Genomic DNA, 55,785 nt, shown 5'->3' with positions numbered 1-55,785 from the left:
GCCGGGAGGTCTCGCGTGACGTCACTTCGACAGCCCTGATCGTGTCGTCCTGCGCGGCACCGCCCTGCGGTGGTGTCGGCGTGCGCTTGCCCGTCCCTGCGACATTCCATCCAGCCAACGAGAAGACTGCCAAGGAGCCCTCATGCGCGCCAAGACCCTCGCCCTCGCGGCCGCGACCGCCGCCCTGATCGCCGGATCGGCGCCCGCCGCGGCGCAGACCAAGCTCACCATCATGGTGTTCGCCGGCATGCAGAACCTGCCGCTGTTCGCGGCGCAGTCGCAGGGGCTGTTCGCCAAGCGCGGGCTCGAGGTCGACATCAAGATCGCGCCGAACTCCGACGAGCTGCGCAACGGCCTCGCCGACGGGCGCTTCCAGGTCGTCCATGCGGCCTCCGACAACTCGGTCGCCATGGTCGAGATGGCCGGCGCCGACGCCAAGATCGTGGTCGGCGGCGACGACGGCATGAACCGGCTGTTCGTCCAGCCCGACATCGCGCGCATCGAAGACCTGCGCGGAAAAACCGTCGCGGTCGACGCGCCCAACACGGCCTATGCGTTCCAGCTCTACGAGATCCTGCGCTCGGCCGGGCTGGAGCGCGAGAAGGACTACAAGGTGCAGGTGGTCGGCGCGACGATGAAGCGGGTCGACGCACTCCTCGCCGACAAGACGCTCGCCGCCACCATGCTCAACCCGCCCTTCTCGCTGCGTGCCCAGAAGGCCGGCCTCAAGGACATGGGCGAGGCCACCAAGGTGATCGGCCCGTACCAGGCCTCGGCCGGCTTCGTGATCGCCAAGTGGGCACGCGAAAACTCCGACACGCTGGTCAAGTATCTGTCGGCCTATGTCGAGGGCGTCCGCTGGTCGACCGACCCGAAGAACAAGGCGCAAGCGATCAAGCTCGTCGCCGACAATCTCAAGCTGCCCGAGGAGGTCGCGACCGCCGGCTACGGCCTGCTGCTCGCCGGCATGCCGAAGGACGCCGCGCTCGACATGAAGGGCTTCGAGAACGTCCTGGCGCTGCGCACCAAGCACACCGGCAAGCCGACCAAGCCGGCGGCCGACTATGTCGACCTGTCCTATTATCAGAAGGCGATCGCCGGCATGTGAGTCGGCACCGGACCGGCTCACCGTCATTCCGGGGCGCGGGCGTGAGCCTGCGAGCCCGGACCTTGTCCTCGCATTCCGGGACCATGGAGGCGACGTTCGGCCGGGTGTCCGGCCGAGCCGGGCCGGGCCGCAGGAGATGCGCCGCGCGAGAGACAGATCGACGACGGCGCGAGCAAAGGAGCACGTTCATGAGCGACTATTACGTCCATCGCCTGCAGGTCGCGCTGCCGCTGGCGACCGCCGACACGATCGCGAACGAGGCGATCGCCGCGGGCCGCGAGGCCGGCCTGCTGCCGCTCACCGTCGCGGTGCTCGACGCCGGCGGCCACACCGTGGTGCTCAAGCGCGAGGACGGGTCGGGGATCCTGCGCGCCGACATCGCCACCGGAAAGGCCTGGGGGGCGCTCGGCATGGGCCTCTCGAGCCGCACCATCAGGGACCGGCTGCGCGAGCGGCCGGCCTTCCAGAGCGCGCTCGCCGCGGCCTCGGACGGCCGCTTCATCCCGGTGCCGGGCGGCGTCCTGATCAGGAACGCGGCCGGCGAGGTGATCGGCGCGGTCGGCATCAGCGGCGACGCCTCCGACAAGGACGAGTACGCGGCCATCACGGCCGTGCAACGGGCCGGGCTGACGCCGCATCCGGAGCAGCCGGCCGACAACTGGCGCGACGCGGGGTTGTGATCTCGCAGCCGCACGCCGCCTCTTTGGTCATCCCGGGGCGCGGCGAAGCCGCGACCCCGGAATCCAGCGGCAAGCTCTGCGTTCCGGGTTCGATTCCGGGTTCGGTGCGGAGCCTGTCGTCGGGCCGGCCAATGGCCGGACCCGATGGCGCCGCCCGGAATGACCCGCGAAAGGATCGCGTGGATGACGTATGTGGCCCCCGCCACGAGGCCGGCAGCGACGCCGGCCCCCGAACATCACGAGGAGAGACGACCATGATCAGCAAGCTCGTCGCGACCGTGGCGCTCTGCCTCGGCCTTGCCGCGTCACCGCTCGGCGCGCAGGAGAGCTATCCGCGCCATCCGATCCGTCTGGTGGTGCCGTTCCCGGCGGGCGGCCCGACCGACGTGTTCGCCCGACAGTACGCGGCCCGTATGTCGGTGGTGCTCGGCCAGCCCATGGTGGTCGAGAACAAGTCGGGCGCCGCCGGCGCGATCGGCTCGACCGAGGTCGCCCGCGCGACTCCCGACGGCTACACGCTGCTGTTCGGCACCGCCTCCACGCACGGCCTCTACAATCTGCTGTCGAAGAACCCGAAATACGACTCGCTGAAGGACTTCGCGCCGGTCGCCATCGTCGGCTCGGCGCCGGCCGTGGTGGTCGTGCATCCGTCCGGCCCGGCCGACCTCGCCGCGCTGGTCGCAACCGTGAAGGCCAATCCGGGCAAGCTGCAATACGGCTCGCCCGGGACGGGGACGTTCCTCCATCTCGCCGGCGAGATGTTCAAGACCGAGGCCGGCCGTCTCGATATTCCGCACATTCCCTACAAGGGCTCGGCACCCGCCATGAACGACCTGATCGGCAACCAGGTCGGCATGGTGATCGACACGCTCGGCACCTCGCTCGAGCAGCACCGCGGCGGCAAGGCGCGCATCCTGGCGGTCGCGTCGGCGAAGCGCTCGGAGCTCGCCCCCGACATTCCGACCGTCGACGAGGCGCTCGGCACCAAGGGCTTCGAGGCCGGCCTGTGGAACGTCGTCGCGGCGCCCAAGGGGACGCCGGCGCCCGAGCTCGCGGTGCTGGCCGAGGCGACCCGCCGCGTCATGGTGGAGCCGGAGGTCCAGGCCCAGCTCCGCCGGATCGGCATCGATCCGGTGATCGACTCCTCGCCCGCCAAGGCCGTCGCCTTCGTCGAGCGCGAGCGTGCCCGTTTCGGCCCGGTGGTCCAGGCCGCCGGCGTGAGCATCGACTGACGCGGCTGATCAGGACTGGCGCGGCGTCCCGCGCAGGAAGGCGGCGATCTCGTCGTTCGCCTCCAACGCAGCGAGATCCGCGGGCGTGGGAAGCTGCGGCTTGTCGCGTACCGCGTCGACCATGCACAGGAAGCCGAGCGGCTCGCCCTTGGTGGCGCGGAACTGGTGCCAGGTCATCGGCGGAACGTGGACGAGGTCGCGCTCGCCGACCTCGCGCACCGCGTCACCCACGAGGCAGTGTCCGCGTCCGCGAAAGATCATCACGCCGTGGACGTGCTGGTGCCGCTCCAGAGTCGAGAAGCCGCCGGCATCGACCTCGAAATAACGCAGCTCGCCGGCGAGGTTCGGATCCGAGAACAGGATCTGGCGCGACACCGCCTTGAACAGCGCCCGTTCGTCCTCCTTGTAGGGCCGCGCCTCGACGCCCTCCCAGCGGAAGTTCTGCTCGGCCTTGCGGAAGCGCGTCGGAGTGGTCGGGTCGGTGGTCATCTCTCGTGTCTCTGTTCGCTCACTTCTTGTAATCATGCCGGTGCACGGCGGCCACGAGATCGGCCGTGGCGGCGACGAGTTTCTCTTTCGCGTCGAGCAGCGCGCCGCCGATCAGCAGCATCACGTCGGTGCCGTAGACGTCGAGCAGCTCCGGCACGCGCTGGCGCGTCATGCCGCCGGCCGGCACCGGCAGGCTCGGCGCGAGGCCGTGCCACGGGGCCCGCGCCGCCGTGGCGAGCGCCCGACAGGTCTCGATCGTCCAACCGAAACGGCCGCCGGCGTTCGGATAGACCACCGCGTCGGCGCCGATCAGACGGAACAGCCTGCCGAACAGCAGCGGCGGCGCGATGCGGCTCGCCCCGCCGAGCGCTGGATGGGCGACGAACAGAATGTCGGGATGTTCGGCGACCAGCGTGTGGACGGTCGCGACGCCCGCCACCATGGGGGCCACCATCACGGCGCGGACGCCGACCGCGCGGGCGCAGGCGACCTGGGTGCGCATGCGATCGAGATCGCCGGACAGATTCGGCACGTAGAGGGTCGGGTGGCCGCTGCGCGCGCCGGCTGACTGCACGGCGTCCGCGATGCGCGGCACCCGTTCGGCGAACGGCGCGGCGGGCTGGTCGGCGATGCCGTGGTCGTCCTTGATCAGGTCGATGCCGCCCTCGGTGAGTTTTTCCGCCAGCGCGGCGAGCGTCGCGGCGGGCAGGCCTTGCGGCTTCAGCGCCGTCGCCGTGAGGGCGCGCCCCTGTGCGGAGAGCCGCTCGCGAAAGCCCGCGATGCCGTGATGCGGGCCGCCGAAGGCCGCCGCGGTCGCGGCCGGAAACACGACGTCGGACAGCACCAGGTCGTCGTGCAGCGACGAGTTGCCGAACAGCATCGAGAGGAGCTGGCCGGCGTCGGTCCCGATGGTCGCGTCGGCGAGCCCGATGGTGACGGCGAAGCAGCCGTCGCCGGCCGGCGCGATGCGCTCGACCCGCCCGACGACCTCCTCCAGCACGGCCGGATCGGTGATCGCCGACAACGGCATCTCGACGCTCTGCTCGATCGCGAGCGCCGTCGCGCGCGAATCGATCTCCGTCGCGGGGCAGCGCACCACATAGGTGACCTCGAGACGACGATTCACGACACCTCACTCCGACGAACCGAAATTGCTTTATAGATGAAGCGTCTGCGGCGGTTCCGCACGGTCCTAGCACATCCTCTGCCGGGCGTGCGCGCCAAAATCCCGCACCGGGACCGTCACGCCAAAGCCCCATCTCCGCCATGAAACCGTGGCCAAATTCGTCTCGGGGGACTGGGGGAGTTAGTGAATGGTGGGCTGGCCGAGGCTCCTTCGGAGCACGACGGCGCATGCGCTCGTCGTGCGTTTTGCGAAGGGAGTGACGATCGCGGGAACGGCGACGACCGCGGCGACGCTCGTTCTCTCGGCCATTCAGGACACGTCGCCGCCGGACGGGCCGCCACGGCCGTCCGTCCCGATACTCCGTGCGACCACTCGGATCGAGCCGCCCGCGGGCGTGTCGGTGCCCGTCACCGTCGCGGTGGCGGACCGGGCGCCGGCGCCCATGGCCCGGCCCGAGCCGGAACCGGAGCGGCCCGCGGCCCGGCCGACGAGGCCGGGCCGTAGCCGTCTGTCGACGACGACGCCCGACCCGACGCCGCCGCGTGCCGCGTCGCTCGGCGCGACGCTCGCATCACCTGCCGCGACGCCGAGCGCCGCGGCCTCCATCGAGCCCCCGACCGTATCGCTGCCGCTCGACCTCGTGGCCCTCGCTCGAACCTCCGAGGACCGCGTCGAGGGCCCCGGCCGCGACGGTCACTGGACCTTCGGTTCATCGCTCCGGCTCGCGCGGTCCGCCGCCGAGTCGGCGACCAGCAAGGTGCTCGAATGGAAACACCGCGTCACGAGTTCGATCGGATCCCTGCTCGACGTCCTGCTCTGACCCGCGAAAGACTCCTGCGCGCCGCCCTCGCGGTGTTCGCCGATCACGGCTACGCGGGTGCGTCGGTGCGGCGCATCTGCCAGCGGGCACGTGCCAATCCAGCTGCCGTGAAGCACTATTTCGGCAACAAGGAAGGCCTCTATCAGGAGGTTCTGCAGGCTGCCGCTTCGGCGTTCTCCGGCTCCGATCCGAACGCCGGCGGCTTCGCCGAGCCGGACGAGCGGCCGCCCGAAGCGATGCTGCGCGACCTGATCCGCGACCAGCTCCGCCCGGTGCTGCGGCGGAACACGATCGGCCGCTACCTGAAGGTCTTCGCCTGGGAGGACATGCAGCCGTCGCGCCCCTACAAGCAGTTCCTCGCCTCGGGCCGCGCGCCGGCGGTCGCCAGCGCCGCGAGCATCGCGCGAAAGCTGCTGCCGCCCGACGCCTCCAACGAGGAGGTGGCGGTCGCCACCGCCTGGCTGATGAACCAAGCGATGCCGTTCGTGCGCAATCGCGACGTGTTCCGCGCCGCGCCGTTCGGGCTGCGCTACGACAACGCCATGGTCGAGCGGCTCGCCGACCGGCTGACCCATCTGGCGCTCACCGGCCTCGCCGGCCGGCCGCGACGGCTGGACTGAGGCCGCCGTCGCACGACGACAGGGCGTGGGGACGATCCGGCACGGCTCGTCGCGCGGCGCCGGCCGCGCCCCGGCGGACGCCATCGGGCGGGGCGGTTGCCGCGGGGGGGGGGTGAGCGGGGTCCGTCGGCGCGGGCGGGGATCTCCGGAGGCAGCTTCGCGGGCCCGCCGGCGGCACCGATGAGACCCGTTTCCGGCCCCCGGAAACCGGCATTTCTTCGAGGAATCCTTATCGTCAATAACGTCAAACAATTATAGGCATTATTACATATAGTTTGGGCGCACCACTCGTTAACCAGTCAGGAGCCAGCATGTCGCACAGAGCGCAAGCTGCGGTCTCTCGATACCTATGACGCACGCACCTCGACGCGCCTCCGATCAGCTCAGCTTGCGCAAGCACAGCTGCATCAGGAACATTCACATGTTTCGGCTACGTTCCCGCGAGCTCGAGGAGCTCAAGGCCGTCCTCGCCGCGTTCAGCCACTCGCAGGCGATCATCGAGTTCCAGCTGGACGGGACCATCATCACGGCGAACGAAAACTTTCTCTCGGCGCTCGGCTACACGCTGCCCGAGATCGCCGGCAAGCACCACAGCATGTTCGTCGACGAGAAAGAGCGCGGCAGCGAGGCCTATCGCCGGTTCTGGGAGGCGCTGAATCGCGGCGAGTATCAGGCCGCCGAGTACAAGCGGATCGGCAAGGGCGGCCGCGAGGTCTGGATCCAGGCGAGCTACAACCCGATCAAGGACGCGACCGGCAGGCCGTTCAAGGTCGTCAAGATCGCCACCGACGTCACGACCCGCAAGCTGCGCGATGCCGACACGCAAGGCCAGATCGACGCGATCGGCAAGTCACAGGCGGTCATCGCGTTCAAACTCGACGGCACGATCGTCGAGGCCAACCGGAATTTCCTGGACGCGCTCGGCTACCGCATGGACGAGATCGTCGGCAAGCATCACAGCATGTTCGTCGAGGAGACGGAGCGGCGGAGCGACTCCTATCGCCGGTTCTGGGAGGCGCTGAATCGCGGCGAGTTCCAGGCCGCGCAGTACAAGCGCATCGGCAAGGGCGGTCGCGTGGTGTGGATCCAGGCGACCTACAATCCGATCCTCGACCTCAATGGCAAGCCCTTCAAGGTCGTCAAGTTCGCCACCGACATCACCAAGAAGGTGGATCTCCAGCTCGCGATCGAGCGGGATCTCGGGGTGATCGGCGGCTCGATGAAGGACGCCAACGTGCAAGTCACCGGAGCGGCGAGCGCCTCCGAGCAGACTTCGGCCAACGTCCAGGCGGTCGCATCGGGGGCCGAGGAGCTGCAGGCGTCCATCTCCGAGATCAGCCACCGGGTCGCCGAGGCGTCGCGGATCTCCGGCCAGGCGGTCGAGCAGAGCAAGCGCACCAACGCGATCGTCACCGGCCTGTCGGCGTCGGCCAGCCGGATCGGCGACATCGTCAACCTGATCACGTCGATCGCGGCGCAGACCAATCTCCTCGCCCTCAACGCCACCATCGAGGCGGCACGAGCCGGCGAGGCGGGTCGCGGCTTCGCGGTCGTCGCGGCCGAGGTGAAGACGCTGGCCACCCAGACCGGGAAGGCGACGGAGGACATCGGCAACCAGATCGCCGCCGTGCAGTCGACCACCCACGAGGCGGTCGACGCGATCGGCGAGATCTCGGCCACCATCTCCCGGATCAACGAGATCTCGGAGACGATCGCGGCGGCCGTGGAGGAGCAGAACGCCGTGACCCGGGAGATCGCCATGAACATGCAGACGGCGGCGACCGGCGTCCAGGCGATCAGCGAGAACATGAGTCACATCGTCGAAGCCACCCAGTCGGCGGCCGACGCCACCGACAAGGTCAGGCAGGCCTCGCTGGCGCTGGCGTCCTGACGAGTTCGGTCGGACGGCAAGGCTGCCGCCGCGCCGGGGCTGTGATACGCCGGGGCCGCGACGGCTGGACTGATCAGCGGGCTTTCGGCGGTTCCGGCGGTGCCCAGGACGGACGCCGGCGCGCCGCGAAGGCGGCGCGACCCTCGACACCCTCGGGCGCGAGAAAGCCGCGGCGGAACTTCTCGGCGAGCGACGCCATCAGTTCCGGGGTCGGAGAAACGCCGCGCAGGGCGCGGAGATCCTGCTTCGCCTCGGCGGCCGCCCGCGGGGCACAGAGCAGCACCGCCGCGATGGTCTCGTCGAGCGCGGCCTCCATGTCGGCCGCCGCGCAGATCCGATGGGCGACGCCGAGCCGTAGCGCCTCCTCGGCGCCGATCGCCTCGCCCGTGATCAGCAGACGGCGCAGCGCGCGCGGCCCGAGCGCCCGCTCGAACAGCGGCACGTAAGGCGCGACCGGAAAGCCGAGCCGCAGCTCCGGCACGGCGAAGCGCGCGTCCTCGGTCGCGATCAGCACGTCGCAGCAGGCGGCGAGCGCGAAGGCGCCGCCCATGCAGGCGCCGTGCACGAGCGCGATCGTCGGCTTCGGGCAGGCGTCGAGGGCGAGGCACACGCTCGGCATCGGCACGCCCGTGCCGTCCGGCCGACCGGCATGCGCGTCGGGATCGCCGACGACGTCGCCGCCGACGCCGAAATGCTTCCCGTTGCCGCGCAGCACCACGCAGCGCACCGCCGGATTTTCGGAGACGGCGCCGATCAGCGCGAACAGGCGCTCGAGCATGTCGCCGTCATAGGCGTTGCCCTTGTCGGGCCGGTCAAGCGTCAGGGTGGCGACGCCACGGGCGTCGCGGGTCGCCAGGACATGGCCGCTGTGGTGCCTGGCGACGGCGCTGTCGGACGGCGGCCTCATACGGCCGCCCGCACCGATTCCTCCGCGACGGAGGCATCGGCGTCGATCGTCGTGTCGGCGCCGGGCTCGGACAGCCGAAGCTGATAGAACGTCGCGTAGCGCTGGCCGTTCCTCAAGAGCTCCTCGTGGCGGCCGGCCTCGGCGATCTCGCCTTGCTCGACCACGTGGATGCGGTCGGCATGGGCGATGGTGTAGAGCCGGTGCGCGATCACCAGCGTGGTGCGGCCCTTGATCAGCTCGCCCATCGCGGCCTGCACGAAGGCCTCGGCCTCCGAGTCGAGCGCCGCGGTCGGCTCGTCGAGCAGCACGATGGGCGCGTCGCGCAGGAGCGCACGGGCGATCGCGATGCGGGCGCGCTGGCCGCCGGAGAGCTGCGCGCCCTGCTCGCCGACCTTGGTGTCGTAGCCGTCCGGAAACGACATGATGAAGTCGTGCGCATAGGCGGCCTTGGCGGCCGCGACGATCTCGTCCTCGGAGGCGCCGAGCCGGCCGAGCGCGATGTTCTCGCGGATGGTGCCGTGGAACAGGAACACGTCCTGGCCCACATAGGCGAAGGCGCGGCGCAGCGACGCCGACGACACCGTGGCGATGTCCTGCCCGTCGATCAGGATGCGGCCCGACTGCGGCGTGTAGAGGCCGAGCAGCAGGTTGAAGATGGTCGACTTGCCGCTGCCCGAGGCGCCGACGAAGGCGGAGATGCGATGCGGCGCGGCCTCGAACGACACACCCTTGAGCACCGGCTCGCCCGGCCGATAGGCGAAGTCGACATTCTCGAACCGCACCGCGCCCTCGGTGACCTTCAGGGCGGTCGTGCGGGTGTCGGCCGGCGGCACCGGCAGGTCGAGCAGCTCGAACAGGATACGCACGCCAACCAGGTTCGACTGCAGCTCGATGTTGAGCCGCGCGATCCGCTTGGCCGGCTCGTAGGCGAGCAGGAAGGCGGTGATGAACGAGATGAAGCCGCCCGGTGTCGCGTCGAGCACGAGCACGCTGTAGCCGCCGATCAGCAGCACCGACGCGATCGCCATGCCGCCGAGAGTCTCCATCAACGGCGTCGAGCGGTTCTGCACGCGGGCGAGCTTGTTGGAGGCCTGCTCGATCGTGTCGACGTGGCGGTGCACCCGCTCCTGCATGACGTTTTCGAGGTTGAACGCCTTGACGATCTTGAAGCCCTGCACGGTCTCCTGCAGGGCCTGGAGGATCATCACGGTGCCGCCAAACTGGGCGAGCGTGATCTGGCGCACGCGCTTGATCAGCTTGCGCAACACCAGCACGGCCGGCGGCATGATCAAGAGGCCGACGATCGACAGCAGCGGCTGCTGGTAGACCATCACGACGATCAGACCGATCAGCGTGAGGAGGTCGCGGCCGAGCGCCGTGATCAGGCTGTTGAGCACGGCCGAGGCCGAGGTGGCGCCGAAATTGATGCGGGCGACGAACTCGGACGAGTGCTTGTCGGAGTAGAAGCCGAGAGTCTGCTGCACCAGGCGATCGAACATCCGCTTCTGGTTGACCGCGATGATGCGGTTCGAGATGCGGGCCAGCGTCACGGCCTGGCCGTAGGTCGCGAATCCCTTGCAGACGAAGATCACGATCGCGGCGATCGACACGGCGGCGACGCCGGCGAAGCTCTTCTCGACATAGACCTCGTTGACGGCCGAGCCGATCAGGTAGGCGGTCGCCGCCGTCGCCGCGGCACCGACGCCCATGAAGCAGAAGGCGAGCGCGTAGCCCTTCGCGTGGCCGCGTCCGTACTCGGAGAGAAGCCGCTTCAGGACCGCCACGGTGCCGGCCGGATCGGTGTTGCCCCGGAGCCGGAGCAGACCCGCCAACAGATTGAAAAGCTTGGTCATCGAGAACTCGCTGAAGGGCCGGACCGACGGCCGGCCGGACTGTAGTCGATCGCTTCCGGCGCGTCCAACCGACGCCCTCACCGGGCCCCGGCGAGGCGCAGCGCGGTGTCGACGACGTGGCGGGCGATCGCCGGCGGGGTGTGGTGGGCGAGGACGTGGGCGCGGCCGGCCGCGGCGATGCGGGCGAGTGCGGCGCGATCGGCGAGCGCGGCCGTCACGGCGCGCGCCAGGCCGCCCGGCGCGACGTCGTAGTAGAGCGCGTGCTCGCCGGCTAGGAGCGGCGCGTGGCGCTCGATCGACGGCTGGTTGGCGAGCGGCACCGACCCGCACAGCGCCGCTTCGTAGAGCCGGAAGCACTGCCAGCCGTAGCCCTCCGGCGTCCAAACCAGGCGGGCGCGAGCCATCCGGGCCAGATAGGCGTCGAGCGGCAGCGGCGCGTCCGGCACGTCGACGACGATGCCGTGGTCGCGCAGCGCGAGCAGCTCGCCGAGCCCGGTCTCGCGCACCGTGGAGGAGTCCTTCACCCGGCCGGCCCAGAAGATGTCGGCGGTCTTCTCGGCCTCGGGCACGACCGCGGGCAACGGCCGCGCAAAAACCTCGAGCGGCACGCCGAGCGACAGCGGCAGCAGCTTCTCCATGCGGCGCCGGTTCCGCGCCACGCGGCGGAAGCGCGCGGTGGGAACACGCCAGTGCAGCGTGCCGGTGAAGGCCTGCCAGTGATCGGCCGGCAGCTCGCGCTTGAAGTAGGCGACGGCGCGGTCGAGCAGGAAGGCGTTGCCGCGGTCGATCACGGCGGGATCGTCGAAGTCGAGCACGGCGATCGGGGCCGCGACCCGCCGGCGCACGAGCTGGGGCGCGAGCGCCCGAGCGAGCGGCAGCGCGCCGTGCAGCACGCTGCGGCGGAACAGCGTCCGGCCCAGCGCCCGCGGCGTCCACGGCGCGCAGGCCGGCGCGTGGACGACGACGAGATCGAGATCGGGGTCGGCGAGGCGGGCCGCGAGATCGGGCAGCGTGGCGAAGGTCGGGATGTGGCGGCCCTGCGCCGGATCCGCGCGCGTCTCGTCCGGCCAGGTGGAGAAGAACGTGGTCGTCCGCGGCCAGACCGCATGCATGTAGCCGGTCGGGCCGATCTCGACGATACGGGGTGCGTCGATGCGGGGCGGATGGGCGGCGCGCTCGGGACCGTGCTCGGGATCGCGCGGCGCGGTCGCGGCCGGCGCCATCGGGCTCGACAGGGCGGTGTCGGACATGCGGCGAGGCGTCAGGACGACGCCGGCTCCTTCTCGACGAAGGGCCGCATGGCAGCCGCGAGATGCGGCGCGATGAGTCCCTCGACCGTGTTGCGCTTCTCCTCGGCGAGCTCGGGGCGGCCCATCAGGCCGACCTCGTGCAGCCACGGGCCGACCCACTGCAGCGGACCGTCCTCGACGGCGAGGCCGGGGCGGAACGGCACGAAGCGGGTCTCGGCCTCCTCCAAGGCGGAAAGGTCGAGGCGGCTGTACAGCGGATCCCAGTTGCCGCCGCCGGTGTCGAGGCCCAGGAACCAGTCCTGGCCGAAGTCGAGCGGCAGATCGGCGACCTTGTCGAACCGGAACATGCAGAAGCCGGCCCACAGGAACCAGCGGCTGCCGATGCGACGCACCTGGCCGTAGCAGGCCTGCCGAGCGAGCGGCGCGAACGGGTCGTCCCGCCCGGTCGGGAACAGGTCGTCGTCGATGAAGCCGAAGGCGGCCGGAGCGGCCGGGCGGATCAGGTTGTGCCAGGTCCAGTTGAGCGCGAGGCCCTGCGAGCGGCTCGCCGCCTTGCCGGTCCACGGATTGCGCGGCAGCTGCAGGTAGTGCGCTTCCTCGGCCCGGGCGACGTGCTGGATCCGGGCCGCCGTGGCGTCGTCGGGCGAGTTGTCGACGACGACGTGGACGACGTCCGGCACGTAGTGGCGGATCAGGGCGATCTGCCAGCGGGCGGCGTTGACGTCGGCGAAGGCGATCGTCACCAGGGCGTTGCGGCCGGCGATCGCGGCGACGACGGCCGCGAGGTCGCCGGCGGCGGGCGGCTTGCGGCGATAGGCGGAGTCGACGGCGCGGTCGCGCGCCGTCTTGAGGGACTGCACGAGCGGCCGCAACCGGAGCCACTCGAGCCAGCTATAGTCGGACATCGCCCGCGGCATGCTTCCTCATACGGAATCGGGTCCGCTTGCGCCAGTCTCGGGTTTGCCGGAGGCGGTCCGCGCGCACACCGGCCGGAAGCGGCGGGATCGCCGCCGCGATCCGCGGCGACTATAGTAACCCGCCAATTCGGCGAGGGTTCGGCGACGGTTCCGATGGCGGGTGCGGTGACGGTTTCGGTGGTCCTGCCGGTTCGCGACGGCGGACCGTTCCTGCGCGAGGCGCTCGACAGCGTGCTCGGGCAGGACATGACCGACCTCGAACTGCTCGCCGTCGACGACGGCTCGACCGACGACACGCCGGCGATTCTCGCCGCCGCGGCGGCGCGCGACCCGCGCCTGCGGCTGTTCGCGACCGGCGGACGCGGCCTCGTCGCGGCCCTGAACACGGGCATCGACGCGGCGCGGGGCGACTACCTGGCCCGGCTCGACGCCGACGACGTCGCGATGCCGAACCGGCTGTCCCGTCAACTCTCCGCGATGACGGCGCGGCCTCGCCTCGGGCTGCTCGGCGCATGGGCCGAGACGATCGACGCCGAGGGGCGGCCGATCGGCCGCCTGACGCCGGAGACCGATCCGCACAGGCTCGCCGCGATCCTCGAGCGGACCAACCCGTTCATTCACTCCTCGCTGATGCTGCGCACCGACCTGGTCCGCCGGCTCGGCGGTTACAGGGCCGCGTTCGAGGCGGCCGAGGACCACGACCTGTGGCTGCGGATCGCCGAGGTCGCCGAGGTCGCCAACCTGCCGGAACCGCTGATCCGCTACCGCTGGCACGGCGGCAACGTGACCAGCCGCAAGGAGGTCCGGCAGTGCTTCTCGGTCCGGCTGGCGTGCCGCGCCGCCGCGGCCCGCCGCGCCGGCCTGCCGGATCCGGCCGATGCGCTCGCCGGCCCGCCCGACCTGTTCGACCCGGACGCCGAGCACGGCCCCTTCGCCGAGGATGTCCGGCTCTACCGGGTGCTGGCGCTGGCCGATTCGTCGGCCCGCCTGCCGGCCGGGCCGATCGGCCTCGGCCCGCTGCTGGCGCCACCGACGCCGCTGTCGCACCGGGAGCGCAAGCTCGCCCAGAAGGCCTTGCTGACGCTGATGAAACGGCCCGGCTCCGGCGACCTCGGGCGGCCCGCGCTGCTGTGGCACATGGTGCGGCTGCACCCGGCCCGGGCGGTCGCGCTCGCCGTCGGTGCACTCAGCGGCCGCGCCTGAGCGCCGCGCGTTCGGCGGCGACCGCCAGGATCGCCTCGGCCGCCGCCTCGCGGCCGGTGTAGAGTTCGGGGGTCTCGCCATAGGCGGCGCCGTTCGCCGACCAGGCCGCCCGGCGGGCGGGATCCGCCGCCGTCGCCAGCGCCGCGGCGAGGTCGGCCTCGGCGAACGGCTCGGGCAGCACGAGGCCCGCCTCGGCGAGGGCGACATGCTCGGCATAGCCGCAGATCCCGGAGGTGATCACGGGCAGGCCGTTGATCACCGCTTCCAGGATCACGGTGCCGGTGATGTCGAGCCTGGCCGGATGGACCAGCAGGTCGGCCGCCGCCATCACGGCCGGCACGTCCTCGCGATGGCCGAGCCAGCGAATCCGCTCGGCGACGCCGTGCTGTTTCGCGAGCTTGAGGGTGCTGCGCGCCGCCTTGTCGCCGGCGGCGAGCCCGGCGACCAGCAGGCGCGCCCCCGGGCGGCCCGCGAGCGCCGCGACGGTGCGGTCGAGCCCCTTGGTGGCCGGCTGCACGGCGACGGCGAGCCACGCGATCTCGTCGCCGAGGCCGAGCGCGGCGCGCAGCCGCTCCCGGGTGCCGTCGTGGCGCAGGCGCGGCTGGCGACGATCGCGCGCGGCGGTCGGCGGCAGCACCGTGATGCGGTCGGGCTCGGTGCCCCAGGCGGCCCGGTAGGCCGCCGCCTGCGGGCGGGCGAGCAGGAGGAGCCGGGTCGGCATACCGGGCGCGAAGGCGCCGGCCTCCAGCCGGCGGAACGTGCGATAACGCGGCAGCAGCGCGCGCCAAGACAGGCGGTGGATCCGGGCCGCGATCGACGGGTCGGCGCAGTAGAGGAGGTCGAGCCCCGGCATCTTGTTGAAGCCGACCATGGCGTCGAAGTTCGGCGAAGCCGCGGCGACTGCCGCCGCGAAGGCCGCCTGGACACCGTGATTGGTCCGCCCCGTGACGGGCAAGATCTCGACCGCGAGGTCGTCGGCGAAGCCGCCGGCGGCCCGCTCCGCCGTCAGGATCGTGACGGCGGCGCCGCGCTCCCGCACGGCGCGCGCGATGGCGAGACAGTCGCGCTGCAGGCCGCCGCCGGGAAACAGCTTGACCACGGCGAGCGCGACGCGCGGTCGGGCACGCTCCGCCGCGACGAGCGCCTGGCCGCCGCCGGCGCGATTGGCGACGTCGAGGCTCACCGCCAGGCCGGACGGGGCAGCCGCGCGAGCAGTCGACTGCGCAGCAGGGCGAGATCGAGCGTGACGTCGCGCTCGAGCCCGCGGCCCGTGTAGATGGCGAACAGGCCGAGCCCGATGGCGCCGAGCAGCACCGGATACAGCAGATAGAGGGCGACCGGCGTGCTCTGGCCGACCGCCATGCAGGCGAAGCCGAGGATTCGCAGCGCGAACACGCCGACGATCACCACGGCGGTCGAGCCGACGCGGCCCTGGCGGGTCGAGCGTGGCGTGCACATCAGCATGTAGGCGAGCACCACGAAGGCGATCGGATAGAGCGGCGCCACGAGCCGGTCGTTGAGCTCGACCCGGAACTGGTTGGGCGAGGTCTTGAGCAGCTTGTCGTCGGGATCGGGGAACAGAAGCTCCCACAGATAGCGCTCCCGCAGGCCGTAGGAGACCCGGTTCGCCACCGTGTAGGGCGACAGGTCGAAGGCGTAGCGCTCGAACTTGACCATGGTCGGGTCGCGGTCGGAGGCGCGGCGGCGCTGCACCCAGCCGTCGGTCATCACCAGATAGGTGCCGCGTCCGGTCTGCACGATGTTGCCCTGCTCGGCCAGGATGGTGGCGCGCTCCTTGGAGTCGCGGAAGTCGTCGATCAGGATGCCGCCGAACTGGCTGTCGGTCTTCTTCTCGCGGATGTGGAAGGTGAGGCCGCGCTCGATCGACGTGAACGTCCCGGGCCGCACGATGTTGGCGACCACGTCGGCCCGCACCTTGGCGAGGCGGTCGTTCATCTCGCGCTGCAGGAACGGCGACAGGAAGACCGCGATGAAGGCGACCAGCAGCGACACCACGGCGGCCAGCATGGCGAAGGGTCGGAACAGACGTCCCGGCGACACCCCGGCGGCGCTCATCACCACGAGCTCGGAATCGCCGTTGAGCTTGGTCAGCGTGTAGACGACCGCGATCAGCATGGCGATCGGCGCCAGGATCAGCATCAGGGTCGGGATGATCATGCTGGTGATGCCGATGAAGGTCAGCACCGTCTGACCCTGGCCCGTGATCAGGTCGATCTGGCGCAGGATCTGGGTGACCCAGATCACCCCGGTCAGGCTGAACAGGACCAGCAGGAACATGTTGAACCCGGTCCTGAAGACGTACTTGTCCAGCGAATCCATCGGCGCTCGTCTCGGGGCACGGCGCGTGCGGCCGGCACGGTCATAGACCCAGCGTTATAGGCGATGTCGTGGCGCTTGGCACCTCGACCGCATGCCCGGACCCGGACCCACGCCTCGTACACACGCCTCGTACACACGCCTCGTACCCACGCCTCGTGCCCGGGTCGCGTGTCCCGGTCGCGTGCCCCGGACAAGGTGCGCCAGGCCGCAGGCCTGACACACCGCAGAGCCGGGGCCCAGCGGCGGCACCTGTCGGCGGTGCGGGCCGGACGCGTCGTCATGTCGCCCCTGGGTTCCGGCTCGGGATGCATCGCTCGCGCCCTGCACCCGTCCGGGACACGGATCGAATCGCGGTGGCAAATCGGTTGGCGGCCCGGCCCCGCCCGGCCTATGTCTCGGCCATGGCCCCCGCCCCGCCCGCCTCTCCTGCCCTCCTGCGCCTCGACACCGAGGCCGACATCGACGCCGGGCTCGCGCATCTCGTCGCCGCCGATCCGCGGCTCGCCGCCGTGCTGGCGGCGGGTGGGCGGCCGCCGCTGCGGCGTCGGCCCGGCGGCTTTCCCGGCCTCGCCGCGACCGTGCTGGGCCAGCAGCTCTCGACCGCCAGCGCCGCCGCCATCGGAGCGCGGCTGTTCGCCGCCATCGACCCGTTCGAGCCGAAGGCGGTGCTGCGCAGCCGCGACACGACGCTGGCCCGGATCGGCCTGTCGGCGCCGAAGATCAAGGCCCTCAAGGAGATCGCCCGGGCGCTGCGGGACGGTGCCCTCGACCTCGACGCGGTCGCCGCGCTGCCGGCCGACGCGGCGCATGCGGCGCTGGTCGCCGTGCACGGCATCGGGCCGTGGACGGCCGACAGCTACCTCCTGTTCTGCCTCGGCCACGCCGACGCCTGGCCGGCCGGCGACCTCGCCCTGCAGGAGGCGCTGCGGATCGCCTTCGTGCTCGACGCCCGCCCGACGACCAAGCAGATGGGGCCGCTCGCCGAGCCGTGGCGACCGTGGCGCGGAGTGGCGGCTTTCCTGCTGTGGACGTATTATCGCACCATCAAGCAGCGCGATCCCGTGCTGCCGGCCCCGCCCGTCCCGGCGGAACGAGGAGCATGACCGTGGCAACGATCGACGGCCCGCGCCTGGCGCCGCGCTCGCAAAAACCGGCGCGCCAGCTCGTCGTCTTCCTCCACGGCTACGGGGCCGACGGCAACGACCTCATCGACATCGGCCGGATGTGGCAGGCGATCCTGCCCGACGCCGCCTTCGTGTCGCCGCACGCCCCACGCCCCTGCGGACAGGCGCCGGTCGGCCGCGAGTGGTTCCCGTTGACCTTCCGGTCGCCGGGCGAGCGCTGGCGCGGCGTGCAGGCCGCCGCCCCGGTCCTCGACCAGTTCCTCGACCAGGAGCTCGCTCGCCACGGCCTGCCGGGCTCGGCCCTCGCCCTGGTCGGCTTCAGCCAGGGCACCATGATGGCGCTCCATGTCGGCCTGCGGCGCGCCGTCGCGCCCGCCGCCATCGTCGGCTTCTCCGGCATCCTCGTCCTGCCGAACGACGCCGGCGCCGAAGCGGCCGAGGCGGTCGCGGGCGCGATCACGGCTCGGCCGCCCGTTCTCCTCGCGCACGGCTCAGACGACGACCTGATCCCGGTCCAGGCCTTGCTCGACGCGGCGAACGGGCTGGGAAAGCTCGGGATTCCGGTCGAGTGGCACATCTCCTACGGGATCGGCCACGGCATCGACGAGGACGGACTCTCGCTCGCCGGCGGCTTCTTGGCGCGCCGCTTCGCTGGACGCTGACCGAGGTTCCGCCGTCGGCCGGGCCGGGCCCGGCGATTCGTCGTCGGTAGGCCGCGCGCGCGGTGCCAGGGCGACCGCGCGCCGACGCCGATTTCACAGGCGCTTCCGCACGGCTTCACAAGCTTGTCACGGCTGCCTATAAGATACGGGGTGCTGGTTTGCTGCGCTGCAGCGGTACCGCGCTGCGGCGCCCCGAAACGAGGTGGAGGGGCGTTGAACGCTCACACGTCGCCGAGCGGATGGCCGGTTCTCGTGCTCAACGCCGACTTCCGTCCGCTGAGCTACTATCCCCTGTCGCTGTGGTCGTGGCAGGACGCGATCAAGGCGGTGTTCCTGGACCGGGTGAACATCGTCGCACATTACGACAAGGCCGTGCACAGCCCCTCCCTGGAGCTGCGCATCCCCAGCGTCGTCTCGCTGAAGACCTTCGTGAAGCCGACCACCAACCCCGCATTCACGCGGTTCAACGTCTTCCTGCGCGACCGATTCTCCTGCCAGTACTGCGGCAGCCACGACGACCTCACCTTCGACCACGTGATCCCGCGCTCGCGCGGCGGCCAGACAACCTGGGACAACGTCGTCACGGCCTGCGCGACCTGCAACCTGCGCAAGGGCAGCAAGACCCCGCACGAGGCCGGGATGAAGCCGGGCCAGCTCCCCTTCCAGCCGAGCGTCAACCACCTGCACCGCAACGGCCGCCTGTTCCCGCCCAACTACCTGCACGACAGTTGGCTCGACTATCTCTACTGGGACACCGAGCTCGATCCGTGAGGCCCGGCGGCGGCGTGCGACGGTGCCCGCCGGGGCGCCTCTCGCAACGACCACGGCCGGTCCCGCGGAACCAGGACCGGCCGCCGCGCTTGCCGTTCGCGACGATCGACCTTCCCGCCGGCTACTTCTCCGCCATCACGCCGGTGAGCTTGGAGCGGGTCAGCTCCAGCCAGGCGGCGCTGCCGATCGACAGCACGATCAGCGACACCAGAACCCAGGAGATCGGGTTCGCCAGCATGTGCAGCAGCACCGGGCCGTCGGCGAGCTGCACGGCCTGGCGGAAGCCCTGCTCGGCGAGCGGCCCGAGGATCATGCCGAGCACCATGGGGGCGGCCGAGAAGCCGGTCTTGCGCATCAGGTAGCCGAGGATGCCGAACGCCAGCATGGTGTAGACGTCGTAGACGTTGTTGCCGAGCGAGTACGACCCGACGATCGACAGGACGATCACCGAGATGATCAGGATCGTGTTGGGGAGCCGTGCCACCACGCCCATGTAGCGGCACATCGCCATGCCGACGAAGCCCATCACGACGTTGGCGATCAGGAAGCCGACGCAGACCGTGTAGGTGAAGTGAGCGTGCTCGGTGAACAGGGTGCGGCCGGGCTGCATGCCGTGCAGCACCAAGGCGCCGAGCAGGATGGCGGCCGACGGACTGCCCGGGATGCCGAGCGTGAGCAGCGGGATGATGGCGCCGCCCGTGGTCGCGTTGTTGGCGCTCTCCGAGGCGGCGACGCCGCGGATCGAGCCCTTGCCGAAGTCCGGATCGTTCTTGGCGAACCGCTTCGCCTCGTTGTAGGCCGTCCACGAGCCGATGTCGCCGCCGGCACCCGGCAGGATGCCGATGACGACGCCGATGACGGACGAGCGCCACAGCGTCGGCTGGATGAATCTGAACTCGGCCCAGGTCGGCAAGAGCCGCCACTCGCCGCCGGCCGTCTGCTCGGCCTCCTGGATGGTGTTGTGCGGCCGCTCGCACATCAGCAGCGCCTGCGACAGCGAGAACAGCCCGATGACGGCCGGCACGAAGCCGATCCCGCCCTGCAGGTCGTAGATGCCGAAGGCGAACCGCGGATAGCCCGAATCGAGATCGAGGCCGACCGTGCTGATGGCGACGCCGACCGCGCCGGACAAGAGCCCCTTGATCATGTTTCCGCTGGCGAGCGTGCCGATCACCGAGATGCCGAACACGGCGAGCCAGAAATACTCGGCGGGACCGAACTTGAGCGACAGGAGCGACAGCGGCGGCGCGATGGCGATGAGCGCTGCCCCGCTCAACAGGCCGCCGAACACCGAGGCGAAGGTGGAGATGCGGATCGCCTTGTTGAACTCGCCCTTGCGGGTCAACGCGAAGCCGTCGATGGCGGTCGCCGCCGAGGCCGAGGTGCCGGGCGTGTGCAGCAGGATCGCCGAGAAGGAGCCGCCGTAGATCGCCGCCGTGTAGAGGCTCACCAGCATGATCAGGGCCGAGACCGGGTCCATCCCGAAGGTGAGCGGCAGCACCAATGCGATGCCGAGATTGGAGCTGAGCCCCGGCATGGCGCCGATGATCAGGCCGGTCACCACGCCGGCCAGCATGACGGCGAGATGGGCGGGCGTGAAGGCGTCGGCGACGACGGTCAGGAGCATGTCCATGACGGCCTCACAAGACCGGCGGCCGCAGCGTGAGCGGCACGGCGAGCACGACGACGAAGACCCCGTAGACCACCACCAGCAGGACGACGGTGGCGAAGACGTACCAGCCGAGCGCGCGGACGCCGAGGATCGGGACCAGCACGGCCGCGAGCAGGATCATCCCCAGGAAGAAGCCGACATAGGTCGCCGCCGCGAGCGCGAGCGCCGTCGCCAGGAAGGCCAGGATCGGCCGGATCATCACGGCGGGGGTCGTCCCGCCCTCGCCGGCCCCGCCGGCTGCCGCCGCCGGAAGCAGGCTGCGCCCGACCATCAGGGCCGAGAGGACGCAGACGATCACGAGCATCACCCGCGGAAACAGGCGCGCCATCTCGGGATAGTCGTCCGAGATGCGCCAGAGGACGGCACAGGATCCGATCAGCGCGACGCCGACGATGCGGTTGACCCAGAGCACGGCAGGCTCCGATCCGATGCGAAGGGGGTGCGCGAGGGAAAGCGCGGCGAGGAGCGATCGAGACGAACGGTCGGCGGCGGAAGGACGCGCCTCCCGCCGCCGCCGCCGACGGGCTACCAGCCCATCAGATCCTTCACGGTCTGCTCGTTGTCCTTGAGGAACTTCCGGTAGGCGTCGCCCTTGATGGAGCGCAGCTCGAGGAACAGGCTGTCGGCCTTCTCCTGGTGCTCCTTCGAGGTGACGACCTTGTCGAGCCAGGCGACGAGCTTCTCCTCGACGTCCTTCGGAAGACCGGCCGGACCGGCGATGCCGCGCGACACCGAGGCCTCGATGTCGTAGCCCTGCTCCTTGAAGGTCGGGCTGGTCGGCAGGAAGCGCGACCTCGTCGGCGACATCACGCCGAGCACCCTGAGCTGGTTGTCCTTCACCTCGGTGACGATCTCGCTCAGATTGCAGGCCAGAACCTGGACGTGATTGCCCAGCACCTGCGATTTCGATTCGGGCGTCGCCTTGTTGTGGATGACCTTGAACTTCGCTCCGGTCATGCGCTCGAGCTGCATGATGGCGAGATGCTCGTCGCCGCCGACGCCGTGCGCCGTGATGCTGATGGTGCCGGGCTTTTCCTTGGCCGCCTCGACCAGATCCTTCACGGTCTTGTATGGGCTTCCGGGCACGACCGTGATCACGACGTAGTCGATCACGTGATTGATCAGCGGCGTGAAGCTCTCCAGCCGCTCCTTGCGGCCGAGCTTGGGATCGAGATAGCCCATGTAGAAGCTCGGGGCGTTGAGCAGGCCGAGCGTGTAGCCGTCCGGCTTCGCCGAGGCGAGCGTGCCCCAGCCGGTCCAGCCGCCGCCGCCGGTGATGTTCTGGACGATCACCGGCTGCTTCACCAGCGGCTCGAGATCCTTGGAGAGCAGGCGCGCGCCGATGTCGGTGCCGCCGCCGGCGCCGTAGGGCACGACGAGGGTCAGGTTCTTGTCGGGGAACTCGGCGCGGGCCGACTCCGGCGCGGCCGCGAGGGCGACGGCCGCCAGCGCGGCGGCGGTGCCGAGGACGACGTGAAAACGTTTCATGAAGGTCATTGCGGTCCTCCCTGGGTCGGGACCGGACGAGCGTCCGGTGCGGGCCGACGGGCGTCATGGACGTGATGCGGCCGACGACCGGACGGTCCGCCGCGAGCAGGCCAGGCAAGCTGCATTTCGAAGAAACGCCTCATCATATGCGCAATCGGCGACGGTGCCAGCGGCGCACCGTCGCGCCTGCTTTGCATGCAAGCTCGCGTTTGCAGTGCAGCGACATGGAAGAGCCGAGCCGGACGGGCAGTCGAACGAAGATGACGCCTCCGGGCGTCACCGTACAGGACCGGCATCCTGATCAGATGATCACAAGACGAGCCGTGCTGCCGACCACCCCGTCAGCTCGCGAACAACATTCGAGGTCGTCGAGAACATCGCTGGCCGCGTCGCGCCGGCCGCCGTGCGCGGCCGGTCGACGGTCGCCGGCCGCGCCGGAGCCGTGCGAGGTCCGGGCCTTCGGAGTCATGAGCCTTTCGCCGAGCTGATCCCCGGAAAGCGAAACACCCGCGCTCGCGACGGTGCGGCAGACTGGGCGGGCTCAGCTCCGGTCTGCGCGGGAGTCCATCCTTCGCAGGACGCTCGATCTTGCCGCCTTCAGCTCGTCGATCGCGCCGAGGCCCATCAAGGCGAGCGTGATGGACAGCTCGGTGGAGAGAATCTCGATCGCCCGCGTCACGCCCGCCTCGCCGTCGGCGGCGAGCGCGAAGGCGTAGGCGCGGCCGAGCAGCACGCCCGAGGCGCCGAGCGCCAGAGCCTTGACGATGTCGGTGCCGCGCCGGATGCCGCCGTCGAGCAGCACCTCGAAATCCGGCCCGACTGCCGCGACGATCTCGGGCAGCACCGAGATCGTCGCGGCGACGCCGTCGAGCTGCCGGCCGCCGTGGTTGGAGACGACGACCGCGTTCGCCCCGGCGTCGCGCGCCTTGCACGCATCGGCCGCCGACAGCACGCCCTTGATCACGAGCCTGCCGGGCCAGCGCGCCCGCAGCCGGTCCACCTCGGCCCAGCTCACCGTGCGGTCGATGCGGCGCGACAGATTCACGGCCTGCTCCAGCGCGCCCTTGCCGAACTCGGGGTGCTTTTCCAAAGCCTCGACAGCGGGGAGGCCGTGCCGCAGAAGATCGAGAAACCACGCCGGCTTCGCGAGCATCGAGAGCAGCATCGCCGGCGTCGGGCGGCGCGCCGAGCGGAACTTGTTGCGCACGTCGCGCTCGCGGATCGCCGTGACGGTGCAGTCGACGGTGAGAAACAGCGTCGTCACGCCGGCCGCCGTCGCGGCGGCCAGGAGTTCGTCGCCGAGGCCGCGGTCGTCCAGCATGTAGAGCTGGAAGTGGAGATCACCGCCCGCCTCGCGTGCGAGCCGCTCGATCGAGGCGACCGAGAAGGTCGACAGGCAGAACGGGATCTGCGCCGCCCGCGCGGCCCGCGCGGCGAGGATCTCGCCGCCGCCGCGATAAAGCCCGAGGAAGCCGACCGGCGCCAGCATGAAGGGCAGCGCATGACGCGCGCCGAGAAATTCAGTCGCGAGATCGGGAATGCGGGCGCTCGCCAGGACACGCTGTTCGATGGCCCACGCGTCGTAGCCACGCCGGTTCTCGCGCAGCGTCGTCTCCGAGAAGCTGCCGCCGTCGATGTAGTCGAAGAAGATCTTCGGCAGGCGCCGCTGCGCGGCCTCGCGCATGTCGTCGATGTTGACGATGGTCATGGTCGATCTTTCTACCGGTCCGCAATCGCTCGCCGGCAACTATGCTTCCGGGATCCCCGCCCCTCCCCGTCATCCTGATGTGCTCGCCGAAGGCGAGCCTCGACGGATGCGGCGCCGAGCTGAGTGAGGGCACGGCACGGACCGTCGCCCTTCGAGGCCCGGCTTCGCCCGGCACCTCAGGGTGACGGAGCAACTCGAAGCGCCCCTCAATGCTCCGTCGCGGCCAGCACCGCCTCGGCGCGGATCTCCTCGGTGAGGCGCGCCTTCAGCTCGGAGAACGCCGCCGTGGTCTTCATGTGATAGTCGCGCGGATGCGGCAGATCGACCGCGATCTCGGTCTTGATGCGGCCCGGCCGCGCCGTCATCACGATCACGCGCGAGGCGAGGAAGATCGCCTCCTCGATGTCGTGGGTGACGAACATCACGGTCTTCTTCTCGCGCTCCCAGATGGCGAGCAGCATCTCCTGCATCAGCCCGCGGGTCTGGGTGTCGAGGGCGCCGAACGGCTCGTCGAGCAGCAGGATCTCGGGATCGTTGGCGAGCGCGCGGGCGATCGCGGTGCGCTGCTGCATGCCGCCCGAGAGCTGTTTCGGCCAGTGATGCTCGAAGCCCTTCAGCCCGACCTTCTGGACGTAGTCGGCGACGATCTCGGCGCGTTGCTTCTCCGGCATGCCGCGCTCCGACAATCCGAACGCGATGTTCTCGGCGACGGTGAGCCAGGGGAACAGCGTGTATGACTGGAACACCATGCCGCGGTCGGCGCCCGGTCCTTTCACCTCGCGGCCGTCGAGCATCACGCGCCCGGTGGTCGGCCGGTCGAGACCGGCGACGATACGCAAGAGCGTCGACTTCCCGCAGCCGGACGGGCCGAGCACCGTGATGAAGTCGTTCTTCTCGACCGCGATGGTGGTCGGCTCGAGCGCGCGCGTCGGACCGGCGCCGCGGCGGCCGGGAAACTGGCGCGAGACGCCCTCGACGAGAAGCTGGGTCATGCGAACTTCCACGGGAACAGGCGGTGGTTCGCGGCCTTGAACAGGAAGTCCGAGACCAGCCCGATGACGCCGATGACGATGATGCCGAAGATGATCTGGCCGGTGGCGAGCAACGCCTGGCTGTCGACGATCATGTGGCCGATGCCCGACGACGCGCCGATCAGCTCGGCGACGATCACGTAGGTCCAGGCCCAGCCCAGCACGAGGCGCAGGATTTCGGCGATCTCGGGCGCGTTGGCCGGCAGCATCACGCGGGCGACGATGCCGCGGTCGCCGGCGCCGAGCGTGTAGGCCGCCTCGACCAGATCGCGCCGCGTCGCGCCGATCGACACGGCGACCATCAGGACGATCTGGAACACCGAGCCGATGAAGATGACGAGCAGCTTCTGCAGCTCGCCGGTGCCGGCCCACAGGATCAAGAGCGGGATGAAGGCGGAGGCCGGCAGGTAGCGGGCGAAGGAGACGAACGGCTCGAAGAACGCCTCGATCGGCTTGTAGGCGCCCATGGCGATGCCGAGCGGCACCGCGACCAGGGTGGCGAGCACGAAGCCGCCGACGACGCGCCACACCGTCATGCCTATGTCGTGCAGGAAATCGTAGCGCACGAACAGCGTCCAGCCGTCGTGCAGCATGGTCAGCGGGTCGGCGAGAAAGGTCTTCGAGACGTAGCCCCCGAAGGTCGCGAACGACCAGGCGGCGAACAGGAGCACGAAGAACAGGATGCCGAGGACGATCTTGGCCGTGTTGCCGACCGGCTCGAGCGGTTTCATGGCGGGTCTCGTTCGGGTCGGCCGGGCCGGAAAAAAGACGCGGAGGGGGTCCGGGTAGAAGACGCGGGAGCGCGGCGGAGTCAACCGGGTGAAACGCAACCCGGACTGTCGTTTCGACGACACCGGCGGCCCTCGTGGTCAGTAGCGCACCGCGCGGTGCGGTCGCGAACCACGAGCCCCCCGAAACAGGGCCGCCCTCGCCCCTCGAGGCCCGGCTTCGCCGGGCACCTCAGGGCGAGGGCGGAGAGCGTGTTGCCCGGCCGACGTCGCGCGGGCGAAGAAATCACTTCACGAAGCTGTCGTCGACGATCGCCTTGATGTCGGGCTTCTGCTTGATGATGCCGGCCTCGAGCAGGATGGCGGCGGCCTCCTCGGAGAACCTGAAGATCTCGTCGGCCATGAACTTTTGGTTCGCCGCCTTGTCCTGCCAGCGCAGATAGGCGGCCGACTTGCCGAACTGCTCGCCCGACTGCTTCACGTCGGCGCCCATGATCTCGTAGGCCTTGTCCTTCTCCTTGGCGATCATGTCGAGCGCCTGGAAGTAGCTGTCGGCGAGCGCCTTGGCGGCCTTGGGATTGTCGGCCAGGAACTTCGGCGTGCAGCCGACCGTGTCGAGGATCATCGGGTAGTCGAGCGTCGTCGCGATGATCTTGCCGGCCTCCGGCTTCTCGCGCACCGCGCTGAGATAGGGCTCGTAGGTCATGGCGGCGTCGTTCTGGCCGGCCAGGAACGCCTGCGCGGCCGGACCCGGCTCCATGTTGACGATGGTCACGTCCTTGAGGGTCAGGCCGTTCTTCTTGAGGAACCAGGCGAGCGTGAAGTAGGGCGCCGTGCCGGGCGCCGAGGCGGCGACCGTCTTGCCCTTGAGGTCGGGGATCGTCTTGATGTCGTTGCGCACCACCATGCCGTCGGCGCCATACGACTTGTCGAGCTGGAAGATCTGCTTGGTGGCGATGCCGGCGGCGTTCCACACGATCCAGGTCTCGACCGTCGTCGCCGCGCACTGGATGTCGCCGGCCGCGATGGCGAGGTGCCGGTCCTTCTGCGGAATCTTCTTCAGCGTGACGTCGAGGCCGTTCTTCTCGAAGATGCCGGCCTTGGCGGCGAGGGTGAGCGGCGCGAAGCCGGTCCACCCCGAGATGCCGAGGCCCACCTTGGTGAGCGGCGCCTGCGCCTGCGCCGCCGTCACGACGCCGAAAGCCGCGACACACGCGATCGCGGATAGCTTGAAAAACCGCATGGGATCTCCCCGCGTTGAAAATTCCGGCGGATTTGAACAGAAGGGCGAAGTGGTGTCAAATGTATAGACATAATGCAGGTTGCCGCGTTTCTGTGCAGGCGACGCGACCCCGTGCCGAACGGCTCCGGCTTGCCGAGCCGGACAATATGTCTATACATTTGACGCAGCGTGAAAGAGCCCTCCCCCGACGCGCGCGGCGCGCCGGGGGCGAGGGGCAGCGCCACGCGCCGACATCGATCGTTCTGGACCGAAGCTGATCGGACCAATCGGTAGAAACCCATGACCATCCTGATCAGGCCCGGTAGCGTGACGTTGGCGGAGTGGCGCGCGATCTGTCGCGGCGCGCCGGTCGCGCTCGATCCGGCGACGCGGCCGGCGATCGCCGCAGGCGCCGCCGCGGTCGCGCGCATTCTCGCCAAGGGCGAGCCCGTCTACGGCATCAACACCGGCTTCGGAAAGCTCGCCAGCGTCCGCATTGGCGACGCCGATCTCGAGACGCTCCAGCGCAACATCGTGCTCAGCCACGCCGCCGGTGTCGGCGACGCGATGGCGCCGCCGGTCGCCCGGCTGATGATGGTCTTGAAGCTCGCGAGCCTGGCGCAGGGCGCCTCGGGCGTGCGCCTCGAGACGATCGACTTCCTCGCCGCCATGGTGGCGCAGGATCTGATCCCGGTGGTGCCGGCACAGGGCTCGGTCGGCGCCTCGGGCGATCTCGCGCCGCTCGCCCACATGACGGCGGCGATGATCGGGGTCGGCGAGATCCTTGTTCACGGCACCCGCGTGCCGGCCGCGGACGCGCTGGCACGGGCCGGGCTCGCGCCGCTGACGCTCGCGGCCAAGGAGGGCCTGGCACTCCTCAACGGCACCCAGTTCTCCACCGCGCAGGCGCTCGCCGGGCTGTTCGAGGCGGAGCGGCTGTTCCATTCGGCGCTGGTGACCGGCGCGCTCGCGACCGACGCGGCGCGCGGCTCCGATACGCCGTTCGATCCGCGCATCCACGCGCTGCGCGGCCACCGCGGCCAGATCGAGACGGCGGCGGCGTTGCGCGCCCTGATGGAGGGCAGTGCCATCCGGGCCTCGCACTTGCGCGACGACCCGCGCGTGCAGGATCCGTACTGCCTGCGCTGCCAGCCGCAGGTGATGGGCGCCGTGCTCGACCTGCTGCGCCAGGCCGCTGCGACGCTCGGCACCGAGGCCAACGGCGTCTCCGACAATCCGCTGATCTTCGCCGACACGGGCGAGGCGCTCTCCGGCGGCAACTTCCACGCCGAGCCGGTCGCCTTCGCGGCCGACCAGATCGCGCTCGCCGTCTGCGAGATCGGCTCGCTCTCCGAGCGCCGCATCGCCATGCTGGTCGATCCGGCGCTGTCCGGCCTGCCGGCCTTCCTCACGCCCAAGCCCGGCCTCAACTCCGGCTTCATGATTCCGCAGGTGACGGCGGCCGCGCTGGTCTCCGAGAACAAGCAGCGCGCCACTCCGGCGAGCGTCGACTCGATCCCGACCTCGGCCAACCAGGAGGATCACGTCTCGATGGCGGCGCACGGCGCACGGCGGCTCCTCGGCATGGTCGAGAACGCCGTCGCCGTGATCGCGATCGAGCTTCTGGCCGCCGCGCAGGCCTGCGACTTTCACGATCCGCTGCGATCGAGCCGGCCGCTGGAGGCGGTGCGCTCGGTGTTGCGTGAAAGAGTGCCGGCACTCGACGACGATCGCCATCTGCACCCCGACATGGTCGCGGCCGCCGACCTGGTCCGCACCGGCGCGCTCGCCGCGACGGTCCAGCCCGTCGCGCTGCCGGCGCTGGATTGACGTGATCAGTTCGTAGTCGTAGGGCGGGTAAAGCCGCGCCGAAGGCGCGGTGTGCCCACGCCGGACTCGGAATCAGATATCGTGATCAGATCGCGGTGGGCACGCTTCGCTTTGCCCACCCGACGACCACGGCAAAGCCGATCTCACCGCCCCGCGGCGGTCGCCGGGGTGAAGCGGGCGACCAAGGTCTGGCGGTCGCCCGGATACCAGATGCGCACCGCCGTGATCGGGGCGCCGCCCCGCCAGGTGCGCCGCGCGATGACGAGGCATGCGGTGCCGACCGGCACGTCGAGCCGCGCCGCGGTCCGCGCGTCGGCCGGCGCCGCCGTGATCTCGTGCTCGGCCTCGTGCCACGGCACATGGGCGAGCAGCCACGTCCCCGGCAGCTCGGCCGAGAAGTCGGCCGTGGCCGCCTCGGGCACGGCGTCGAGCGCGATCAGCCGATCCTCCAGCGCATAGGGCCGCCCGTCGGCGACGTGGCGGCACAGCAGCGCCAGCACGGGCGCGCCGGCCGGAACCGCGATGCGGGCGCGATCCTCGCGGGTCGCCTTGCGCCGCGCGCACGTGATCAGCTCGTACCGGTACGCCTCGCCGCGCGACAGTACCTCGGCCTTGACGTCGGGAATGCGCAGCACGGCCGACTGGCCGACCGGCCGGCGCACGAAGCTGCCGGCGCGGCGCCGCCGCTCGATCAGGCCGGCCTCGACCAGACCGGACAGCACCTTGTTGACGGTCATCCGGGCGCAGCCGTACTGCGCCATCAGCTCGTGCTCGAACGGGATGCGGTGACCCGGGCTCCAGGCGCCGGAGAGGATGCGCTCCTCGAGATCGGCGCGGATGCGCTGGTGCAGCGAGCGGTCGGCCCCGCTCGCCGTGCTCGCACCCGGGTCGCCGACGCCCTCGTCGTCACGCGTCATCGCGGCGCCGGAGCATCAGCACGCGCACAGCACCGGGACGGTGAGCTCGCGCAGCGTCGGCTTCGGCCGGCCGCGGTCGAACAGCGACAGGCCGACGCTGCCGGTGAGGCCGAGCGTCATCAGGTCGGCGCCGTGGTCGGAGGCGAAGTTGAGGAGCACGTCCATCATGGTCTCGTCCTCCAGCGCGAACGGCTCGAACTGCGCCGTGACGCCGTGGCTCTTCAGCAGCGCCACGGCGCGCTCGGCGAACTCGCTGCGCAGATTGCGCTCGTAGGCGTAGAGGAGCAACGCCTCGGCGTCCGGGCTGGTCAGGGCGAGACCGTCGGCGAGCGCCCGGGCGGCGCCCGCCGTCTCGCTCCAGGCGAACATCGGCCGCCGCCCGACATCGGGGAAACGGCCCGCATAGGGCACCACCAGCACGGGCCGTCCGCTCGCCGAGCAGACATGGGTGGCGAGCTCGGCCGGGGCGAGGCGGCGCGCCGCGTCCTCGTGCTGGCCCAGCACGGTGAGGTCGGAATAGCAGGCGAGCTGGCCGAGGCGATGCATGATCTCGTCCTCGCCGCCGCGGTTGAGGTCGACCCACTCGGCGTCGGCGAGGCTGCCGGCCGTCTTGGAGAAGGCCTCGCGGCTTTCGGCGGCCGCCGCCGCATAGGCGGCGGGCGGCCATTCGGCGACGACGCCGACGCGATGCGCCTCGGCGAGCTGGCCGAACACGCCGGTCAGCCGCGCCTGGTTGCGCGCGGCGATGCGCACCGCGAGCGCCAACCGCTCGGCGGTGCGCGGCCCGCTGTCGAGATGGACGAGAATGTTCTTCAGGGCCATGTCGTTCCTCCGTGGGCGATGCAGGTCATCGCCGCGTTGTGTTTCTGGGTCGGTCGTTGTCGGGGGCGATGTCGTGGCGACCACGACCGCAGGCGCCGCAGGCGCCGCGACCGCAGCCGCCACGCCGGAAGGCGCGACAACGGCAGGCGCCGAGAGGGCCGCCGGCGCAGCCGCGGCCGGCGCCGCGGGCGCGTCGGGTGCCGGGCCGGCGGCGGCGAGGCGAGCCGCCTTCAGGGCGGCGAGGCGCCTGGCGTCCTGCTGACGGCCGACGCCGAGATGCCAGACCAGGGTCGCGACGACGGCGCCGCCGAAGACGACCATCTCGAACAGGACCGGGTGTTGCATGCCGTCCCCCCGCGGCCGACGCAGCCGCCGGTCACAGGATCGCGCGCCGGCGGTCCGGCTGCAACCGCTCCGGACGACGCGCGGCGGCCGCGCGGGCGCGCTCAGGCGGCGCTGGGCACCGCCGCCACGGCCGGCGCCGGCGACGCCGCCGACGCCGCGCCGACGCCGCCGAAGCGGCGCTCGCGGGCCGCGTACCAGGCGACCGCGTCGGCGAGGCCCCCGGCCGAGAAGTCCGGCCACAGGCAGGGCACGAACAGGAGCTCGGCATAGGCGCATTCCCACAGCAGGAAGTCGGAGAGCCGCTGCTCGCCGCCGGTGCGGATCAGGAGGTCGACGTCGGGCACCGGCTCGGCGGCGTGGTCGCCGCCGGACAGGAGACGGGAGAACGCCTCGCGGGTGAGCTGGGGCAGCGCGGCGGCGCGGCGTGCCGCATCGAGAATGGCGTCGCGGGCCGAGTAGTCGAGGGCGACCCGCAGATGCAGCTTCGTCCCCGACGCGGTCGCCTGCTCGGCGGCGGCGATCTCGGCCGCGAGCCCGGCCGGCAGCCGGTCGCGCCGGCCCAGCATGGTGACGCGGGCGCCGGCCTGCGCGAGCCGGCCCGTCTCGGCGCGCACGAAGCGGCGCAGCAGCGCCATCAGGGCGGCCACCTCGGCGGTCGGGCGGCGCCAGTTGTCGGACGAGAAGGCGTAGAGGGTCAGCGTCTCGATGCCGAGGCGCGGCGCCGCCTCGACGACCCGCCGCACCGTCTCGACACCGGCCTGGTGGCCGGCCGGCCGCGGCAGGCCGCGGGACGTCGCCCAGCGGCCGTTGCCGTCCATGACGATGGCGACGTGGCGCGGCGGATTGCTCGGAGCGTCGCTCTGCATCGCAAAGTTTTTGGGCATGGGGCTCTCGGTGGGGCGTTCGGATCGCAAGGAGAGGTGCGGCGGGTGGTGGAAGCGGGTGGGGGTCGGGGCCGGCCGTCAGGCCGGGGCGGGATCGTCGGCGAAGCCGCTGCGCGCGGAGGCGGCCGGGCGTCCGGCGGCCGCGGCGGCGTCGCGCACCACCTGCTCGAGCACGCCGAGATACTCGACGAAGCGGCGGCGACCATCCTCGGTGATGCGGCAGACGGTCTGCGGGCGGTTGTGATCGTAGCCTTTCAGGATCTCGACGAGCCCGGCCTCGGCCAGCACCTGGAGATGCCGCGACAGGTTGCCGTCGGTCAGCCCGCACAGGCGCTTGAGGTCGGCGAAGGCGAGGCCGCGCGGATGCGCGATCAGCGAGGTGAGGACGCCGAGTCGGGCCTTCTCGTGCATCACCCGATCGAGCCCCTCGTAGGCGAAGCGACCGGCCGAAGGCCCGCGCCGGGTCGGTTCAGAACCCGCCATGACGACCTCCGAGCGCACGATGCAGGATGGCGGCGAACAGGAGCTGCCCGATGCCGAAGGGCAGCCCCATCGCCCACGGCGACAGCCCGCGATCGGCGGCCGACACGGCGAGCACCACCAGGCCGCAGGCCAGGTACCAGGCGCCGGCCACCGCCATCGCCTGCGGCAGCGCCCGGCTGGCCGCGAAGATGCCGAGCCCGAAGACGATCTGCCACAGGCCGGGCAGCATCCACACGGCGTCCGGCGCGACGTTGAGAACGACCACCGGCAGGAGCGCGCCGACCGCCGCGGCCGGGACGAACTGCATGGCGGCGGCGTGGATCATTTCGTCGGCGAGATGGGAATGGAGCCGGCGCGACCGCGTCGTCGCCTCGGCGACGACGAGTGCGATGCCGAGCACGGCGGTGAGCACCCAGATGGCCAGCCAGTTGGTGACGTCGACCGGGTCGGGCATGAAGGCCGCCTGGGCAGCCGCGGCAGCGCCCGCCATCAGCCCGGTGAGTGCGACGGTCGCCGGCCCCCAGCCGCGGAACTCGCTGCCGCGGGCGAGCTGCGCCTTGATGGCGTCGATGTCGGCGAGCGCCTTCTCCAGATCGGTCTCGAGCTCGGCCATGGCCCCTCCCCGGGCTTTGCATTGCAAAGTATACGCCAGCGCAAACCGAGTGCAACTATCTTTTACCGCCGATAAGGTCGGCATGACCTACAATAAGGATTGACTCTGACGCGAAGGATTCTAAATCGCTGTGTCGATCGGGCTCGCGTGCAGAGCCCCGCCTTCACAAGTCATGTCGCACAGATCCGTGCCCCTCGCGGGGGCGCGCGAGCAGTGTCAACCGGACGCCACCGATCCGGACGAGGTTCTGGGAGACCGCGCGATGCGAACCATCCCTTCGGCGCCGCTGCGCCGCGCCGCCTCCGATTTCGCTTTCGACGCCATGCTGCACCCGGCGCATGCCTTCGTGCATCCGACGGCCGTGGTCGAGGATCCGGATCTGAGCCTCGCCGAGAAGCGGGCGATCCTGATCGCCTGGGCGTCCGACGCCGCCGAGGCGCCCGAGGGCGCCGGCCCGGTGCGCCCGGTGCCGGTCGAGGAGATCGTCGAGGCGCTGCGCGGGCTCGACCGCGCCGCCCAGTTCACGGCCGAGGACGGCGAGCGTTGCCGCGTCGCGCTGCGCCAGCGCTGGCGCCGCACCCTGCTGCGCGGTCGCGGTCGCGGCCGCGACGACGCCCCGCGCGGCTGATCCGTCGACGATTTCGGAACGCTGGTCGGTTCGGGGCGCGCCGGACGCGAGCGATGTCGCGTGAGCCGCTCAGGCCGGCCGGTGCAGGGTGCGGGACAATCCCCAGGCCGCGAGCCCGGCCAGCGCCGTCGAGATGACCATGTTCCAGCCGGCGAGCGACAGGCCGAGGAAGCGGAACAGCACCACGTCGCAGCGGATCACCGAGGTCGTCTGCATCTGCTGCAGAAGGCTGCCGGCATTGCCGAACGCCTTGATCTCGCCCGAGCAGTCGGACGGGCCCGGCCAGAAGCCCCATTCGACGCCGGCGTGATAGCCGCCGATCCCGGCCGCCGTCAGCATGGCCAGCGCGAGCAGCACGAAGCCGGCGGCGAGGAGGCCACGCGGCGCCCGGCGTCGCGCCGCCATCGCCACGATCAGCGCGACCGGGACGGCGGCGTAGTGCGGGACGCGTTGCTCCAGGCACAGCGGACAGGGCGGGATGCCGACGACGTGCTGGAACACCTGAGCGCCGAGCACGACCGCGGTCGAGGCGGCGGCGATCGTCAGCGCCGCGATCGCCGCCGGCGGCCAGCGCCGCGTGGAGGTCGCCGTGGCCATCTCGGCCTCCGGGGAAGCGATCGCGTCGGTCTGGGCGCTCATGGCGGGCTCGTTCGGGTCGTTCGGCGGTGTCGGGGTGCCGGGCCCGAGCGGGCCACGGCCGGCGCCCGGCAAGGCCGGACGGCGGCTTGTGTGCCGGCTTTTCGGCCAAGGCAAGGCAGCCGCGCGCCAGCGCGCAACGGCGTGCCGGCTCGCGCACGGCGCGACCCTGCCCGCTCAGCTCGTCGCGCCCGGCCCCTTCACGCCCCGACGCCCGGGAAAGCCGCAGATCGGCATGCCGCCGAGCGCCGCGATGCCGCCGGCCCCGAAGAACGGGTTGGCCGCGAGAAGCGAGTTCGCCGCCGCGAGCGGGGTCGCCGAGAGCGGGGTCGCCGACAGGAACGGATTCGCGGCGAGAAGCGGGGTCATGGCGAGGAGCGGCGCCCAGGTCGACTGGACGGCCTGCATCCACAGGGCAAACGGGTTAGCCCCCTCCAGCGCCTGCCCGAACGCCTCGAACGACGGCGACGCCGTGAGATTGATCGACAGGCGCTCGCCGCTGCCGTCCGGCAGGGTGCCATGCACCACCTCGATCTCGAGGTTCGGAAGCTGGGCATGCGCGACGACGGTGCCCTCGACGACGGTGCCCTCGGCGACGGTGCTCTGGGCGCCCGGCGCGATGATGTCGCCGTCCTGAACGGCGCGGGTCTGCTCGGCCACGACGGCCTCCCTCGGGTTGTGATCGCGACGAGCTAGCGGCGCCCGGTCGCAGCGGTCAAGCGGCTGGATCAATCGTGCCGCCTCACCCCCCTCTCGCCGCGCCGATCTGCCGGAACGTCGCCGCCGGGCCGGACGCGCGTCCGACCGAGAACGCCATGCCAGGGGTCCGCGGCACCGGATCCATTTCGGTCCGGATCCGCGGCACGTCGCCCCGCGCCCGCTCAAATCGCGAGCGGGCAGCACCTGAGCGACCGGCTCACGCCACTCGGCTGCCGCACCGCTCGCCGCGGCGCTCCGGGCTCTCGTGACCCGGATCGTCGCCCGCGCGGCGGTCGAGCGGGCCGGTGCGGACGTTCGTCAGGAAGCGGCGAACCTCCTCCTTGAGCTTGCTGCCCTCGGCGGCCAGCACGGCCGCCGAGTTGCGCACCTGCTCGGAGGCCGCCTCGGTGGCGCCGGCACCGCGGCTCACCTCGCCGATGGTGCGGGCCACCTCGGCCGTGCCGACGGAGGCCTGCTGGATGTTGCGCGCCACCTCGGCGGTCGCCGCATGCTGCTCCTCGACGGCGGCCGCGATCGCGGCGGCGATCTCCGACATGTGCGCGATGGTGCCGCCGATCTCCTTGATGGCGACGACCGAGTCGTGCGTCGCCGCCTGAATGGCGGAGATCTGGGATCCGATCTCGCCGGTCGCCTTGCTGGTCTGGGTGGCGAGCGCCTTGACCTCCTGGGCGACGACCGCGAAGCCCTTGCCGGCCTCGCCGGCCCGCGCCGCCTCGATGGTGGCGTTCAACGCGAGCAGGTTGGTCTGCTCGGCGACCTCGCGGATCAGCTCGACCACGTCGCCGATGCGCGCCGCCGCGGCGGAGAGCGCGGCGATGCGCGCGTCGGTGGTCTCGGCCTGGCGCACCGCGGCGGCGGCGATGCGGGTCGAGTCCTGCACCTGGCGGCTGATCTCGTTGACCGACGCCGCCATCTCGGTGGTCGCGGTGGCGACGTTCTCGACATTGGCCGAGGCCTGCTCGGAGGCGGCCGCGACGGCGGTCGACAGATGCTGGGTGGTCTCGGCCGTGCGCGTGAGGCTGCCGGACGCCCCCTCGAGCTCGGTCGCCGCCTGCGACACGGTCTCGACGATCGCCCCGACCGCCGTCTCGAACGCATCGGCGATGCGATGCACGGCGCTCTGGCGGTCGAGGGCGGCGCGCTCGTCGGCGGCGCGCTGCTCGACTTCCATCCGGGCGATGCGGTCGAGATTGTCCTTGAAAGCCTGTGCGGCGCGGGCATTGTCGCCGACCTCGTCGCGCCGCGTCACGTAGGGGATCGTGACCGAGCGGTCGCCGTCGGCGAGCGCCTGCAGGATGGCACCGACCCGGCGGATCGGCCGACCGATCGCGAAGGCGCCGAACACGGCCGAGCCGATCAGCACGAGCACGACGAAGGCGCCGGCCGCGGTGTTGATCAGCGTCGCCTCCGAGATGCTCTGCGCCGTCGCCTCCATCTCCTGCGCCGCGGCCGCGTTCGCCGCGTCGATGACGCCGGTCAGCAGCGTGTCGATGCGGGCGACGATCGGCCCCAGCCGCTCCTTCAGGAGGGCGTCCTGCTCTGCCCTGGTCGCGACGATCCGGGCCATGGTGTCGGTCAGGCCGGCGAGCGTCTCGGCGAGCGGGCCGGTCGCCTCGGTCAGCGCCGCGACCGGGCTCGCCCGGCGGGCGCGCTCCAGGAGGTCGACCGCCTCGCGGGCCTGCGCGGCGACGCGCTCGCCATCCGGGGCGGTGCGCTGCTCGTCGAAGTCGAACGAGGCGATGCGGAGCGCGCCGACCGCCGCCGAGGCGATGCTCAGGCGCGCCTCGAAGGCACGCGCGTCGACGGCCTGCGCGGCGACCAGAGCGGCGATGCGCTGCACGGCATCGTCCCAGGCGGTGCCGAGCCGGCGCCGCTCGGCCCACAGGCCGACCAGGGCGCGCTGGCTCTCGACCAGCTCGGCCGCGCCGGTCAGGTAGTCGGCGTAGAGCTCGCGGATCTTGTCGAGCGTCTCGTCGCCGCCCGTGTCCTTGCTGCGCTCGGCGAGCTGGTCGAGCAGGGCGAAGCCGTCGCCGGAGGAGCGTTCGAGCGCGTGCAGGGCCGTGTCGACGGCGGCCTCGTCGCGGGCGAGCTCCGCGTCGCGCGTGTAGGTCTGCATGCGCTCGAAATGCAGGCCGATGCGGCCGGCCTCCTGGGCCGCCTTCTGGCGAGCGTCGGCGGCGGCGGACATCTGCAGGGTCGAGCGGCCGTTGAGGCCGGTGTTGACGATCATCCCCAGCACCAGCAGCACGCCGACGGCGGCCGAGAGGGCGAGCTTGGTGCCGATGCGGCGGGGCGGCCTGATCATTGGGTTCCAGGACGGAAGCGCGGTGGCAGCACGAAGCCTTCGCGCACCCCGCCGATCTCCGGCGCGAGGAGACCGAGGAAGCCCGGCACGAGAGCCGAAGCATCGCGGAAGGTTCACGGGCGCGACCGCCGGCGCGAGACGGGGGGCAACCGCCGGCGGCGATATCCAATGCACGTCACGTCTACCGATACTGGCCACGATCACCTAATTTCACGTTAAGGACCGAATTCGGAAGAAATATTCCCGAGTCGCGCGATCTGGCTGTTTTTGCTAAATTTGTCCCGGCCCGGGGCTCCATGCCGCGACCGGGTCCGGTTCGGGCCGACCCCGGTTGCGATGCGAGACGCCGATCGAGACGCGATGGCCGGTCCGACCATTCGAGACGCCTCCGGCCGGCCGGCGCGACGAGCCGCCCCGCCGCCGTGGAGCAGCCGGGGCGCAGCCCGACCGGCCGCGTCCGCCTTCGGCGCGTCCCGCCCTCGGCCCCCGCGACCTCCGCCCCCGCTGTGGCCGACCGTCGCCGCCCCGCTCGGCTTTCTCGCCGTCGCCGTCGCGGTCGCCGGGGTGATGACGGTGTGGATGAGCAGCCGCGCCCCTGCCCCGCCGCCGGCGGCACCGCCGGAGCCCGAGCTGACCGCCGCCGAGGCGGTGAAGCTGCGCTTCGTGCCGGAGCTGCTGGCGCTCGCCGACGCGCCCGGCGCCGCCTTCGCCGACCGCTTCGGCGCGGGCGCGGCCGGGCTCGGCGCCGCCCCGATCGGACCGGTCTCCGCCTATGCGCCACTGCCCGCCGCCCCGGCGGCGCCGGAGCCCGGTCGCGCCCGCCCGTCCAACGCGCTCCTCAACGACGCCCAGATCGCCGCGATCAAGACGCGGCTGAAGCTGACCGCCGAGCAGGAGCGGCTGTGGGGACCGGTCGAGACGGCGTTGCGCGGCGTCGTCTGGCGGCGCAGCGCCGACCGCCGCGGCACCGCCCCGGCAGCGCTCGACATCCCGAGCCTGGAGCGGCTGAAGACCGCCGCCACGCCCTTCATGGCCACGCTGCGCGAGGACCAGAAGCGCGAGATCCGCCAGCTCTCCCACGTGATGGGCCTCGGCGAGCTCGTCGACAAGCTGTGAGGCCGGCCGCTCCACGGGCTGTCGCGAGCACACCACACGGCCTCTCCCGAGCGCTCGCGCCACACCGCGGAGCGGTATCAGCCGCCCCTCTTCCGATCCGCTGCTGCGCACCCCACATGCCGGTCGTCGTCAACAACCGAAAGGAGGTGATCCAGTGTCTCATTGTCTCTCGCCGTGGTCTCCGGCTGCGACCTGGATCCTCGCCTCTCGCGAGGTCCGCGCCGCGTGAGCGGCGTCCGCGGTCCTCGCCGGACCCGGTTTCGACAATGGAAGGGCTGCCCGCGCGGGCAGCCCTTCGCATTTTGCCGATCCAGTGTGCCGGTCATTGCGGGGCATGCGCCGCAAGGCGCATGAACCCGGAATCCAGCGACACATTCCGCATCCTGGGCTGGATTCCGGGTTCGCGGCTTCGCCGCGCCCCGAAATGACGCTCTTGTGGCGTCGGCCCGAAAAACCCGCTAATCGCCACCGCATGAACGGCCCGCCCGACAGCCCCGCGACACCGCCCGAGACGCCCGCGACCGAAGGACCGCGCATCTATGTCGATGCCGACGCCTGCCCGGTGAAGGACGAAGTCTTCAAGGTCGCGGCGCGACACGCCCTGCCCGTCACCGTGGTGGCGGCCGGCTTCCTCCGCGTGCCTTCCGATCCGTCGATCGAGCGGATCGCGGCGGGCGCCGGCATGGACGCCGCCGACGACGTGATCGCTTCGCGGGTGAAACCGGCCGACATCGTCGTCACCCAGGATATCCCGCTGGCGAGCCGCTCCATCAAGGCGGGCGCCATCGCGGTGGCGCCGAACGGGCGGCTGTTCACCGAGGCCGACATCGGCATGGCGCTCGCCGTGCGCAACCTGATGACCGACCTGCGCTCCGCCGGCGAGCAGACGAGCGGGCCGCGGCCGTTCTCGCCGCGCGACCGCTCCGCCTTCCTGCAGGCGCTGGAGCAGGCCGTGCGCCGCGCCCGCCGCGCCGCCCCGCAACCCGGACCGAGATCCTGATGGCGCCGCCGCCCCTCCTGCAGCTGAAGGACATCGGGCTGACCTTCGGCGGCCATCCGCTGCTCGACGGCGTCGAGCTCGCGGTCGCGCCGGGCGAGCGCGTCTGCCTGGTCGGCCGCAACGGCTCGGGCAAGTCGACGCTCCTGAAGATCGCCGCCGGCCTGATCGAGAGCGACCGCGGCAGCCGCTTCGTGCAGCCCGGCGCGACGGTGCGCTACCTGCCGCAGGAGCCGGATTTCGGCGACGCGCAAACCGTGCTCGCCTATGTCGAGGCCGGCCTCGGGCCCGGCGACGATCCTTACCGCGCGACCTATCTGCTGGAGCAGCTCGGCCTGACCGGCGAGGAGAATCCGGCGACTCTGTCGGGCGGCGAGGCGCGCCGCGCCGCCATCGCCCGCGTGCTGGCGCCCGCCCCCGACATCCTGCTGCTCGACGAGCCGACCAACCACCTCGACCTGCCCGTGATCGAGTGGCTGGAGGCCGAGCTCGACGCGACGCGCTCCGCCATGGTGATGATCAGCCACGACCGGCGCTTCCTCGCCGATCTCTCGCGCATCACGGTGTGGCTCGACCGCGGCAGGCTGCGCCGCATCGAGCGCGGCTTCTCGGACTTCGAGGCGTGGCGCGACGACGTGCTGGCCGAGGAGGAGCGCGAGCAGCACAAGCTCGACAGAAAAATCGTCGCCGAGGAACACTGGATGCGCTACGGCGTGACGGCGCGCCGCAAGCGCAACATGCGCCGCGTCGGCGAGCTGCAGGCGCTGCGCCAGGCGCGACGCGACTACCGGGCGACCGCCGGCAGCGTGTCGCTCGCCGCCGCCCAGGCCGACAAGTCGGGCACCCTCGTCGTCGAGGCGAAGGGCATCTCGAAGGCCTATGACGGCCGGCCGATCGTCACCGACTTCTCCACCCGCATCCAGCGCGGCGACCGCATCGGCATCGTCGGCCCCAACGGCACCGGCAAGACGACGCTCCTGTCGCTGCTCACCGGCGTGCTGGCTCCGGACTCAGGGACCATCAGGCTCGGCGCCAATATCGAGATGGCGACGCTCGAGCAGTCGCGCGACAGCCTCGACGCGAACGCCACCGTCGCCGACACGCTGACGGGCGGGCGCGGCGACAGCGTGATGGTCGGCGGCACCCAGCGCCACGTCGTCGGCTACATGAAGGACTTCCTGTTCTCGCCCGAGCAGGCCCGCACCGTGGTCGGCGCGCTGTCGGGCGGCGAGCGCGGCCGGCTGATGCTGGCGCGGGCGCTGGCGAAGCCCTCCAACGTGCTGGTGCTCGACGAGCCGACCAACGATCTCGACCTCGACACGCTCGACGTGCTGGAGGAGATGCTGGCCGACTACGCCGGCACGGTGCTGCTGATCAGCCACGACCGCGACTTCCTCGACCGCATCGTCGCCGCCGTGATCGTGCCGGAGGGCGACGGCCGCTGGACCGAATATGCGGGCGGCTACACCGACATGATTTCGCAACGCGGCGCGGATCTTTTCCGGCCCGCGGCGGCCAAGCAGGCCAAGGAGAAAGCGTTCGTCGCCGACGACGCGGCCGCTACGGCCGCGCCCGCGGGCGACGCCAAGGCGGTCGCCAGGCGAAAGCTGTCGTTCAACGAGAAGCACGCCCTGGAGACGCTGCCGAAGACGATGGCGAAGCTCCAGCAGCAGATCGCGACCTTGCACCAGAAGCTCGCCGACCCGGCCCTGTTCGCCCGCGACCGCAAGACCTTCGACGAGACGTCACAGGCCGCAGCGAAAGCCGAGGCCGAGCTCGCCGCCGCCGAAGAGCGCTGGCTGGAGCTGGAAATCCTGCGGGAAGAGATCGAGGGGCGGTAGACCGGCGGAAGCTCACCACAGACGAGCCGGCATGCTCTGTTTCACCTCTCCCCAGCGGGGAGAGGTCGGATCTTGCGCGGCCGCGCGAGATCCGGGTGAGGGGGTGCCGAGATCACCATCAGCGCCGTAAACCCTCACCCCGACGCGCTCCGCGCGTCGACCCTCTTGTCGCGCAAGCGCGCGACCCTCAGGGAGAGGGCCCCGACGAATGCGGCTTTCTCACATCGCGCAGCGCTTGTACGTCATCTCCATCCCGTCCATGCCGGGGAAGATCCGCACCAGCGTGTCGGGGGCCGGCTGGCGGACGCTGAGCTGGACGCTCGACAGCATGATGTCGGAGGCGCAGCTCGCCAGCATGTGGGTCACTGCATTGGCCCCGGTGCCGACCGTCTTGCGGCTCCTGATGTCGCAGGTCGTCGCCTTGCCGCGCACGTGGTTGCCGTCGATGACGAAGCCGCCGCCGAACAGCTCCGAGTTGTCCCGGAACGTGACCCTGCTGCCGGCCTTGACGAAGATCTTGTCGCAGGCCGAGCCGTCCGTCGCCCACGCACCGGACAGGTCGTCGGCCGACGCGGCCGGTGACGACAGGACGAGAGCCCCCCAAAGGGCGGCGGCCAACAGGTGATTCAACGTTGTCATGAGATCGTCCTTTGAAACACGACGAGACTCGGTCCCGCGACGTCACCTCTGTCCGCGCGCGGGGAGGGGTGAGGTCCAAGTTCGCGACGAAGGTGCGCGATCCGGGTGAGGGGGCCTTGCCGCATCCACGCGAGTCCCCCTCGAACGACACGAGCACGAGAAGCGCGACGACACCGCTCACTCTCCGGCCGGCTTCGGTGCCGCGTCGCCGGCACCCGGCGCGGCACTCGCCACCCCCGGCGCCAGCTCCATCTTCGGCCGCGCTCCCTTGCGCAGCTTCTCGCGCAGCGCCTGGAAGAACACGTAGAGCGGCGGGATGACGAAGATGCCGAGGAACGAGGCGGCGATCATGCCGCCGAACACCGGCGTGCCGACATCGCGCCGCGCGAGCTGCGAGGCGCCGGTCGCCACCACCAGCGGCCAGAGCCCGAGGATGAAGGCGAACGACGTCATCATCACGGGCCGGAAGCGCAGCCGCGCGCCTTCGGCCGCGGCCTCCGCCAACGGCACGCCGCGCTCGCGCTGCTCCTTGGCGAACTCGACGATCAGGATGCCGTTCTTGGCCGCCAGCCCGATCAGCACCACCATGCCGATCTGGGCGTAGAGGTCGAGCGTCAGCCCGGTCGTCACCATGGCGACGAAGGAGCCGAGCAGGCCGACCATCACCGACAAGAGCACCGGGACCGGGATCGTCCAGCTCTCGTAGAGCGCGACCAGGAACAGATAGGCGAACAGCACCGCGAAGCCGAGGATCATCACGGTCTTGCCGGACGCCCGCTTCTCCTGGAACGCCGTGTCGGTCCACGCCCCGGCGAAGCCGGTCGGCAGCGTCTTCGCCGCGACCCGCTCCATCGCGGCGAGCGCCTCGCCGGAGGAGACGCCGGGCGCCGGCTCGCCCTGCACCGTGACGGCGCGGGTGTTGTTGTAGCGGATCAGCGACGGCGGCCCGACGATGATGCTCGCCTCGGCGAGGCTGCGCATCGGGATCATCTGGCCGTCCTTGTTGCGCACGTTGATGCGGTAGAGATCCTCGACGCCGCGGCGGTCGTCGGCCTCGCCCTGGAGCTGCACCTTCCAGGTGCGGCCGTAGAGATTGAAGTCGTTGACGTAGAGGCCGCCCAGCGTCGCCTGCAGGGCGCCGAACACGTCGGAGAGCTGAACGCCGAGCACCTGCGCCTTGTCGCGGTCGATGTCGAGATAGATCGACGGGTTGGTGGCCGAGAAGGTGGAGAACACCCGGTTGAGATCCGGATCCTGGTTGGCGGCGACCAGCAGGCCGCGCAGCACCTGCGCCAGCACCTTGGGGTCGCCGGCCTGGAGATCCTGCAGGACGTAGGTGAAGCCGCCGCCGGTGCCCAGCCCGATGATCGGCGGCGGCGCGAGCGGCAGCACGGTGCCGCCCTGGATCTGGCGGAACTTCGGCACCAGCCGGCCCATGATGGCGGAGGTCGACTGCGACCTGTCGGTGCGTTCCTCGAAATCCTTCAGCGTCACCACCACGAAGGCGGCGTTGGCCTGCGAGAAGTTGTCGATGAAGTTGAGGCCGACCACCGAGGTGAAATAAGCGATCGACGACTCCTCCTTCAGGATCGTCTCGGCCTGGCGCAGCACCTCGCCGGTGCGCGCCACCGAGGCGCCGCCGGGCAGCTGCACGACGACGAAGAAGGCGCCCTGATCGTCCTCCGGCAAGAAGCCGGTCGGCGTGATCTTGGAGAAGCCCCAGGTGCCGACGCCGGCGGCCGCGACCGCGACGAGGCTGATCGCCGAGACACGCACGATGCGGGCCGTGACGGCGCCGTAGGCGTCGCGCACCTTGTCGATGCCGCGCATCACATGGCCGATCGGGCCGCGCCGCGGCCCGTGATGGGGCTTCAGCAGCACGGCGCACAAGGCGGGCGACAACGTCAGCGCGTTGATGGCGGACAGGAACATCGCGACCGCCACCGTGACGGCGAACTGGCGGAACAATTCGCCCATGATGCCGGGGATGAAGGCGACGGGCACGAACACCGACAAGAGCACCAGCGTGATGGCGACGATCGGCGCCGTGATCTCGGTCATCGCCTTCTTGGTGGCGTCGGCGACCGACAGCTCGGGATGCTCCTCCATCACCCGCTCGACGTTCTCCACCACCACGATGGCGTCGTCGACCACGATGCCGATGGCGAGCACCACGGCGAGCAGCGACACCGAGTTGGCCGAGTAGCCGATGGCGAGCAGCACCACGAAGGTGCCGATCAGGCTGACCGGCACGGCGACGGTCGGGATCAGGGTCGCCCGGAAGCTGCCGAGGAACAGATAGACGACCAGCACGACGAGGACGAAGGCCTCGACCAGCGTCTTCTGCACCTCGTGGATGGTCGCCTTCACGAAGGTGGTCGGATCGTAGGTGACGGTCCAGGTCAGATCGTCCGGGAACCGCTTCTCGAGATCCTTCATCAGCGTCTTCACGGCGTCCAGCGTCGTGATCGCGTTGGCGCCGGGCGACTGGTAGATGGCGATCGCGGCGGCGGGCGCGCCGTTCAGCTCCGTCGTGGTGTCGGACGAGGCGGCGCCGAGCTCGACGCGGGCGACGTCGGACAACCGCAGCACCGAGCCGTCCGGATTGGTCCGGATGACGATGCTCTCGAAATCCGGGATCGAGGCCAGCCGGCCCTTGGTCTGGACGTTGAGCTGCAGGCGCTGGTCGTCGGAGATCGGCCGGGCGCCGATGCGGCCGACCGCCGCCTGCACGTTCTGCGACTGGATCGCCTTGACGATGTCGCCGGTGGTCAGATCGAGGCCGGTGAGCCGGTCGGTCTGCACCCAGATGCGCATGGCGTAGTCGAGCGGTCCCCACAGGCTGGCGTCGCCGACGCCGGGCGTGCTCCTGATCTGGTCGAGGATGTTGATGGTGACGTAGTTGGAGATGAACAGCGCGTCGTGCGTCTGCTTCGGCGAGGACAGCGCGATGACGCCGAGCATCGCCGACGACTTCTTCTTCACCGTCACGCCCTGCTTGCGCACGTCCTCGGGCAGGCGCGACAGTGCCACCTGCACGCGGTTGTTGACGTTGACGGTGTTGATGTCCGGATCGGTGCCGAGCTCGAACGAGACGATCAGCGAGTAGCTGCCGTCGTCGCCCGACACGCTCTTCATGTAGATCGCCTTGTCGACACCGACCACCTGCGCCTCGAGCGGCTGTGCGATGGTGGCCTCGACCACCGACGCCGAGGCGCCCGGATAGCTGGTCGTCACCGCCACCTGCGGCGGCACGATGTCGGGATACTGGGCGAACGGAATGGCGGCGAGCGCGACCAGCCCGGCGATGGTGGTGACGATGGCGATGACGATGGCGAAGCGCGGACGATCGACGAAGATCGAGGACAGCATCGCTCAGCTCCGGCCGACCGGCTGCACCGGGGTCGCCCGCACGGCCGTGCCGGCGCGCACCCCCTGCAGGCCCTCGACGATCACGAGCTCGCCGCCCTTCAGGCCGGATTCGATGACGATGTCGGCGCCGATCGAGGCGTTCGGCACCACGCGGCGCACCGCCGCCTTGCCGTCCTCGACGACGAACACGTAGGTGCCCTGCTGGTCGGCGATCAGGGCCGATTGCGGCACCAGCACCTTCTCCTCGGGCGCCGTCGTCTGCAGGGTGACGCGGACGAACTGGCCGTCGATCAGCGCGCCCTTCGGGTTCGGGATGGTGGCCCGCGCCAGCACCGTGTCGGTCGAGCGGTTCACGCTGACGTCGATGAAGTTCATCTTGCCGGTCTCGCCGTAGCTCGATCCGTCGGAGAACTTCAGCGTCACGGTCAGATCGTCGGGCGAGCGCTTGCCGCCCTTCTCGGCCGCCTCGGTCAGCGCCCGCTGGCTGATCGGGAACGAGACGTACATGGGATCCTGGCTGACGATGGTGGTCAGCACGCCCGAGTCGGGTGCCACCACGTTGCCCTTGGTGATCGCCGTCTTGCCGATCTTGCCGTCGATCGGCGAGGTGATCCGGGTGTAGCCGAGATTGATGCGCGCCGTCGAGAGATTCGCCTCGGCACTCAGCACGGCGCCCTTGGCCGAGAGCTCCTCGGCGATCGCCTGGTCGCGCGCCACCACGGTGCCCGAGGCGCGCGACAGCAGATCCTCGGCGCGCTGCCGCTGGAGCTGGGCGAGCGTCAGCGACGCCTTGGCCTTTTCGAGCGCGCCCTGGGCGGATTCCACGTCGGCCTGGAACAGTCCCTGCTCGATCTGATAGAGCGGCGTGCCCGCCTTGATCGTGTCGCCCTCGGTGAACAGCACCTCGTCGAGGAAGCCCTTCACGCGGGCCCGCACCTCGACCTTGTTGATGGCGTCGATGCGGCCCACGTAATCGGCGGACGGGTTGATGGCGCGGCGCTCGGCCCGAACGACCCCGACCGGCACGGCCTGCCCGTCGGCGGACTGGCTGCGGGCCGGCGCGACCGAATCGCAGACCATCACGGCCGCGCACAGCCCCACCGCGACAGCGCGGATCCAAGCTCGTCGCATCGTCCCCCTCCGGGATTCACCGCCTGCGGTCGACCGGCCACCCCGGGAATCACCGAGAACCGACGCCGCTGCCTTCGATGATACCGCTTCGCACCAGAGCTGTCCTCGTCCATGGAGCGGGATGCGGAGAGGTCAGTGCCCGCCGAGCACCAGCGTCTGGATCGGCAGCAGCAGCGCCTGGATCCGCAGGATCATGGCGTGGACGAGCGCCACCGTGTCGACGACGTGAAGCGCGATCCATCGCAGCGGCCCGACATCGCCCGATGCGAGCGCCGCGTGGTTGCTCGTGTAGGCGTTGGCGATGCAGCTCGACCCGGGCGTCACGCCGTCGAGCCCGCCGGCGTAGAGCGGCTCCAGCACCACCAGGATGGTGCCGGGTCGCGTCACCTGCTGGGCGTCGACGAGTTGCTCGCCGCCGCGGAACTGGCCGCTCGCGATGTAGCCCTGCACGCCGGTGACCACCATGGGAATGATCGTCCACGGCTGCGACACGCAGGTGACCTCGGCCGCCATGCCGACCTTCATGACCTGCGACTCGATCTGGCCGAAGCCGGCCTGCAGGCTGCGCGTACCCGGCCCTCGCGGGATGAGGATGCCGGCCGGCCGCATCAGCGGGTTGACGATGTCGCCGACCCGCAGCGAGAACTGCTCGACCCGGCCGCCGACCCCGGCCTTGACCAAGGTCTTGCTCAGCTCCACCTCGGCCTGGGCCAAAGCCGCCTCGGCGCTGGCCTTCTGGGCCGGCAGCAGGGTGACGAGGCGGGCCTCGGCGGCGTCGCGCTGGGCCGTCGCGGCCGCGACGCCGCCGCGGCGACCGTCCACCATGTTCTCCAGCCGCTCGAGCTCGCGGCGGGCGACGATGTCGGGGTTGCGCTTGTAGAGCTCCTGCTTGGTGGCGAGCTCGTCGAGCGCCTGCTGGTAGGCGCCCTGGGCCTCCTGGATCTTGCCCTCGGCGGCCAGGATGTCGGCCTTGGCGACCACCATCTCGGCCTCGACCTCGACGATCTCGCGGCGCGCCGTCTCGACCGCCGCCTGCTGCTTCGTCGAGTCGAGCCGGAAGATCGGCGCACCCTCGGCGATCGGCTGGCTGAAGCCGACATAGACCTCGGCGACGCGGCCGTTGGTTTCCGGCAGGATCGGGACGGTGCGGAAGAAATAGGTGACGTTGGTGGTGGAGGGGTGATTGTAGAAGACCACCGTGATCAGGCCGACGGTCAGCATCAGGCAGGCCGTGATGCCCCAGCGCAGCTCGAACCACACCGAGTAGAGGGTGATCTCGTGGCCGATCCGCTTGCCCTGGCGATAGCGCCGGTAGAGATAGTCGGGCAGGATCGTGAGCAGCGAGCAGAACAGGAGCTCGAGCATGGGTCAACTCCTGGTGCCGGCGGCCGCCAGTCCCGGCGCGGGCTTCGCCGTCCCGGCGACCAGGGCGGTGGCCGGCGCCTCGCGCGGCGGCGCGGCCGATACGGACGGCGCTGACGGCGCGAGCGGTGCCGCGGCGGCGGCGGCGTGGCCCGCATCGTGACCCGCATCGTGGCCCGCATCGTGACCGGTGTCCCGAGCCGTGCCGTGGTCGCCGCCCGGCTCGGTCTCGTCCGGCACCCCGGCGGCGCCCTGCCCCGGCGGCACGCCGGCGATACGCTCGATCGAGCCGGCGATCCGTCGCAACGGGCCGCCGAAGTCGGGCAGGTCGATCAGGGCGAGCAGCAGGCCGATCACCCAGAAGATGTGCATGTGGGTGAACAGCGCGAGCAGGCCGAGCACGGCGACGATCTCGAACTGCAGCTTCTTCGACTTGTGGGCGATGCGCTCGGGCAAGGTGTGCAGCCGCAGAAACAGGATCCCGACGCCCAGCACGGCACCGACCAGCAGGACGGCCATCGCCACCATCAAGACGTCGGTGTCGCCCGGCGCCGTGAAGAACACCGGAAGATGGTGCGGGGCATTCGGATGCAGAGCACTCATTGCAACTCTCCAGTCACCGGAACGTCACGAGTCGCCGGAACGCCGTGTGACGAGCGGGCCGCGATCATACGACGCGCCGACGTCGCCCGAGCCCCCGGTCGTCCGCGCCGCCCGATGCCGCCGCTATCGCGCGGCGCCGATCTCCTTCTCGACGGCATCCATCACCAGCATCTTGGGCTCGCGGAAGCAGCGATCCTTCACCTTCTTGAGGTTCGTCTCTCGGAAGGTCTGCACCTCGATGACGGTCGTGCCGCGCTTGCCGGCCAGATAGCCGCTGATCCACAGCGCGATCTGGTCCGGACTGGCGACCTTGTAGGTCTGCCACTGCTCGCAGCTGATCTTGGCGACGTCGATGGTGGTCTGCGCCCACACCGGCTGCGGTGCGGCCATCACCCAAGCCGCGACGAACCCGGCGACGTGCGCGGTGATCGATCTCTCGTAAGATGACATTGACGGCCTCCGTCCTTCCGTATCGCTCGGAGCCCGCGCACGATCCGATCCGTCGTGCGGTGACCGCCGACCATCGCCGTTCACCGGCGCACACCGGACCGCACCTCTCGCTCGCCACCCGATCGGCACGCTCGGCTGCCAGTTCACTCCGACGGGATCGTCGGTCACGATGTCGACGACCGACGCGTCCGCCGTCATCATGATATATGATAGTCGGGTCAGCGTCGGCACCGTTATTAGAAGAACCGCGTAAGCGCCGACCTAGTCGATTCGAGCTACGACGCGCGGGCATGGTGGCACGTCCGTGACCTCGGGCTCGAACAGCGTGGAGGCCGGCGCCGGTACGGCGGTCAGGACGGATCCGACCGCGGCACCTCTCAGAAAATTGAACGGCATATCGTGACCGATGCTCGGCTCCGTCCGATCACCCGCGGAACCCGCTCGACGCCGTTTCGATCTGGGGTCTCGCGCCGCGACTGCGCGGCCACGGTCGTGGGCGCGAATGCCGCCGCCTTGCCTTTCGAGTTCGTGATTCGATCATCCTTGACGCCGGTCAATGTGATCCCGAGCGAACGAGCGGCTTGCTTCGAGCTCGAAGGCTGCGCCGGTCCGCATCGAAGCCGATCTGGCTCGTACAAGGAACAGGCACGACCCGGCGACAGGTCCGTGGTCAGCGTCGAGCGAGGAGTTTGGCGATGAAGATCGTGCTATCGGTGTCATTCGCATCGGCGGTCGTGATGACGACCCTGTTCGGCAGCGTCAGCCCGTCGAATGCCGTCGTCTACTGCCAGTATATCGACTATCCTCCGAGTTGCGTCGCCCGTCCCGGCGTCGTCCTGCGCCCCCGGCCGGTGGCGCGAGCCGTCGCGCGGCCCGGCGTCGGAGCCCCGGGCGTCGGTGTACGGCCGGGAACGCCGATGAATCGCGGCGGCCCCGTCAATCGGGCCGGCCGCCGTTGACCGGGTCGACTTCGACGGCACCCGCGACGAGCCTATCAGGAGGCGCTCGAATGAAGACGACAGAGGCATCGACAGGCACGTCGGCGGCGGGCCTGCAATCGCCCGAACGCACCGGTGAGATCCTTCCCACCGCGGCCGACTGCCTGCAGACCATCGCGCTCGCCGAAGCCGAGAAGGCCAAGGAGGCGATGCGGCTCAAGGCCCACGAGGAGGCCGAGAAGACGGCGCTGCTGGAGAAGTTCCAGAAGCCCTCCGGTGTGGACGATGCCGAGCGCCTGAGGCGCGCCGCCGCGATCGTCAAGCGCGCCGTCGCCAACGGGCTCACCGAGGTGCAGGTGATCCGCTTCCCCAATCAGCTCTGCACCGATCGCGGCCGCGCCATCAACAACCAGGAGCCGGGCTGGGAGACCACGCTGACCGGCCTGCCGAAGGAGCTCTACGAGTTCTGGGAGGCGCATATGAAGCCGCGGGGCTACCGCCTGAAGGTGCAGGTGGTCGAATTCCCGGGCGGCATCCCGGGCGACATCGGAATGTCACTCTGTTGGGGCTGAGTGGGAGGAGTGCCGCCGCGACGGCCGGGCCGAGCGGCGGGTGGAATCGTCGTGTTTAATCCATCAGTCCGGCGCCGAGCGGCTGCCGCGAACCGACAGGAGCCTCCCATGACAGCGCACGACACCCCGTCTCGGCCGGGCGTTTTCGGCCTCGGCTCCGGCGCGCTCGATCTCGGTGCGTTCGATCCGGGTGCGTTCGATCTCGGTGCGTTCGGCTCCGGCAACGCCGCGGTGAGCGCCGCCGGGTATCTCGTCGACGCCGCCCAGCGCAGCGTGCTGTTCTGGGACGTGATGCGCCAGCGCGGCAACGGTTATCGCGAGCACATGGCGATGCCGGCCCCCAACGTTCTGAACTACGAGGCCGAGCTGATCGTCGACGGCCGCACGCTCGACCGCCCGGTCAACTACGGCCTCGTGCGCATCGTGCCCCCCGCGCACGTGACGATCGATCCGACGAAGCGGCCCTTCGTGATCGTCGATCCGCGCGCCGGGCACGGCCCCGGCATCGGCGGCTTCAAGGCCGACAGCGAGATCGGCGTCGCCCTCGGCGCCGGACACACCTGCTACTTCGTCGGCTTCCTGCCCGATCCGATGCCGGGCCAGACCATCGAGGACATCGCCCGCGCCGAGGCGCTGTTCCTGCAGACCGTGATCGACCGCCATCCGGACGCCGACGGCAAGCCTTGCGTGATCGGCAACTGCCAGGCCGGCTGGGCCGTGATGATGCTGGCCGCGGTCGCACCCGACCTGTTCGGCCCGATCATCGTCGCCGGCTCGCCCTTGTCCTACTGGACCGGCCAGAGCGGCCTCAATCCGATGCGCTACACCGGCGGCCTGTTCGGCGGGAGCTGGGCGACCGCGTTCACGAGCGATCTCGGCTGCGGCAAGTTCGACGGCGCCTGGCTGGTGGAGAACTTCGAGAACCTGAATCCCGCCAACACCTACTGGAAGAAGCCCTACAGCCTCTATGCCCATGTCGACAGCGAGGCCGAGAAGTACCTCGGCTTCGAACGCTGGTGGGGCGGCCATGTGAATCTGAACGCCGAGGAGATGCAGTTCATCGTCGACGAACTGTTCGTCGGCAACAAGCTCGCCGCCGGGCAGGTGAAGTCCTCGGCCGGTATCGCGATCGACCTGCGCAACATCCGCTCGCCGATCGTGGTGTTCTGCTCGAAGGGCGACAACATCACGCCACCCCAGCAGGCGCTCGGCTGGATCCTCGACCTCTACGACGACGTGGACGAGATCCGTTCCTACGGCCAGACCATCGTGTATTCGGTGCACGAGAGCGTCGGCCATCTCGGCATCTTCGTGTCGGGCGGCGTCGCCCGCAAGCAGCACGACGAGTTCGCCAGCAACATCGACCTGATCGACGTGCTGCCGCCGGGCCTCTACGAGGCGATGTTCGAGGCCAAGGACGGCGACACCGCGAACGCCGAGCTCGCGCACGGCCGCTGGGTGATGCGCTGCGAGGCGCGCACCCTCGACGACCTCCGCGCGCTCGGCGGCAACACGATCGAGGACGACCGCCGCTTCGCCACGGTGGCGCGCATGTCCGAGGTCAACCTCGCGCTCTACAAGACCTTCGTGCAGCCGTGGGTGCGCGCCATGGTCACGCCGCAGGTCGCCGACATGCTGTACCGCATGCATCCGGCGCGGCTGCAATACGAGCTGGTCTCCGACGCCAATCCGTTGGTCAAGCCGCTCGCCGCCGCCGCCGACTGGGTCAGGCAGCACCGCAAGCCGGCCGACGAAGGCAATCCGTTCGTCGCCGCGCAGGAGATGATGTCGAAGCAGATCGTCGCCGGGCTCGACGCGTATCGCGACATCCGTGACGGCATGACCGAGGCGATCTTCAAGGCGTTCTACGGCGCGCCCGCCGTGCAGGCGTTCTACGGCATCGACCCGACGTCGGAGAAGCCGCTGCACAAGGCCGGCAAGAGCGCGCTGCACGGCGAGCTGGTCGGGCGCCGCATCGCCGAGCTGAAGGCGCGCTTCACGGTCGGTGGACTGCGCGAGGCGGCGGTGCGCGCCATGATCTATGTCGCGATGCCGCGCGGCGGCGTCGACGAGCGCGGCTTCGAGACGGTGCGCCGCATCCGGGCCGCCAACGAGAAGATCCGCGCCGTGCCGCTCGCCGAGTTCAAGGCGCTGCTGCGCGATCAGTTCTTCATGCTGCTGATCGACCAGGAGGCGGCCGTCGCGGCGATCCCGTCGCTGCTGCCGGACGATGCGGCCGTGCGGGCCGAGGCGATGGCGGTGATCCGCGCCGTGATCACGGCGGCCGGCGAGCCGAGCGGCGAGGTCGAGGCGCGGCTGCGGCGCGTCGCGCGGATGTTCACGGGCGAGGCCGGCGCGCCCGCCCTCACCGTGATCGGCGGGGGCGACGGCACCATCCGGGAGGCATCCTAGCTCCGCCACCGCCCGTGAGGAGGTTCGTGTCGTGACGATCATCGCCGATCCGAGCAGCCCGGCCCCGCCGGCGGCCACGGCGCCCGCGCCCCATGTGCCGCACGCCAAGTACGAGAAGCTGATCGCCGCCGCCAAGGCGCTGCCGCCGGTGCCGACCGTCGTGGTGCATCCGTGCGACGAGACCTCGCTGCGCGGCGCCGTGGAGGCGGCCGAGGCCGGCATCATCGTGCCGATCCTGGTCGGCCCCGTCGGCAAGATCACCGCAGTCGCGGCGCGTGCCGGGCTCGACGTCGCGGGGCTCGAGATCGTCGACGTGCCGCACAGCGACGCGGCGGCGGCCCGCGCCGTCGCGCTGGTGCACGAAGGCCGCGGCGAGCTTCTGATGAAGGGCAGCCTGCACACCGACGAGCTGATGCGGGCCGTCACCGCGACCACGACCGGGCTGCGCACCGAGCGGCGGATCAGCCACGTCTTCGTCATGGACGTGCCGAGCTACGCCGAGACGCTGTTCGTCACCGACGCGGCCATCAACATCGCGCCCGATCTCGACGCCAAGCGTGACATCATCCAGAACGCCATCGACCTCTACACCCGGATCGGCCTCGGCACGCCGCGCGTCGCGGTCCTGTCGGCGGTCGAGACGGTGACGACCAAGATCCCCTCGACCATCGAGGCGGCGGCGCTGTGCAAGATGGCCGAGCGCGGCCAGATCACCGGCGGCATCGTCGACGGTCCGCTCGCCTTCGACAACGCCATCGATCCCGAGGCGGCGCGCATCAAGGGCATCCGCTCCGAGGTCGCGGGCCACGCCCAGATCCTGGTGGTTCCCGATCTCGAAGCCGGCAACATGCTGGCCAAGAACCTGACCTTCCTGGCCGGCGCCGACGCGGCCGGCATCGTGCTCGGCGCCCGGGTGCCGATCATCCTCACCTCGCGGGCCGACACGGTGCGCACCCGCATGGCGTCCTGCGCCGTCGCGGTGCTCTACGCCCATGCCCGCCGTGGCGCCCTCGCGGTGCCCCCGAGCTGAACCGTCGCGCGGAAACCGCCGGGCCGAATCACCATGGACGCCATCCTGGTCGTCAACGCCGGATCGTCGAGCCTCAAGCTGCAGATGTTCGAGGCGGGACGGGCCGGGACGCCGCGTCGCCTGCTCGAGGGCCGGATCGAGGGCGTCGGCACCGCCCCGCGGCTGCACGCCGTCGGCGCCGACGGTGCGATCCTGGTCGACAGGACGCTCTCGCCCGAGACGGTGCCGGACCTGCCGGCGGCGCTCCACGTCGCCGAGACCTTTCTGCGCGGCCTGTCCGGCGTGACGCTCGCCGCGGTCGGCCACCGCGTCGTCCACGGCGGCCCGGCCTACGATCGGCCCCTCGTGGTGACACCGGCCGTGCTGGCCGATCTCGAGCGCCTGGTGCCGCTCGCCCCCTTGCACCAGCCCCACAATCTCGCGCCGATCCGCACCCTCCTGCAGCGGCGTCCCGACCTGTCGCAGGTCGCCTGCTTCGACACCGCCTTCCATCGCGGCCGCGATCCGCTCGCCGACCGCTTCGCCATCCCGCAGACGTTGCACGACGAGGGCGTTCGCCGCTACGGATTCCACGGCCTCTCCTACGAATACATCGCCGGCCGCCTGCCCGAGGTGGCGCCCGACGTCGCGCGCGGGCGGGTGATCGTCGCCCATCTCGGCAGCGGCGCCTCGCTGTGCGCACTCTCCGCCGGCCGCAGCGTCGAGACCACCATGGGCTTCACCGGGCTCGACGGCCTGCCGATGGGCACCCGACCCGGCCGGCTCGACCCCGGCGTGCTCCTCCACCTGATGACCGCGAAGGGCATGGACGCCGTCGCGATCGAGCACTTCCTCTATCGCGAGTGCGGGCTGAAGGGCCTGTCCGGGATCGGCAACGACATGCGCGACCTGGAGGCCTCCGACGATCCGCGCGCCGCCTTCGCGATCGCTTTCTTCGTCTATCGCATCGGCCTGGAGGCCGGCATGCTGGCGGCGGCGCTCCGCGGCCTCGACGCCGTCGTGTTCACGGCCGGCATCGGCGAGAACTCGGCGCGGCTGCGCGCCGCCGTCGCCGAGCGGCTCGCCTGGCTCGGCGCGGTGCTCGATCCGGTCGCCAACGCGCAGGGGCACAGCCGCATCTCGGCGCCCGACAGTCGCGTCGCGCTGCTCGTGGTGCCGACCAACGAGGAGCTGATGATCGCCCGCCACACCGCCGGCCTCGTTTTCGGCTCGTCTTCCATCAGCAGAGGTACCGCATGATCCCCACCTACGCGGCGAAGATCCACCAAGGCAATCGCGGCTTGATCGTCGGCATCGCCAACGACCAGTCGATCGCCTGGGGTTGCGCCCGGGCGTTCCGGGCGCTCGGCGCCGAGCTCGCCGTGACCTATCTGAACGACAAGGCGAAGCCCCATGTCGAGCCGCTCGCCCGCGAGGTCGAGGCGGAGATATTCATGCCGCTCGACGTGCGTGCGCCGGGCCAGATGGAGGCGGTGTTCGAGAAAATCGCCAAGACCTGGGGCCGGCTCGACTTCGTCGTCCACTCGATCGCCTTCGCGCCCAAGCAGGCGCTCGACGGCCGCGTCATCGACGTCGAGCGCGACGGCTTCCTCACCACCATGGACGTCTCGTGCTGGTCCTTCATCCGCATGGCGAAGCTCGCCGAGCCGCTGATGACCAACGGCGGCGCGCTGTTCACCATGACCTATTACGGCAGCCAGCGCGTCGTCCAGCACTACAACATCATGGGCGTCGCCAAGGCGGCGCTGGAGAGCGCCGTGCGCTACCTGGCCGCCGAGCTCGGCCCGCAGGGCATCCGGGTTCACGCGATCTCGCCCGGCCCGCTGGCGACGCGCGCCGCCTCCGGCATCCCGGAGTTCGACGAGCTTCTGGAGAAGGCACGCGGCAAGTCGCCGACCCACAAGCTGGTCTCGATCGACGACGTCGGGCTCGCCACCGCGTTCCTGGCTCACGACGCCGCCCGCCTGATCACGGGCGAGACCCTCTATGTCGATGGAGGGTACAACATCGTGGATTGAGAGGTGTGCTGCGGCCACGATCCGTCTAGCGATCGCGTCGTCCGGATGCGGGGCTCCCCCCCTCCCCACCCCTCCCCCACAAGGGGGGAGGGAGCAGGCTGCGATGTGCCACGACGTGTTCACCCGCCACGGGCGAGGTGATAACTTCGACACTCTCCGCACAAACATCGGAACTGCCCCTCCGGAAACAGCGTCGCAGCTCTTGCGTTCCCTCCCCCCTTGTGGCTACGGCATGCACAGATCTTGTTGCGACGGATTGACTCGGGGCGGCAGGAGGCA

General features: G+C 70.7%; 49 protein-coding genes and 1 pseudogene. 20 read left to right on the top strand and 30 right to left on the bottom strand.

What is annotated here, in order from left to right; translation table 11 throughout:
* Window positions 1-142 precede the first annotated feature (142 nt).
* From ACFSOX_RS11255 to ACFSOX_RS11245, 3 genes are all read left to right on the top strand, one after another.
* Window positions 143-1,108 (top strand): ABC transporter substrate-binding protein, encoded by a 966-nt coding sequence (locus ACFSOX_RS11255; protein ID WP_378477906.1) that lies wholly within the window; start codon window positions 143-145, stop codon window positions 1,106-1,108.
* A 188-nt stretch (window positions 1,109-1,296) separates the two neighbouring features.
* Window positions 1,297-1,788, top strand: coding sequence for a GlcG/HbpS family heme-binding protein (locus ACFSOX_RS11250; RefSeq protein WP_378477905.1), 492 nt, complete (start codon window positions 1,297-1,299; stop codon window positions 1,786-1,788).
* Between the two features lie 254 nt (window positions 1,789-2,042).
* Window positions 2,043-3,020, top strand: coding sequence for a Bug family tripartite tricarboxylate transporter substrate binding protein (locus ACFSOX_RS11245; protein WP_378477904.1), 978 nt, complete (start codon window positions 2,043-2,045; stop codon window positions 3,018-3,020).
* A gap of 9 nt (window positions 3,021-3,029) precedes the next feature.
* On the opposite strand, the gene ACFSOX_RS11240 is transcribed toward ACFSOX_RS11245, so the two are convergent.
* Window positions 3,030-3,509 (bottom strand): cupin domain-containing protein, encoded by a 480-nt coding sequence (locus tag ACFSOX_RS11240; protein WP_378477903.1) that lies wholly within the window; start codon window positions 3,507-3,509, stop codon window positions 3,030-3,032.
* 19 nt (window positions 3,510-3,528) lie between these two features.
* Complete coding sequence (locus tag ACFSOX_RS11235) at window positions 3,529-4,635, bottom strand: RuBisCO large subunit C-terminal-like domain-containing protein (RefSeq protein WP_378477902.1); 1,107 nt, start codon at window positions 4,633-4,635, stop codon at window positions 3,529-3,531.
* 187 nt (window positions 4,636-4,822) lie between these two features.
* Here ACFSOX_RS11235 and ACFSOX_RS11230 point away from each other — a divergent pair, with 187 nt between their 5' ends.
* The 3 genes from ACFSOX_RS11230 to ACFSOX_RS11220 all read left to right on the top strand — a co-directional run bounded on the left by ACFSOX_RS11230 (window position 4,823) and on the right by ACFSOX_RS11220 (window position 7,966).
* Window positions 4,823-5,455, top strand: a complete 633-nt coding sequence (locus ACFSOX_RS11230) for a hypothetical protein (protein ID WP_378477901.1) — start codon at window positions 4,823-4,825, stop codon at window positions 5,453-5,455.
* The gene (locus tag ACFSOX_RS11225) at window positions 5,401-6,075 is read left to right on the top strand and encodes a TetR/AcrR family transcriptional regulator (RefSeq protein ID WP_378477900.1); all 675 of its coding nucleotides are present in this window, start codon (window positions 5,401-5,403) and stop codon (window positions 6,073-6,075) included. Before ACFSOX_RS11230 ends, ACFSOX_RS11225 begins: the two co-directional genes overlap by 55 nt.
* Before the next feature lie 421 nt (window positions 6,076-6,496).
* Window positions 6,497-7,966, top strand: a complete 1,470-nt coding sequence (locus ACFSOX_RS11220; RefSeq protein WP_378477899.1) for a methyl-accepting chemotaxis protein — start codon at window positions 6,497-6,499, stop codon at window positions 7,964-7,966.
* A 73-nt stretch (window positions 7,967-8,039) separates the two neighbouring features.
* Here ACFSOX_RS11220 and ACFSOX_RS11215 read toward each other — a convergent pair whose 3' ends face one another.
* The 4 genes from ACFSOX_RS11215 to ACFSOX_RS11200 form a co-directional block, all read right to left on the bottom strand.
* Entirely contained in the window at window positions 8,040-8,873 is an 834-nt protein-coding gene (locus ACFSOX_RS11215; RefSeq protein WP_378477898.1) for an enoyl-CoA hydratase/isomerase family protein, read from the bottom strand.
* The gene (locus ACFSOX_RS11210) at window positions 8,870-10,726 is read right to left on the bottom strand and encodes an ABC transporter ATP-binding protein (RefSeq protein ID WP_378477897.1); all 1,857 of its coding nucleotides are present in this window, start codon (window positions 10,724-10,726) and stop codon (window positions 8,870-8,872) included. The genes ACFSOX_RS11215 and ACFSOX_RS11210 overlap by 4 nt, the downstream gene beginning before the upstream one ends.
* Before the next feature lie 77 nt (window positions 10,727-10,803).
* Window positions 10,804-11,976, bottom strand: a complete 1,173-nt coding sequence (locus tag ACFSOX_RS11205) for a glycosyltransferase family protein (protein WP_378477896.1) — start codon at window positions 11,974-11,976, stop codon at window positions 10,804-10,806.
* A gap of 11 nt (window positions 11,977-11,987) precedes the next feature.
* Window positions 11,988-12,881, bottom strand: a complete 894-nt coding sequence (locus ACFSOX_RS11200; protein WP_378477895.1) for a hypothetical protein — start codon at window positions 12,879-12,881, stop codon at window positions 11,988-11,990.
* A 189-nt stretch (window positions 12,882-13,070) separates the two neighbouring features.
* On the opposite strand from ACFSOX_RS11200, the gene ACFSOX_RS11195 reads away from it, so the two are divergent.
* Window positions 13,071-14,096, top strand: coding sequence for a glycosyltransferase (locus tag ACFSOX_RS11195; RefSeq protein ID WP_378477894.1), 1,026 nt, complete (start codon window positions 13,071-13,073; stop codon window positions 14,094-14,096).
* Here ACFSOX_RS11195 and ACFSOX_RS11190 read toward each other — a convergent pair.
* Together ACFSOX_RS11190 and lptF are read right to left on the bottom strand one after the other, a co-directional pair.
* On the bottom strand, window positions 14,080-15,279 hold the full coding sequence (locus tag ACFSOX_RS11190; RefSeq protein WP_378477893.1) for a glycosyltransferase family 4 protein: 1,200 nt from the start codon (window positions 15,277-15,279) through the stop codon (window positions 14,080-14,082). The two genes, ACFSOX_RS11195 and ACFSOX_RS11190, sit on opposite strands and share 17 nt — an antisense overlap.
* Window positions 15,276-16,436 (bottom strand): LPS export ABC transporter permease LptF, encoded by a 1,161-nt coding sequence (gene lptF / locus ACFSOX_RS11185; protein ID WP_378477892.1) that lies wholly within the window; start codon window positions 16,434-16,436, stop codon window positions 15,276-15,278. The genes ACFSOX_RS11190 and lptF overlap by 4 nt, the downstream gene beginning before the upstream one ends.
* A 401-nt stretch (window positions 16,437-16,837) precedes the next feature.
* On the opposite strand from lptF, the gene ACFSOX_RS11180 reads away from it, so the two are divergent.
* The 3 genes from ACFSOX_RS11180 (at window position 16,838) to ACFSOX_RS11170 (ending at window position 18,993) form a co-directional block, all read left to right on the top strand.
* Window positions 16,838-17,539 (top strand): DNA-3-methyladenine glycosylase family protein, encoded by a 702-nt coding sequence (locus ACFSOX_RS11180; protein ID WP_378477891.1) that lies wholly within the window; start codon window positions 16,838-16,840, stop codon window positions 17,537-17,539.
* Window positions 17,536-18,222 (top strand): alpha/beta hydrolase, encoded by a 687-nt coding sequence (locus ACFSOX_RS11175; RefSeq protein ID WP_378477890.1) that lies wholly within the window; start codon window positions 17,536-17,538, stop codon window positions 18,220-18,222. The genes ACFSOX_RS11180 and ACFSOX_RS11175 overlap by 4 nt, the downstream gene beginning before the upstream one ends.
* A gap of 213 nt (window positions 18,223-18,435) precedes the next feature.
* A complete protein-coding gene (locus tag ACFSOX_RS11170) occupies window positions 18,436-18,993 on the top strand; it encodes an HNH endonuclease (RefSeq protein WP_378477889.1) in 558 nt (185 codons plus the stop codon).
* Between the two features lie 121 nt (window positions 18,994-19,114).
* Here ACFSOX_RS11170 and ACFSOX_RS11165 read toward each other — a convergent pair whose 3' ends face one another.
* The 8 genes from ACFSOX_RS11165 to ACFSOX_RS11130 all read right to left on the bottom strand — a co-directional run bounded on the left by ACFSOX_RS11165 (window position 19,115) and on the right by ACFSOX_RS11130 (window position 26,863).
* The gene (locus ACFSOX_RS11165) at window positions 19,115-20,626 is read right to left on the bottom strand and encodes a tripartite tricarboxylate transporter permease (RefSeq protein ID WP_378477888.1); all 1,512 of its coding nucleotides are present in this window, start codon (window positions 20,624-20,626) and stop codon (window positions 19,115-19,117) included.
* A 7-nt stretch (window positions 20,627-20,633) separates the two neighbouring features.
* Entirely contained in the window at window positions 20,634-21,077 is a 444-nt protein-coding gene (locus ACFSOX_RS11160; protein WP_378477887.1) for a tripartite tricarboxylate transporter TctB family protein, read from the bottom strand.
* Between the two features lie 113 nt (window positions 21,078-21,190).
* Entirely contained in the window at window positions 21,191-22,162 is a 972-nt protein-coding gene (locus tag ACFSOX_RS11155; RefSeq protein WP_378477886.1) for a Bug family tripartite tricarboxylate transporter substrate binding protein, read from the bottom strand.
* Window positions 22,163-22,454: 292 nt separating this feature from the next.
* Window positions 22,455-22,622 (bottom strand): hypothetical protein, encoded by a 168-nt coding sequence (locus tag ACFSOX_RS11150; RefSeq protein ID WP_378477885.1) that lies wholly within the window; start codon window positions 22,620-22,622, stop codon window positions 22,455-22,457.
* Between the two features lie 72 nt (window positions 22,623-22,694).
* Window positions 22,695-23,861, bottom strand: coding sequence for an alpha-hydroxy acid oxidase (locus tag ACFSOX_RS11145; RefSeq protein WP_378477884.1), 1,167 nt, complete (start codon window positions 23,859-23,861; stop codon window positions 22,695-22,697).
* Window positions 23,862-24,067: 206 nt separating this feature from the next.
* Window positions 24,068-24,853, bottom strand: a complete 786-nt coding sequence (locus ACFSOX_RS11140) for an ABC transporter ATP-binding protein (RefSeq protein WP_378477883.1) — start codon at window positions 24,851-24,853, stop codon at window positions 24,068-24,070.
* Entirely contained in the window at window positions 24,850-25,623 is a 774-nt protein-coding gene (locus ACFSOX_RS11135; RefSeq protein WP_378477882.1) for an ABC transporter permease, read from the bottom strand. Before ACFSOX_RS11135 ends, ACFSOX_RS11140 begins: the two co-directional genes overlap by 4 nt.
* Before the next feature lie 283 nt (window positions 25,624-25,906).
* On the bottom strand, window positions 25,907-26,863 hold the full coding sequence (locus ACFSOX_RS11130) for an ABC transporter substrate-binding protein (protein WP_378477881.1): 957 nt from the start codon (window positions 26,861-26,863) through the stop codon (window positions 25,907-25,909).
* Window positions 26,864-27,142: 279 nt separating this feature from the next.
* Here ACFSOX_RS11130 and hutH point away from each other — a divergent pair, with 279 nt between their 5' ends.
* On the top strand, window positions 27,143-28,672 hold the full coding sequence (gene hutH / locus ACFSOX_RS11125; RefSeq protein WP_378477880.1) for a histidine ammonia-lyase: 1,530 nt from the start codon (window positions 27,143-27,145) through the stop codon (window positions 28,670-28,672).
* Window positions 28,673-28,815: 143 nt separating this feature from the next.
* On the opposite strand, the gene hutC is transcribed toward hutH, so the two are convergent.
* From hutC to ACFSOX_RS11100, 5 genes are all read right to left on the bottom strand, one after another.
* Window positions 28,816-29,589, bottom strand: coding sequence for a histidine utilization repressor (hutC, locus tag ACFSOX_RS11120; RefSeq protein ID WP_378477879.1), 774 nt, complete (start codon window positions 29,587-29,589; stop codon window positions 28,816-28,818).
* A gap of 15 nt (window positions 29,590-29,604) precedes the next feature.
* Window positions 29,605-30,756 (bottom strand): hypothetical protein, encoded by a 1,152-nt coding sequence (locus tag ACFSOX_RS11115; RefSeq protein ID WP_378477878.1) that lies wholly within the window; start codon window positions 30,754-30,756, stop codon window positions 29,605-29,607.
* A gap of 101 nt (window positions 30,757-30,857) precedes the next feature.
* Window positions 30,858-31,622 (bottom strand): di-trans,poly-cis-decaprenylcistransferase, encoded by a 765-nt coding sequence (locus tag ACFSOX_RS11110; RefSeq protein WP_378477997.1) that lies wholly within the window; start codon window positions 31,620-31,622, stop codon window positions 30,858-30,860.
* A gap of 96 nt (window positions 31,623-31,718) precedes the next feature.
* Window positions 31,719-32,123, bottom strand: a complete 405-nt coding sequence (locus tag ACFSOX_RS11105; protein WP_378477877.1) for a transcriptional regulator — start codon at window positions 32,121-32,123, stop codon at window positions 31,719-31,721.
* The gene (locus ACFSOX_RS11100; protein WP_378477876.1) at window positions 32,110-32,736 is read right to left on the bottom strand and encodes a hypothetical protein; all 627 of its coding nucleotides are present in this window, start codon (window positions 32,734-32,736) and stop codon (window positions 32,110-32,112) included. The genes ACFSOX_RS11105 and ACFSOX_RS11100 overlap by 14 nt, the downstream gene beginning before the upstream one ends.
* Before the next feature lie 262 nt (window positions 32,737-32,998).
* Here ACFSOX_RS11100 and ACFSOX_RS11095 point away from each other — a divergent pair, with 262 nt between their 5' ends.
* Window positions 32,999-33,364, top strand: a complete 366-nt coding sequence (locus tag ACFSOX_RS11095) for a hypothetical protein (protein WP_378477875.1) — start codon at window positions 32,999-33,001, stop codon at window positions 33,362-33,364.
* Between the two features lie 69 nt (window positions 33,365-33,433).
* Here the strand turns inward: ACFSOX_RS11095 and ACFSOX_RS11090 are convergent, their stop codons facing one another.
* The 3 genes from ACFSOX_RS11090 to ACFSOX_RS11080 form a co-directional block, all read right to left on the bottom strand.
* A complete protein-coding gene (locus ACFSOX_RS11090; RefSeq protein WP_378477996.1) occupies window positions 33,434-33,961 on the bottom strand; it encodes a disulfide bond formation protein B in 528 nt (175 codons plus the stop codon).
* 216 nt (window positions 33,962-34,177) lie between these two features.
* Complete coding sequence (locus ACFSOX_RS11085) at window positions 34,178-34,660, bottom strand: hypothetical protein (protein ID WP_378477874.1); 483 nt, start codon at window positions 34,658-34,660, stop codon at window positions 34,178-34,180.
* A gap of 256 nt (window positions 34,661-34,916) precedes the next feature.
* Window positions 34,917-37,025: a methyl-accepting chemotaxis protein gene (locus ACFSOX_RS11080; RefSeq protein WP_378477873.1), complete on the bottom strand. Its 2,109-nt coding sequence runs from the start codon at window positions 37,023-37,025 to the stop codon at window positions 34,917-34,919.
* 579 nt (window positions 37,026-37,604) lie between these two features.
* On the opposite strand from ACFSOX_RS11080, the gene ACFSOX_RS11075 reads away from it, so the two are divergent.
* From ACFSOX_RS11075 to ACFSOX_RS11065, 3 genes are all read left to right on the top strand, one after another.
* Window positions 37,605-38,141, top strand: coding sequence for a hypothetical protein (locus ACFSOX_RS11075; RefSeq protein WP_378477872.1), 537 nt, complete (start codon window positions 37,605-37,607; stop codon window positions 38,139-38,141).
* 472 nt (window positions 38,142-38,613) lie between these two features.
* Window positions 38,614-39,141, top strand: a complete 528-nt coding sequence (locus ACFSOX_RS11070; RefSeq protein WP_378477871.1) for a YaiI/YqxD family protein — start codon at window positions 38,614-38,616, stop codon at window positions 39,139-39,141.
* The gene (locus ACFSOX_RS11065; protein WP_378477870.1) at window positions 39,141-40,979 is read left to right on the top strand and encodes an ABC-F family ATP-binding cassette domain-containing protein; all 1,839 of its coding nucleotides are present in this window, start codon (window positions 39,141-39,143) and stop codon (window positions 40,977-40,979) included. The genes ACFSOX_RS11070 and ACFSOX_RS11065 overlap by 1 nt, the downstream gene beginning before the upstream one ends.
* A 219-nt stretch (window positions 40,980-41,198) precedes the next feature.
* On the opposite strand, the gene ACFSOX_RS11060 is transcribed toward ACFSOX_RS11065, so the two are convergent.
* The 6 genes and pseudogenes from ACFSOX_RS11060 to ACFSOX_RS11035 all read right to left on the bottom strand — a co-directional run bounded on the left by ACFSOX_RS11060 (window position 41,199) and on the right by ACFSOX_RS11035 (window position 48,536).
* Window positions 41,199-41,618: a hypothetical protein gene (locus ACFSOX_RS11060; RefSeq protein WP_378477869.1), complete on the bottom strand. Its 420-nt coding sequence runs from the start codon at window positions 41,616-41,618 to the stop codon at window positions 41,199-41,201.
* Between the two features lie 177 nt (window positions 41,619-41,795).
* Window positions 41,796-44,990: an efflux RND transporter permease subunit gene (locus ACFSOX_RS11055; RefSeq protein ID WP_378477868.1), complete on the bottom strand. Its 3,195-nt coding sequence runs from the start codon at window positions 44,988-44,990 to the stop codon at window positions 41,796-41,798.
* Between the two features lie 3 nt (window positions 44,991-44,993).
* A complete protein-coding gene (locus tag ACFSOX_RS11050) occupies window positions 44,994-46,121 on the bottom strand; it encodes an efflux RND transporter periplasmic adaptor subunit (RefSeq protein WP_378477867.1) in 1,128 nt (375 codons plus the stop codon).
* A gap of 132 nt (window positions 46,122-46,253) precedes the next feature.
* Window positions 46,254-47,486, bottom strand: a complete 1,233-nt coding sequence (locus ACFSOX_RS11045) for an HlyD family secretion protein (protein ID WP_378477866.1) — start codon at window positions 47,484-47,486, stop codon at window positions 46,254-46,256.
* 216 nt (window positions 47,487-47,702) lie between these two features.
* Window positions 47,703-48,086 (bottom strand): annotated as a pseudogene (locus tag ACFSOX_RS11040) (hypothetical protein); the annotation flags it as partial.
* A 123-nt stretch (window positions 48,087-48,209) separates the two neighbouring features.
* Window positions 48,210-48,536: an HdeA/HdeB family chaperone gene (locus tag ACFSOX_RS11035; RefSeq protein ID WP_378477865.1), complete on the bottom strand. Its 327-nt coding sequence runs from the start codon at window positions 48,534-48,536 to the stop codon at window positions 48,210-48,212.
* Window positions 48,537-49,545: 1,009 nt separating this feature from the next.
* Here ACFSOX_RS11035 and ACFSOX_RS11030 point away from each other — a divergent pair.
* The 5 genes from ACFSOX_RS11030 to fabI all read left to right on the top strand — a co-directional run bounded on the left by ACFSOX_RS11030 (window position 49,546) and on the right by fabI (window position 55,506).
* Entirely contained in the window at window positions 49,546-50,046 is a 501-nt protein-coding gene (locus ACFSOX_RS11030) for a hypothetical protein (protein ID WP_378477864.1), read from the top strand.
* A 108-nt stretch (window positions 50,047-50,154) separates the two neighbouring features.
* Window positions 50,155-52,458, top strand: a complete 2,304-nt coding sequence (locus ACFSOX_RS11025) for a DUF3141 domain-containing protein (RefSeq protein ID WP_378477863.1) — start codon at window positions 50,155-50,157, stop codon at window positions 52,456-52,458.
* A gap of 94 nt (window positions 52,459-52,552) precedes the next feature.
* Window positions 52,553-53,488 carry a phosphate acetyltransferase gene (locus tag ACFSOX_RS11020; protein WP_378477995.1) on the top strand — a complete coding sequence of 312 codons (936 nt, stop codon included), beginning with the start codon at window positions 52,553-52,555 and terminating at the stop codon, window positions 53,486-53,488.
* Between the two features lie 33 nt (window positions 53,489-53,521).
* The gene (locus tag ACFSOX_RS11015; RefSeq protein ID WP_378477862.1) at window positions 53,522-54,727 is read left to right on the top strand and encodes an acetate/propionate family kinase; all 1,206 of its coding nucleotides are present in this window, start codon (window positions 53,522-53,524) and stop codon (window positions 54,725-54,727) included.
* Window positions 54,724-55,506, top strand: a complete 783-nt coding sequence (gene fabI / locus ACFSOX_RS11010) for an enoyl-ACP reductase FabI (protein ID WP_378477861.1) — start codon at window positions 54,724-54,726, stop codon at window positions 55,504-55,506. Before ACFSOX_RS11015 ends, fabI begins: the two co-directional genes overlap by 4 nt.
* Window positions 55,507-55,785: the final 279 nt, after the last annotated feature.

The organism is Rhodoplanes azumiensis (genome assembly GCF_042682915.1).
GTDB lineage: Bacteria > Pseudomonadota > Alphaproteobacteria > Rhizobiales > Xanthobacteraceae > Rhodoplanes > Rhodoplanes azumiensis.
Note: the sequence above shows the minus strand (reverse complement) of the source record. Positions and strands in the feature narration are given on the sequence as shown.

Bases quoted from the DNA above. Each gene is read 5' to 3' on its own strand.
- ACFSOX_RS11255 (WP_378477906.1), top strand. From the start codon at position 143: ATGCGCGCCAAGACCCTCGCCCTCGCGGCCGCGACCGCCGCCCTGATC.
- ACFSOX_RS11250 (WP_378477905.1), top strand. From the start codon at position 1,297: ATGAGCGACTATTACGTCCATCGCCTGCAGGTCGCGCTGCCGCTGGCG.
- ACFSOX_RS11245 (WP_378477904.1), top strand. From the start codon at position 2,043: ATGATCAGCAAGCTCGTCGCGACCGTGGCGCTCTGCCTCGGCCTTGCC.
- ACFSOX_RS11240 (WP_378477903.1), bottom strand. From the start codon at position 3,509: ATGACCACCGACCCGACCACTCCGACGCGCTTCCGCAAGGCCGAGCAG.
- ACFSOX_RS11230 (WP_378477901.1), top strand. From the start codon at position 4,823: ATGGTGGGCTGGCCGAGGCTCCTTCGGAGCACGACGGCGCATGCGCTC.
- ACFSOX_RS11225 (WP_378477900.1), top strand. From the start codon at position 5,401: ATGGAAACACCGCGTCACGAGTTCGATCGGATCCCTGCTCGACGTCCT.
- ACFSOX_RS11220 (WP_378477899.1), top strand. From the start codon at position 6,497: ATGTTTCGGCTACGTTCCCGCGAGCTCGAGGAGCTCAAGGCCGTCCTC.
- ACFSOX_RS11215 (WP_378477898.1), bottom strand. From the start codon at position 8,873: ATGAGGCCGCCGTCCGACAGCGCCGTCGCCAGGCACCACAGCGGCCAT.
- ACFSOX_RS11210 (WP_378477897.1), bottom strand. From the start codon at position 10,726: ATGACCAAGCTTTTCAATCTGTTGGCGGGTCTGCTCCGGCTCCGGGGC.
- ACFSOX_RS11205 (WP_378477896.1), bottom strand. From the start codon at position 11,976: ATGTCCGACACCGCCCTGTCGAGCCCGATGGCGCCGGCCGCGACCGCG.
- ACFSOX_RS11200 (WP_378477895.1), bottom strand. From the start codon at position 12,881: ATGTCCGACTATAGCTGGCTCGAGTGGCTCCGGTTGCGGCCGCTCGTG.
- lptF (WP_378477892.1), bottom strand. From the start codon at position 16,436: ATGGATTCGCTGGACAAGTACGTCTTCAGGACCGGGTTCAACATGTTC.
- ACFSOX_RS11180 (WP_378477891.1), top strand. From the start codon at position 16,838: ATGGCCCCCGCCCCGCCCGCCTCTCCTGCCCTCCTGCGCCTCGACACC.
- ACFSOX_RS11175 (WP_378477890.1), top strand. From the start codon at position 17,536: ATGACCGTGGCAACGATCGACGGCCCGCGCCTGGCGCCGCGCTCGCAA.
- ACFSOX_RS11165 (WP_378477888.1), bottom strand. From the start codon at position 20,626: ATGGACATGCTCCTGACCGTCGTCGCCGACGCCTTCACGCCCGCCCAT.
- ACFSOX_RS11155 (WP_378477886.1), bottom strand. From the start codon at position 22,162: ATGACCTTCATGAAACGTTTTCACGTCGTCCTCGGCACCGCCGCCGCG.
- ACFSOX_RS11150 (WP_378477885.1), bottom strand. From the start codon at position 22,622: ATGACTCCGAAGGCCCGGACCTCGCACGGCTCCGGCGCGGCCGGCGAC.
- ACFSOX_RS11145 (WP_378477884.1), bottom strand. From the start codon at position 23,861: ATGACCATCGTCAACATCGACGACATGCGCGAGGCCGCGCAGCGGCGC.
- ACFSOX_RS11140 (WP_378477883.1), bottom strand. From the start codon at position 24,853: ATGACCCAGCTTCTCGTCGAGGGCGTCTCGCGCCAGTTTCCCGGCCGC.
- ACFSOX_RS11135 (WP_378477882.1), bottom strand. From the start codon at position 25,623: ATGAAACCGCTCGAGCCGGTCGGCAACACGGCCAAGATCGTCCTCGGC.
- ACFSOX_RS11130 (WP_378477881.1), bottom strand. From the start codon at position 26,863: ATGCGGTTTTTCAAGCTATCCGCGATCGCGTGTGTCGCGGCTTTCGGC.
- hutH (WP_378477880.1), top strand. From the start codon at position 27,143: ATGACCATCCTGATCAGGCCCGGTAGCGTGACGTTGGCGGAGTGGCGC.
- hutC (WP_378477879.1), bottom strand. From the start codon at position 29,589: ATGACGCGTGACGACGAGGGCGTCGGCGACCCGGGTGCGAGCACGGCG.
- ACFSOX_RS11115 (WP_378477878.1), bottom strand. From the start codon at position 30,756: ATGCAACACCCGGTCCTGTTCGAGATGGTCGTCTTCGGCGGCGCCGTC.
- ACFSOX_RS11110 (WP_378477997.1), bottom strand. From the start codon at position 31,622: ATGCAGAGCGACGCTCCGAGCAATCCGCCGCGCCACGTCGCCATCGTC.
- ACFSOX_RS11105 (WP_378477877.1), bottom strand. From the start codon at position 32,123: ATGGCGGGTTCTGAACCGACCCGGCGCGGGCCTTCGGCCGGTCGCTTC.
- ACFSOX_RS11100 (WP_378477876.1), bottom strand. From the start codon at position 32,736: ATGGCCGAGCTCGAGACCGATCTGGAGAAGGCGCTCGCCGACATCGAC.
- ACFSOX_RS11095 (WP_378477875.1), top strand. From the start codon at position 32,999: ATGCGAACCATCCCTTCGGCGCCGCTGCGCCGCGCCGCCTCCGATTTC.
- ACFSOX_RS11090 (WP_378477996.1), bottom strand. From the start codon at position 33,961: ATGGCCACGGCGACCTCCACGCGGCGCTGGCCGCCGGCGGCGATCGCG.
- ACFSOX_RS11080 (WP_378477873.1), bottom strand. From the start codon at position 37,025: ATGATCAGGCCGCCCCGCCGCATCGGCACCAAGCTCGCCCTCTCGGCC.
- ACFSOX_RS11075 (WP_378477872.1), top strand. From the start codon at position 37,605: ATGAGCAGCCGCGCCCCTGCCCCGCCGCCGGCGGCACCGCCGGAGCCC.
- ACFSOX_RS11070 (WP_378477871.1), top strand. From the start codon at position 38,614: ATGAACGGCCCGCCCGACAGCCCCGCGACACCGCCCGAGACGCCCGCG.
- ACFSOX_RS11065 (WP_378477870.1), top strand. From the start codon at position 39,141: ATGGCGCCGCCGCCCCTCCTGCAGCTGAAGGACATCGGGCTGACCTTC.
- ACFSOX_RS11060 (WP_378477869.1), bottom strand. From the start codon at position 41,618: ATGACAACGTTGAATCACCTGTTGGCCGCCGCCCTTTGGGGGGCTCTC.
- ACFSOX_RS11055 (WP_378477868.1), bottom strand. From the start codon at position 44,990: ATGCTGTCCTCGATCTTCGTCGATCGTCCGCGCTTCGCCATCGTCATC.
- ACFSOX_RS11050 (WP_378477867.1), bottom strand. From the start codon at position 46,121: ATGCGACGAGCTTGGATCCGCGCTGTCGCGGTGGGGCTGTGCGCGGCC.
- ACFSOX_RS11045 (WP_378477866.1), bottom strand. From the start codon at position 47,486: ATGCTCGAGCTCCTGTTCTGCTCGCTGCTCACGATCCTGCCCGACTAT.
- ACFSOX_RS11035 (WP_378477865.1), bottom strand. From the start codon at position 48,536: ATGTCATCTTACGAGAGATCGATCACCGCGCACGTCGCCGGGTTCGTC.
- ACFSOX_RS11030 (WP_378477864.1), top strand. From the start codon at position 49,546: ATGAAGACGACAGAGGCATCGACAGGCACGTCGGCGGCGGGCCTGCAA.
- ACFSOX_RS11025 (WP_378477863.1), top strand. From the start codon at position 50,155: ATGACAGCGCACGACACCCCGTCTCGGCCGGGCGTTTTCGGCCTCGGC.
- ACFSOX_RS11015 (WP_378477862.1), top strand. From the start codon at position 53,522: ATGGACGCCATCCTGGTCGTCAACGCCGGATCGTCGAGCCTCAAGCTG.
- fabI (WP_378477861.1), top strand. From the start codon at position 54,724: ATGATCCCCACCTACGCGGCGAAGATCCACCAAGGCAATCGCGGCTTG.